43 protein-coding genes and 1 tRNA gene (1 of these 44 running past the window's edge) are annotated in these 57,671 nt (G+C 68.4%); 30 read left to right on the top strand and 14 right to left on the bottom strand.

Features of this window, described 5'->3' with window-relative positions; all coding sequences use genetic code 11:
* The 10 genes from OP86_RS16500 to OP86_RS34815 form a co-directional block, all read left to right on the top strand.
* Positions 1-778, top strand: the 3' portion of a protein-coding gene (locus OP86_RS16500; RefSeq protein WP_030055275.1) for an acyl-CoA thioesterase. 92 nt of this gene lie to the left of the window's left edge; 778 of the gene's 870 nt are visible here — the last part of the coding sequence; its start codon lies beyond the left edge, outside the window; it ends in the stop codon at positions 776-778.
* A 248-nt stretch (positions 779-1,026) separates the two neighbouring features.
* Complete coding sequence (locus OP86_RS16495) at positions 1,027-1,815, top strand: DUF1684 domain-containing protein (RefSeq protein WP_030055274.1); 789 nt, start codon at positions 1,027-1,029, stop codon at positions 1,813-1,815.
* A 100-nt stretch (positions 1,816-1,915) separates the two neighbouring features.
* The gene (locus tag OP86_RS16490) at positions 1,916-3,328 is read left to right on the top strand and encodes an MFS transporter (protein ID WP_418952623.1); all 1,413 of its coding nucleotides are present in this window, start codon (positions 1,916-1,918) and stop codon (positions 3,326-3,328) included.
* A 135-nt stretch (positions 3,329-3,463) separates the two neighbouring features.
* Positions 3,464-3,537 (top strand) — tRNA-Pro (locus tag OP86_RS16485).
* Between the two features lie 1,432 nt (positions 3,538-4,969).
* Entirely contained in the window at positions 4,970-5,266 is a 297-nt protein-coding gene (locus tag OP86_RS16480; RefSeq protein ID WP_157849751.1) for a hypothetical protein, read from the top strand.
* A gap of 134 nt (positions 5,267-5,400) precedes the next feature.
* Complete coding sequence (locus tag OP86_RS16475; protein WP_051830155.1) at positions 5,401-8,751, top strand: WD40 repeat domain-containing protein; 3,351 nt, start codon at positions 5,401-5,403, stop codon at positions 8,749-8,751.
* Between the two features lie 241 nt (positions 8,752-8,992).
* A complete protein-coding gene (locus OP86_RS16470; protein ID WP_030055270.1) occupies positions 8,993-9,487 on the top strand; it encodes a hypothetical protein in 495 nt (164 codons plus the stop codon).
* A gap of 909 nt (positions 9,488-10,396) precedes the next feature.
* Positions 10,397-11,029 carry a hypothetical protein gene (locus OP86_RS34820; protein WP_078588981.1) on the top strand — a complete coding sequence of 211 codons (633 nt, stop codon included), beginning with the start codon at positions 10,397-10,399 and terminating at the stop codon, positions 11,027-11,029.
* 704 nt (positions 11,030-11,733) lie between these two features.
* The gene (locus tag OP86_RS16460) at positions 11,734-13,011 is read left to right on the top strand and encodes a DNA cytosine methyltransferase (RefSeq protein WP_030055269.1); all 1,278 of its coding nucleotides are present in this window, start codon (positions 11,734-11,736) and stop codon (positions 13,009-13,011) included.
* Between the two features lie 127 nt (positions 13,012-13,138).
* The gene (locus OP86_RS34815; protein WP_030055268.1) at positions 13,139-13,327 is read left to right on the top strand and encodes an AbrB/MazE/SpoVT family DNA-binding domain-containing protein; all 189 of its coding nucleotides are present in this window, start codon (positions 13,139-13,141) and stop codon (positions 13,325-13,327) included.
* A 65-nt stretch (positions 13,328-13,392) separates the two neighbouring features.
* On the opposite strand, the gene OP86_RS16455 is transcribed toward OP86_RS34815, so the two are convergent.
* The 6 genes from OP86_RS16455 to OP86_RS16430 all read right to left on the bottom strand — a co-directional run bounded on the left by OP86_RS16455 (position 13,393) and on the right by OP86_RS16430 (position 19,880).
* A complete protein-coding gene (locus tag OP86_RS16455) occupies positions 13,393-13,917 on the bottom strand; it encodes a very short patch repair endonuclease (protein WP_078588979.1) in 525 nt (174 codons plus the stop codon).
* Entirely contained in the window at positions 13,857-14,807 is a 951-nt protein-coding gene (locus OP86_RS16450) for a NaeI family type II restriction endonuclease (RefSeq protein ID WP_030055266.1), read from the bottom strand. The genes OP86_RS16455 and OP86_RS16450 overlap by 61 nt, the downstream gene beginning before the upstream one ends.
* Before the next feature lie 67 nt (positions 14,808-14,874).
* Entirely contained in the window at positions 14,875-15,732 is an 858-nt protein-coding gene (locus OP86_RS16445) for an HNH endonuclease (protein ID WP_234434996.1), read from the bottom strand.
* A gap of 82 nt (positions 15,733-15,814) precedes the next feature.
* Complete coding sequence (locus OP86_RS16440) at positions 15,815-17,689, bottom strand: DEAD/DEAH box helicase (protein WP_051830154.1); 1,875 nt, start codon at positions 17,687-17,689, stop codon at positions 15,815-15,817.
* Positions 17,686-19,101 (bottom strand): ParB N-terminal domain-containing protein, encoded by a 1,416-nt coding sequence (locus OP86_RS16435; RefSeq protein WP_030055263.1) that lies wholly within the window; start codon positions 19,099-19,101, stop codon positions 17,686-17,688. The genes OP86_RS16440 and OP86_RS16435 overlap by 4 nt, the downstream gene beginning before the upstream one ends.
* 95 nt (positions 19,102-19,196) lie before the next feature.
* Entirely contained in the window at positions 19,197-19,880 is a 684-nt protein-coding gene (locus OP86_RS16430) for a hypothetical protein (RefSeq protein ID WP_033332111.1), read from the bottom strand.
* A 264-nt stretch (positions 19,881-20,144) separates the two neighbouring features.
* Between OP86_RS16430 and OP86_RS16425 the strand changes: the two genes are divergently transcribed.
* A complete protein-coding gene (locus OP86_RS16425; RefSeq protein ID WP_030055261.1) occupies positions 20,145-20,876 on the top strand; it encodes a hypothetical protein in 732 nt (243 codons plus the stop codon).
* 230 nt (positions 20,877-21,106) lie between these two features.
* Here the strand turns inward: OP86_RS16425 and OP86_RS36615 are convergent, their stop codons facing one another.
* Complete coding sequence (locus tag OP86_RS36615) at positions 21,107-21,301, bottom strand: hypothetical protein (RefSeq protein ID WP_157849750.1); 195 nt, start codon at positions 21,299-21,301, stop codon at positions 21,107-21,109.
* A gap of 558 nt (positions 21,302-21,859) precedes the next feature.
* On the opposite strand from OP86_RS36615, the gene OP86_RS16420 reads away from it, so the two are divergent.
* The 5 genes from OP86_RS16420 to drmB are packed head-to-tail and all read left to right on the top strand — an operon-like array spanning position 21,860 to position 31,194.
* Complete coding sequence (locus OP86_RS16420) at positions 21,860-22,618, top strand: hypothetical protein (protein ID WP_234434995.1); 759 nt, start codon at positions 21,860-21,862, stop codon at positions 22,616-22,618.
* The gene (locus tag OP86_RS16415) at positions 22,615-24,132 is read left to right on the top strand and encodes a hypothetical protein (RefSeq protein WP_030055259.1); all 1,518 of its coding nucleotides are present in this window, start codon (positions 22,615-22,617) and stop codon (positions 24,130-24,132) included. Before OP86_RS16420 ends, OP86_RS16415 begins: the two co-directional genes overlap by 4 nt.
* A complete protein-coding gene (locus tag OP86_RS16410; RefSeq protein ID WP_030055258.1) occupies positions 24,129-25,823 on the top strand; it encodes a nuclease-related domain-containing DEAD/DEAH box helicase in 1,695 nt (564 codons plus the stop codon). The genes OP86_RS16415 and OP86_RS16410 overlap by 4 nt, the downstream gene beginning before the upstream one ends.
* Entirely contained in the window at positions 25,820-29,263 is a 3,444-nt protein-coding gene (locus OP86_RS16405) for a helicase-related protein (RefSeq protein ID WP_030258454.1), read from the top strand. The genes OP86_RS16410 and OP86_RS16405 overlap by 4 nt, the downstream gene beginning before the upstream one ends.
* The gene (drmB, locus tag OP86_RS16400) at positions 29,260-31,194 is read left to right on the top strand and encodes a DUF1998 domain-containing protein (protein ID WP_030055256.1); all 1,935 of its coding nucleotides are present in this window, start codon (positions 29,260-29,262) and stop codon (positions 31,192-31,194) included. Before OP86_RS16405 ends, drmB begins: the two co-directional genes overlap by 4 nt.
* A 418-nt stretch (positions 31,195-31,612) precedes the next feature.
* Here drmB and OP86_RS16395 read toward each other — a convergent pair whose 3' ends face one another.
* The 3 genes from OP86_RS16395 to OP86_RS16385 all read right to left on the bottom strand — a co-directional run bounded on the left by OP86_RS16395 (position 31,613) and on the right by OP86_RS16385 (position 36,192).
* On the bottom strand, positions 31,613-32,455 hold the full coding sequence (locus OP86_RS16395; protein WP_030055255.1) for a helix-turn-helix domain-containing protein: 843 nt from the start codon (positions 32,453-32,455) through the stop codon (positions 31,613-31,615).
* A gap of 1,320 nt (positions 32,456-33,775) precedes the next feature.
* Positions 33,776-34,843 (bottom strand): methyltransferase, encoded by a 1,068-nt coding sequence (locus tag OP86_RS16390; RefSeq protein WP_030055254.1) that lies wholly within the window; start codon positions 34,841-34,843, stop codon positions 33,776-33,778.
* A gap of 128 nt (positions 34,844-34,971) precedes the next feature.
* Entirely contained in the window at positions 34,972-36,192 is a 1,221-nt protein-coding gene (locus tag OP86_RS16385; protein WP_030258450.1) for a cytochrome P450 family protein, read from the bottom strand.
* 397 nt (positions 36,193-36,589) lie between these two features.
* Here OP86_RS16385 and OP86_RS38800 point away from each other — a divergent pair, with 397 nt between their 5' ends.
* The 8 genes from OP86_RS38800 to OP86_RS16350 all read left to right on the top strand — a co-directional run bounded on the left by OP86_RS38800 (position 36,590) and on the right by OP86_RS16350 (position 43,671).
* Positions 36,590-36,724, top strand: a complete 135-nt coding sequence (locus OP86_RS38800) for a hypothetical protein (RefSeq protein ID WP_267883118.1) — start codon at positions 36,590-36,592, stop codon at positions 36,722-36,724.
* Between the two features lie 267 nt (positions 36,725-36,991).
* Positions 36,992-37,783 carry a SagB/ThcOx family dehydrogenase gene (locus OP86_RS34810; RefSeq protein WP_267883119.1) on the top strand — a complete coding sequence of 264 codons (792 nt, stop codon included), beginning with the start codon at positions 36,992-36,994 and terminating at the stop codon, positions 37,781-37,783.
* Positions 37,784-37,822: 39 nt separating this feature from the next.
* Positions 37,823-38,857, top strand: coding sequence for a TOMM precursor leader peptide-binding protein (locus tag OP86_RS16375; RefSeq protein ID WP_106973434.1), 1,035 nt, complete (start codon positions 37,823-37,825; stop codon positions 38,855-38,857).
* Positions 38,850-40,217 (top strand): YcaO-like family protein, encoded by a 1,368-nt coding sequence (locus OP86_RS16370; protein WP_063832391.1) that lies wholly within the window; start codon positions 38,850-38,852, stop codon positions 40,215-40,217. Before OP86_RS16375 ends, OP86_RS16370 begins: the two co-directional genes overlap by 8 nt.
* Position 40,218: 1 nt before the next feature.
* On the top strand, positions 40,219-40,986 hold the full coding sequence (locus tag OP86_RS16365) for a CPBP family intramembrane glutamic endopeptidase (protein WP_030258445.1): 768 nt from the start codon (positions 40,219-40,221) through the stop codon (positions 40,984-40,986).
* Positions 40,983-41,669, top strand: a complete 687-nt coding sequence (locus OP86_RS16360) for a CPBP family glutamic-type intramembrane protease (protein WP_030055246.1) — start codon at positions 40,983-40,985, stop codon at positions 41,667-41,669. Before OP86_RS16365 ends, OP86_RS16360 begins: the two co-directional genes overlap by 4 nt.
* A gap of 36 nt (positions 41,670-41,705) precedes the next feature.
* Entirely contained in the window at positions 41,706-42,770 is a 1,065-nt protein-coding gene (locus OP86_RS16355) for an LLM class flavin-dependent oxidoreductase (protein ID WP_030055245.1), read from the top strand.
* 238 nt (positions 42,771-43,008) lie between these two features.
* Entirely contained in the window at positions 43,009-43,671 is a 663-nt protein-coding gene (locus OP86_RS16350; RefSeq protein WP_030055244.1) for a TetR/AcrR family transcriptional regulator, read from the top strand.
* A 36-nt stretch (positions 43,672-43,707) separates the two neighbouring features.
* On the opposite strand, the gene OP86_RS16345 is transcribed toward OP86_RS16350, so the two are convergent.
* The gene (locus OP86_RS16345; RefSeq protein WP_078588973.1) at positions 43,708-44,469 is read right to left on the bottom strand and encodes an MmyB family transcriptional regulator; all 762 of its coding nucleotides are present in this window, start codon (positions 44,467-44,469) and stop codon (positions 43,708-43,710) included.
* 416 nt (positions 44,470-44,885) lie between these two features.
* Here OP86_RS16345 and OP86_RS16340 point away from each other — a divergent pair, with 416 nt between their 5' ends.
* The 6 genes from OP86_RS16340 (at position 44,886) to OP86_RS16315 (ending at position 50,919) form a co-directional block, all read left to right on the top strand.
* Positions 44,886-45,329 carry a helix-turn-helix domain-containing protein gene (locus tag OP86_RS16340; protein WP_030055242.1) on the top strand — a complete coding sequence of 148 codons (444 nt, stop codon included), beginning with the start codon at positions 44,886-44,888 and terminating at the stop codon, positions 45,327-45,329.
* A 215-nt stretch (positions 45,330-45,544) separates the two neighbouring features.
* Entirely contained in the window at positions 45,545-45,934 is a 390-nt protein-coding gene (locus OP86_RS16335; RefSeq protein WP_234434993.1) for a hypothetical protein, read from the top strand.
* Positions 45,931-47,055 (top strand): MAB_1171c family putative transporter, encoded by a 1,125-nt coding sequence (locus tag OP86_RS16330; protein ID WP_234434991.1) that lies wholly within the window; start codon positions 45,931-45,933, stop codon positions 47,053-47,055. The genes OP86_RS16335 and OP86_RS16330 overlap by 4 nt, the downstream gene beginning before the upstream one ends.
* Positions 47,056-47,239: 184 nt before the next feature.
* Positions 47,240-48,442: an amidohydrolase family protein gene (locus OP86_RS16325; RefSeq protein ID WP_078588971.1), complete on the top strand. Its 1,203-nt coding sequence runs from the start codon at positions 47,240-47,242 to the stop codon at positions 48,440-48,442.
* A gap of 236 nt (positions 48,443-48,678) precedes the next feature.
* Entirely contained in the window at positions 48,679-50,424 is a 1,746-nt protein-coding gene (locus OP86_RS16320; RefSeq protein ID WP_051830151.1) for an MFS transporter, read from the top strand.
* 174 nt (positions 50,425-50,598) lie between these two features.
* Entirely contained in the window at positions 50,599-50,919 is a 321-nt protein-coding gene (locus OP86_RS16315) for a hypothetical protein (RefSeq protein WP_030055237.1), read from the top strand.
* Positions 50,920-51,653: 734 nt separating this feature from the next.
* On the opposite strand, the gene OP86_RS16310 is transcribed toward OP86_RS16315, so the two are convergent.
* The 3 genes from OP86_RS16310 to OP86_RS16300 form a co-directional block, all read right to left on the bottom strand.
* The gene (locus OP86_RS16310) at positions 51,654-52,958 is read right to left on the bottom strand and encodes a tyrosine-type recombinase/integrase (protein WP_234434990.1); all 1,305 of its coding nucleotides are present in this window, start codon (positions 52,956-52,958) and stop codon (positions 51,654-51,656) included.
* Positions 52,959-53,351: 393 nt separating this feature from the next.
* Positions 53,352-56,894, bottom strand: coding sequence for a DEAD/DEAH box helicase (locus OP86_RS16305; RefSeq protein ID WP_030258440.1), 3,543 nt, complete (start codon positions 56,892-56,894; stop codon positions 53,352-53,354).
* On the bottom strand, positions 56,879-57,583 hold the full coding sequence (locus OP86_RS16300; protein ID WP_051830150.1) for a hypothetical protein: 705 nt from the start codon (positions 57,581-57,583) through the stop codon (positions 56,879-56,881). Before OP86_RS16300 ends, OP86_RS16305 begins: the two co-directional genes overlap by 16 nt.
* Positions 57,584-57,671: the final 88 nt, after the last annotated feature.

Raw genomic sequence — 57,671 nt, 5'->3', positions numbered from 1 at the left:
ACAGCGGACGTTCGGCGGCCAGGTCGCCGGGCAGGCGCTGGTCGCGGCGGGCCGCACGGTGGACGACGCGCGCCCCGTCCACTCGCTGCACGCCTACTTCCTGCGCCCGGGAGTGCCGGGCGTGCCGATCGTCTACCAGGTCGACCGGCTCCGCGACGGCCGTTCGTTCACCACCCGCCGGGTGCTCGCCATCCAGGGCGGTCGGTCGATCTTCGCGCTGACCGCCGATTTCCACAGACCCGAGGAGGGCGGCATCGAGCACCAGTACCCGATGCCGACGGTCGCCGCCCCCGAGGACCTGCCCAGCGCGCTGGAGGAAGTCGGCTCCCGGCTCGGCGAACTGCCCCCGTTCATCACCCGCCGCCAGCCCTTCGACGTCCGCTACGTCGACCGGCTGCGCTGGACGAAGGAGGAGCTGACCGACGTCGAGGCGCGCAGCGGCGTCTGGCTGCGCACCAACGGCCCGCTGCCGGACGACCCGCTGATCCACGTCTGCGCCCTCACCTACGCCAGCGACATGACGCTGCTGGACGCCGTCCGCGCCCCCGTCGAGCCGCTGTGGGGCGAGCGGCACTTCGACATGGCCTCGCTCGACCACGCGATGTGGTTCCACCAGCCGTTCCGGACGGACGACTGGCTGCTCTACCAGCAGGAATCGCCGATCGCGCACGGTGCGCGCGGCCTGGCGCGCGGGCAGATCTTCGACCGGAGCGGGCAGCTGGTGGTGTCCGTGGTGCAGGAGGGGCTGTTCCGGCCGCTGAAGCGCCGGGAGGTGTAGGTGCGGATGACGTGCGGCCTTGTGCGCGGCCCTGTGCGGGGTGTCGTGTGTGGTCCTGTGCGCAGACCTGCGTGAGGCCGCGTGTGTGGCCGCGTGTTGTGCGCCGTGTCGGTGCGTTGCCGCCGTGTTGCAGTTTCGGCGGCTTCGGGCCGGTGGGAATGATCCGTCCGAACGGGCGGTGTTGTGGATGACCGAGACGGGCGGCCCGAACGGCGGGCCGTCCGCGGACCGACCGGGAGGGTGGACCGATGACGGCGACGGCCGCGGAGGACTGGAAGCACTGGAGCGACGGGCGGGCGGCGGCCGTGAGCGCGCCGCACGGCCAGCTCGCGCTCACCGGCACGCACTGGCTGGAGCCCGAGCCCGCCGAGATCCCCGGCCTGCCCGGGCGCTGGTGGGCCGACGCCGAGGGCATCCGGGTACGGGCGGCGGCGGGCGACGGCATCACCGTCGCCGGAGCGGACGGGCCGGTGGACGGTGAGGTGCTGCTCCGCCCGGACAGCGACCCGGCCGCCGACACCGCCACCCTGGGCGACCTGCTGCTCGTCCCGATCGAGCGCGAGGGCGAACTCGCCCTGCGGGTCTTCGACCCGGCCGCCCCCCGGCGCTTCGCCTTCGCGGGGATCTCCGCCCACCCCTACGCGCCGGAGTGGGCCGTGCCCGCCGTCTTCACCCCGTTCGAGGACGAGACGCAGTCGGTCGTCGTCCCGAACGCCGACGGCAAGGATCGCCCGCTGGCCGTCACCGGCCAGATCGCCTTCACGGTGGCCGGCGAGCACCGCACGCTGACCGTCAGCCGGTCGGGCAAGCGGCTCAGCGGCGTGATCGCGGACGCGAGCAGCGGCATCGACACCTACCGCTTCCGCTTCATCACCCTGCCGGAGCCGGACGCCGAGGGCCGTACCGTCCTCGACCTCAACCGGGCCTACCTGCCGCCGTGCGCCTTCTCGGACCACTTCATCTGCCCGTTCCCGCCGCCGGGCAACCGGCTGGACTTCGTCGTGGAGGCGGGGGAGAAGCAGGTGCTGAGCCGGTAGCGCGGTCGCGCCCGGGGCGCGGCGGGCGGTCGGGCGGCCGGGTCGGCGGATGACCGGCGGGTCGGCCCCGGTGCGGGGGCGGCCGGAGGCGGGGCGGAGCATGGGGACTATGTCGAACAATCAACATTCCGCCTCCGCCGCGTCGCCCACTTCCTCTAGCGCCGGCGTCGGGTCCAGCGCCGATCCCGGACCTGGACCCGGACCCGGACCCGGACCCGGAGCTGAGCCTGAACCCGGGCCCGTGGGCGGACCCGCCCCGGACCCGGTGGCCGCCCCCGGCCCGTGGTACCGGCGCGCCTTCGCCGACCTCAGCCCGCTACGCGACCACGCCGACTACCGCCGGGTCTGGCTCGGCCAGGCCATCTCCTCCATAGGCCAGCAGATGACGGCCGTCGCCGTCTCCGTCCAGGTCTACAGCCTGACCGGTTCCGCGTTCGCGACCGGCCTGGTCGGGATCTTCTCGCTCGTTCCACTGGTCGCCTTCGGCCTGTACGGCGGCGCGATCGCCGACACCGTCGACCGGCGCCGACTGGGCCTGATCGGCTCGGGCGGCCTGGCGGCCGTCTCCGCCGTCCTGGCGGCGCAGGCGCTGGCCGGCCTCGGTCTGGTCGCCATCCTCTACGCCGCCGTCGCCGTCCAGGCCGGCTTCTTCGCGCTCAGCTCGCCTGCCCGCTCCGCGATGATCCCCCGACTGGTGCCCAGCCACCAGCTCCCGGCCGCCAACGCCCTGAACACCGTCAGCATGAACCTCGGCCTCACCATCGGCCCCATGCTCGGCGGCGTCCTCATCGGCGCATACGGCTCCCAGGCCGCCTACCTCGTCGACACCGTCGCCTTCACCGGCACCCTCTACGCGATGTGGCGCCTGCCGGCCATGCGCCCGCTCGGCGAACGCAAGGGCCGCGCCTCCGTCCTCGACGGCCTCCGTTTCCTGCGCGAGCAGCCCAACCTGCGCACCAGCTTCCTCGCCGACCTGGCCGCGATGGTCTTCGGCATGCCCCGCGCCCTCTTCCCCGCGATCGCGGTCACCTTCTACGGCGGCGACGCCGGCACCGTCGGCCTGCTGGTCTCCGCCCCGGCCGTCGGCGCCCTGGTCGGCGCGCTCTTCTCCGGCTGGGTCAGCCGCGTACACCGCCAGGGCGTCGCCATCCTCACCGCCGTCGCGGCCTGGGGCCTGGCCATCGCCGCCTTCGGCGCCCTCCACAACCTCTGGCTCGGCCTCCTCCTGCTCGCGGTCGCGGGCTGCGCCGACACCATCAGCATGATCTTCCGCAACACGATGATGCAGGTCGCAGCCCCGGACGAGATGCGCGGCCGCCTCCAGGGCATCTTCATCGTCGTGGTGGCCGGCGGCCCCCGCCTCGGCGACTTCGAGTCCGGCACCGTCGCCGCCCTCACCAACCCCGCCACCTCCGTGATCACCGGCGGCCTAGCCTGCGTCGCCGCCGTCCTCCTCCTCGCCGCCCGTCGCCCCGCCTTCCTCACCTACGACGCCCGCCACCCGACCCCCTGACCCCCCCCCCCCAAACCTGGCAGCGAGCACCCCCCGACGTGCTGTATTGTTTTCCACGTCGCCGGGACAACCGGGGACAAGGTCGAGAAGCCCACAGCAGAGCCCCCCAGGCCCTCGCTGCAGGCACCGAGACCACGGGACGTGGCGCAGCTTGGTAGCGCACTTGACTGGGGGTCAAGGGGTCGCAGGTTCAAATCCTGTCGTCCCGACAGCGATGTCGGAAGGCCGTTGGCCGGGAGGAATCCCAGGTCAGCGGCCTTTTTGTTGATGGCCCAACAGGTGAGGCACGGCGCTGGGGTAGATGGTCCGTGATCTTGCCGGGGACCAGCCGGGGACCAGCGAGCCAGCGAAGCCAGGGCCGGCCGCGGCTCACCATGGTCCTGGGATCGTGTGCACATTGAGGCTTCCGGATCTTGCCGCATCAGCGTGCACCGTTGGGCGCCCGACGGGTGCGCCGCCGACGCAGGCCCCAGGCCGCCAGCGCGGTGACCAGCTCTCCTTGGGTTCAGGAGCTTTGCGTGGTTGATCGCGGTTGCCCCGGGTGAACGGCAAGTGCGGCGCCGGTGTGGTGGCCATTTGCAGTGGCAGTTGGCCAGCTTGGCGACTTGCTCGGTCGGCCTTGGAATCAGCGCTGTCGCCGGCCAGCCCCGGGCTGGCGGGCGACACCGGGTAGGTGCGTGCCAATTCCCGAGGCGTGCGGCGTCAGTTGCCCTCTCGGAGTCAGCGCGCCGAAGGCGTACGCTGACTGTCTATCAGGAGCGGCGACACAAGGTCGGCTGGGGGCGGATTGATGCTGACGTGGATCGAGGCCGTGGTTGCTGGGGCGGGCGGTGGACTGATCGCCGAAGCGGTCGTCACCTACGGACGTCTGCGCAGCTGGCAAGAGGCACGACATGCGGCACGGGCGACCGAGGACCCGCTCCCGCCGCTCGGTAGGTTCGTCGATCCACTGGCAGACTCGCTTGCCGCACTCGTGCGCGTGGCGCTGGGAGGCGCGGCCGGGTGGCTGCTCCATACCGAGGTCACCGGCATCTACGCGGCGGTGACTGTAGGAGCCTCCGCCCCTGCACTATTGGCCCAGATCGGTCGGGCGACCACGCCGACCCAAGCTGTCCGCAGGCCCGACGAAGCGGTGCCGGACGCGCCTACGGCCCCAGCAGACCACGGAGGAGCGCCTCCCGTTCCGAGGGAGGCGTCGTGATGACCGCGGACTCGGTTGCCCGTCGCTCCTGGCGCTCGTTCACCGGCGGCACGGTCGCCCACCGTCCCCTGGACGGGGCCCGCGCCCGCGAGGGGTACACGCTGCGGCAGCGGCTCTGGGCCTCGTTCACCGGAGCGGACCTGCCCGCCGGACCGCTCGTCGCAGGGTCTGTCTCCCCAGGGGAACCGGCTGGAAACCGGAATCCGGATTCTAAGGCTGCGCGCGATCGGTCACGCTCCCGGCCGATTGCTCCGGGTTGGTTTTCTCTCCCGCAGCTTCCGCAGGCCGGCGGCCTGGCCGCTGCGGGAGGAGACACCCTGCTGTTGGAGGCAGCCTCCCCGGATGGCACCGCCCGGTTTCTCGTGCGCAGCCATGGGAACTCCCCCCCTGGGTACAGCCTGGAACTCGTCGTGCACGGAGTTGAGGGCACCGTGCCACTGATGACGGTGGTCGAGTACTCGAGCCTGGACGGTCCTGAGCAGGTGTTGCTCGTACCCGTGGTTCGAGGGCGTTTCGGACCTGCCGCCTCGTACGTCCGGCTCCCGGGCTTCGCCGGGGAGGGATGGAGGGCCTCCGTGACGGCTCCGGTGGGTCCGGACAGTACGTGGGACGGCGCGACGGTCGCACTGTCGGTCGGCGCAGCGCTCAATGATGCGACCCGTGATACCTGGCGCCAGGTACGGGCGCTGATCACGGATGTCGGTCTTCGTCGCGTCATCGACCAGGAGCTGCGGTGACCGGGGCAGCGGGACCGGGGCAGCGCGCGAGTACCCGGGATCCAGCCCCCTCGGACGCTATGGCGACGCGCCGAACCAGCGGGCGCTGGCGGGGGGCCCGTGTCGGCTCCACGGCTCGGAGCACGGTCGAGGGTGTGCTGGAGCGGGCATCCGGCCCGCAGGCCGCAGTCCGGGAGCTGCTCGGCGAGTCGGCGTTGTGGTGGAACTGCTGCAGCGAGGGGGTTCGGGACGATCCGGTATGGCTCGCCGGTCGTGGCTGCGAAGAACTGCACGCCTGGCTCGGGGCGACCGCATCGGACCAAGAACACGCTGCTGTGACGCGAGCCGATCACCCCTTCCTCCTGGCCAGGGCGCTCGTCGCGGCCAAAGGCGGCGCCGAGGAGCACGACGTCGCACTCCTGCAACTGCTCAGGGCATGGGAGGGCGGCGGGCTGCTGTGCTCCGAGGCCGCTCCCGGACCCGCACGGCCGTCCGGCAAGGAACTCGCCGTACTCTCACCCCGTCTCGCCGGCGGAATCGACGGCCTCCTGCAACGGAGCCAGCAGCTGCGCAATGCTGCGGCTCAGGGCGGGCCGTCGTCCGCTGCCGAGGGACTTCTGGTGGTCGCCGCGCTCATGATGGCGGGCATCGCACCGCGCAAGCGCGCTGTGGTCCGGGTCCCGGTGGTCTTCAGTCGCTCATCCGGACGGAGTGGAGAGGCCCCGTCCGCCGAGGGCGCCACCGGCGTTCTGGAACTGCGCGAGTTCCCTCCGGGACCGGCGGGACTGTATCCCGACCCTCGAACGATGGACGGGGTGCGCAGCCCGAACGGCCAGTTCGCCGCAGCGCTGGGCGACGCTTGGCGTCTGGCGGGTCCACAACGCGAAGGCCGCTGCGTGGTGTGGCGGATCGTTCTGTCCGACGAACCCACGGCTCCGGACCGGATCGAGGGACCCTCGCTCGGTGTGGCCTTCGCACTCGGACTCCGGGCCCTGCTCCGGCACCGGCCGGGTGTGGGCTGGCTCCGCGACGTCTTCTACGGACTGCGCCCGCGCACCGCGCTGACCGGTGCCCTTGATGCGGACGGTCATTTGCTAAGGGTCGCCGGTTTGGACGCCAAGCTGCTCGCCGCGCGCCGCAAGGGCCTTCGCCTGGTGGCGCCCGAGGCGAACCGGCTCGAGGTCTTAGCCGCCGCTCCCCGTCCCGGTGATGTGAGGTTCGCTGCCACCCTGCGCGAAGCCGACCGGTACGCCCGGCAGTTCCGTACTGGTCGCATCGCCGTCTCGGCGCTCGTCCTCGCTGCCGTGACGGCTGGGGTGTTCGCCCTCCACCAGCGCGACCTGGCACAAGTAGGTCGGCAAAGCGCCCTGGTCAGCCAGGTCTCGGCCCGAGCGGATCAGCTCCGCGCCACTGACCCCTCGCTCGCGGCCAGGATAGACATCGAGGCGTACCGCCTCAGCCCCACCGGGGATCACTACGCGCGCTTGCTCGAAGACGCGAACAAGCCACTGTCCACCGTTCTGAGCGACTTTCCCGGCAGCGTCCTTGCGGTGACGTTCAGCCCTGACGGCCGTACTCTCGCCGCCGTGGGCTCCGACGGAGCCAAGGGCGTCCTGGGCTTGTGGGACATGGCGAACCCCGCGCACCCCACGCTGTTCGGCGAGGCTGTCCGGGTCCGCAACGGGGCCAGTCAAGTCAGGTTCAGCCCTGACGGACGGACTCTCGCGACCGCCGGCGTCAACACCGTCGACACGGTGCAGTTGTGGGACGTGACGAACCGGGCGCGTCCCCAGGGACTCGGCGGGCCCCTCGCCAGCACCCCGATGGGCCCGCTGCAGTTCAGCCCTGACGGACGCATCCTCGCCACCGGCAGCAGGAAGGTCGAGGACGAGCAGTTGTGGGACGTGACCGACCCCACGCACCCGGCGCCGCTGGGCCCGCCGCTCCGGCACACCTCGGCGGTGAACACGGTGGCGTTCAGCCCGGACAGCCGCACCCTTGCCACCTCTTCCGTGGAGGACGGGGTACGCCTGTGGAACGTCGCGGACCCCGCCCGTACTGTGCCGCTCGACAAGATCTGGACCAGTGCCAGCTCGCTGACGTTCGGGCCGGACGGCCGCACGCTTGCCGCCTCCGATCGTGGAAGCGTGCGCCTGCTGAACGTGGCCGATCCAGCCCACGTGGTCGCGGTGGGCAGAGCACTGACAGGCTCCGCCAGCGTTGGCTCCATAGCGTTCAGCCCGGACGGACACATCCTCGCCACCACCTTCGCGGACCACATCGTGGGGCTGTGGAACACCGCCGACCCCGCACGTTCCACGTCCCTCGCCCCGCCCCTGGCCGGCCACACCGCCGCCATCTACTCCGTGGCGTTCGGCCCCGACGGGCACACCGTTGCTACCGCATCCGAGGACCGCACCGTACGGCTGTGGCACCTGCCCACCGCTCTGCTGACCGGCCACACCGACATCGTCACGGAAACGCTGTTCGGCGCAGGAGGGCGCCTTCTCGCCACCGCCTCCACCGACCTCACCGTACGGTTGTGGAACACCGAGGACCCGGCCAGCCCCACTCCTCTCGGCCGGATCCAGGACTCCGAGAGCACCATCACATCCATGGCCCTCAGCACCGACGGACGCGCTCTCGCCACCAGCGTCTACGGCGACAAGCGCGTGACCCTCTGGAATCTGGCAGAACCCGCCCGTCCCACCGTGGCCGCCCGGATCACGAACTTCTCCGCTGGCGTCAGCACAGTGGCGTTCAGTCCCGACGGACGCATTCTCGCCACTGCGACCTCCACCGGCATCAGCGGCGGCGACAACAGTGTGAGGCTGTGGGACGTGTCGGACCTGACCGGTGTCCGCCTGCGCGGCCAGCTGCCGACCGGCGCCGTGACTGTGGGCGGTACGATCGCGTTCAGCCCCGATGGACGTACCCTCGCCGTCTCCGGCGGCTACGTCAACGACACGACGCAGTTGTGGGACGTGACCGATCCGGACCGTCCGGCCCGATCCGGACCGCCCCTCAACGGGGGCTCTATCTCGCTGGCATTCAGCCCGGACAGCCGGACCCTTGTCACCACCACCTCCACGGGCGTCACCGACGGTACGGTCCGGTTGTGGAACGTCTCCGACCATTCCCGCCCCGCCCTGCTCGGCCAACCGCTCAGCGGCTACACCAGCCCCGTCAGAGCAATGGCCTTCAGCCCCGACGGGCATATCCTCGCCACCGCCGGAACCAGCGTGCGCCTGTGGCGCGTCACAGACCCGGCCCACCCGACCGCGATCGGCCAACCCATGGCCATCGCCGCTGCGGAGCTCACCTCCCTGGCGTTCACCCCGGACGGCAGCACCCTGGCCACCGCTGGCTACGACCACACGGTGCGGCTGTCGGCACTGGGAGCGGACCAGTCCGTCCGACAGATCTGCACGAGCACCAACACCCCGACTCGCCCGCAGTGGCAGCAGCATCTCCCCATGCTCCCCTACCACGACGCCTGCGGCTGACGGCGAATCCCGCAGGACAACGATCAGCTACCCATCCCCTGGCACATCGCCCCGGGCGCCGAGAACCACCATCGCCCCCATCCAGGGAGCAATCAGGGAAATCTTTTGGGTGCAGATCTTGTAGGGGTGCCTCGTTGGGGTGATTTGCCGGGGTTCGGTGGGCGGCGGGGTGGTTGGGGTGCCTAGCGTCGGCGGTGATGAGCCCGCCGTGGTGCGCGGGTGCCGAGCGAGGGGTGGGGTCATGCCGTCGTTGTTGGCCGCGTTGGAGGCCAGGGAGGACCGGGCCCGGACTCGGGCCGCGGGGCTGCGCGAGCGGATTGCCGAGCTGTCCGAGGAGTTGTCGCAGGTGGAGGGCGAGCTGTCGCGGCTGCGGATCACGCGGGAGACCGTGGACGAGGTGCTGGCCGACGGCCCGGGTGCGGTGGCTTCGCAGCCGGTCGGGGACGTCGAGTCCGCGGTGGTGCCGTTGACGGAACTCGTGCCGGTGCTGCTCGCTGCGGAGGCGGCCGGGGACGCGACGGTGACCTCGCCGGCCTACCGGCGGGTCCTGGTCGCGTTCGCCGAGGCACCGGGACCGTTGCGGTGCAGGGAGGTGTGCACCGCGGTGGGGCTGGGGACGGAGGCCAACCACGTTGAGGGCATGCGGTCGAAGCTGAAGCGGCTGGTCGAGCGCGGCATTCTCGTCGAGGCCGAGTCGGGGCTGTTCGCGCTGGCGTCCCGGTCGGGTGCCCGGTGAGCGGCGAGGCGGCTCTGGCCGCCACCGAGACCGCGTTCACCGCCTCCCGCCACCTGTTCGACCAGGTCACCAACGAGCTCGGGTCCGCCGGGGCGGCCGCCTTGACGCACTCGCAGCTGGAAGACCTGCTGAGTTCGCGGATGCGGGAGGTGACCCGGCAGCTGTTCCAGGACCATGTCCGGCTGCGGGAGCTGACCGAGCAACGGCTGCCCGAGGTGGTGGACGCCAGCGGGGTGGAACGCACCAGGATCGAGCGGGGCCGCTCCCGGATCCTGGCCACGGTGTTCGGGAAGGTGACGGTGACCCGGATCGCCTACCGCGGCAACTCGGTGGCCGATCTGCACCCGGCCGACGCGGTGCTGAACCTGCCCGTGGGGATGCACAGCCACGGGCTGGCCAAGCTCGCGGCGATCGAGGCATCCCGCGGCTCGTTCGCCGAGGCCACCGAGCGGATCAACGCCATCACCGGCGCCGGGATCGGGCACCGGCAGGTCCAGGAACTCGCGGTCGGCGCCGCCGCCGACATCGACGACTTCTACGACGCCCTGGTGCCGGCCCCGTGCACCGACACGACCACACTGGTGGTCTCGGTCGACGGCAAGGGCGTGGTGATAAGGCCGGAAGCACTGCGCGAGGCCACCGCGAAGGCCGCGCAGGTCAAGGGCGGCAACAAGATGAAGTCCCGACTCGCCGCCGGGGAGAAACACGGCCGCAAGCGCATGGCCACCCTCGCCGCGGTCTACGACGCCGAGCCCGCCGAACGCGGCGTCGACGACATCATCACCGACCCCGACCCCGGCCCCCACGACGGCGACGGCGACGGCAAGAGCGGGGGACGAACGCCGCCCCGGGCCCAGGGCCAGGTCCAAGTGGCTGACCGGCTCGGTCGACGACACCGCCGCCCAGGTCGTGGCCGCCGCGTTCGACCAGGCCGAGCACCGCAACCCCACCCACCGCCGGCCCTGGGTCGTGCTCGTGGACGGCGCCCGCCACCAACTCGACCTCATCACCACGGAGGCCGAGCGCCGAGGCGTGACGGTGCACATCGTCATCGACCTCATCCACGTGCTCGAATACCTCTGGGACGCGGCCTGGTGCCTGCACCAGGCCGGCGACCCGGCCGCCGAAGCCTTCGTCGCCCGCCACGCCCGCACCATCCTCGGCGGCGGCGCCGAACAGGTCGCGGCCACCCTCGACAAGGCCGCCCACGCCGCCCGGCTGACGAAGAACCGCCGCAAGGGCATCGACGACACCATCGGCTACCTGCGCCACAAGGCCGAATACCTCCGCTACGACACCGCGCTGGAACGCGGCTGGCCCATCGCGACAGGAATCATCGAGGGCGCCTGCCGCCACCTGGTCAAAGACCGACTCGACATCACCGGCGCCCGCTGGGGACTCGCCGGCGCCGAAGCCGTGCTCAAGCTCCGCGCGCTACGCGCCAACGGCGACTTCGACACCTACTGGACCTGGCACGAGAAGCAGGAGTTCGCCCGCAACCACCAAGCCCGTTACCGCGACCACCTCACACTCGCGGCCTGATCAACAGCACCCTCATCAGATCTGCACCCATCGTGATTGCCCCACCGCCCATGCCCGCGCCCTTCCAGCGCGCGGACCTCCAGGGCCCGTACGACGCCGCTCTGGACGGCGCCGAGTCCCCAGAGGCGACTTCAGCGGCGACGAGGCCGACGACCTCGGCGCTAACGCATCCCGGAGCGCCTCGGCGACCTCGCCGCTCGGCCAGCTGGATCACCTGGCCAGCGGCCGCCCGGGCGCGGTTCCATCGGCCCCCGATGCCAAGGACAACCCGATGCCCGCCTCCTGCCAGCGAGGCGCACCGCTACCAGTCCACCGTCGACGTCAGTGACAACGCTCACACGCAGTACCGCAGAATTGCCAGGGGCCACGCCCCGCCCCGGTCGGACCTTCCGGGGCACAAGCACCCCGGCCAGCGCCACCGGGCCGGCGTGCGTGTCCTCACTCACATCGGCGCGTTGTCCAGGGTCGGGGCAGGATTCGGGCCACGCCGGCCGGAAAGTCAGTGCTCGCAACTACACTGGCCGCTTCATGCAGGCCGGCCATTCCCGGCATGCCCCGCTGGTCAGGCTTGGACCGGGCGGGGATGCAGCGGCAGGTCGCATCCCGAAGGGAGGTAGCTAATTTGTTCGATATTATGGCAGTGCCCAGATCGGCAGCTGGCGCCTCCCGCCCCGCAGGCTTGGCGCGTGTTGTACGGAGGAAGAATGTCTGCCCTTGAGGTTGTCGAGATCTGCGCAGGAGCAGGGGGGCAGGCCCTCGGCCTCGAGCAGGCGGGATTCGAACACCGGCTTGCAGTCGAGCTCGACCCGAACGCGTGCGACACCCTCAGGCTGAACCGGCCGACGTGGAAGGTCGCAGAGGGCGACGTCGCGGACGAGTCGGTCTGGAACCCCGAGGAGTACGAAGGCGTCTCGCTCCTGGCAGGAGGCGTTCCCTGCCCCCCGTTCACCATTGCGGGCAAGCAACTGGGCGCCACTGACGAGCGTGACCTGTTCGCCTGGGCAGTCCAGCTGGCAGGCCGCATCAAGCCCAAGGCGCTCATGCTGGAGAACGTGCGAGGACTCAGTGCCAACCGCTTCTCGGCCTACCGGCAGCACGTGCTGGACACGCTCCGCGACTTCGGATACGTGGGCGAGTGGCGGCTCCTCCAGGCATCCCAGTTCGGGGTACCGCAGCTCCGGCCGAGGTTCGTCCTGGTGGCGCTCCAGGACGAGTACGCCGAGTACTTTCATTGGCCCGAGCCCTTGCCCGGGCCTGCGCCTACCGTGGGTGAGACGCTGAAGGACCTCATGGCAGCCAAGGGCTGGGGCGGCGCCGAGGCGTGGGCCGCCAAGGCCAGCGATATCGCACCCACGATCGTTGGCGGCTCCAAGAAGCACGGAGGGGCAGACCTCGGCCCCTCCCGGGCCAAGGCGGCCTGGGAGGCCATGGGGGTCGACGCCTGGGGCCTTGCCAACGATGCGCCGGATGCGGACTTCAAACCGGCAGTGAGCAGGAAGGGCGAAGTCAGGGGCGGCCCGAAGCTGACCAGCCGCATGGCCGCGCGGATCCAGGGCTTCAGCGACGAGTGGCAGTTCTCCGGAGGGAAGACCACCGGATACCGCCAGATCGGCAATGCCTTCCCGCCGCCGGTCGCCAAGGCGGTCGGGCTCTCTATCGCCAAGGCGCTCCGGAAGGAGGGCGCCCCCCGCGAGCGTGTCGAGACTACCCACGACCCGGTGTACCGGCTCCTCCGCGGCAAGAGCGAACCGATGACCGCCGAGCAGATCGTCGCCGCACTGGGCAGGACCGGTGTCGTCATGGGCATGCACGACATCGAGCGACGCCTCTCCCACCTCGGCCGAGACTTCCACATCGAAGAGACTGAGGCCGGCCAGGACGGCGCCATGGCCTACCTGCTTCGCGACTTCAAAGCCTTCGTTGGCCAGGAAGACCACGACCGGCACGAGCTCTTCAAGGCCAATAAGGCCAAGATCAGCTGAGCATGATTGGCTTACCCCACCCGCGGGCGGTTCTGTGCGCAGAGGGCCCCGGTTTCCCTGCCCGCCGCCAAGCTGGAAAACCGCAGGGGACAGGGGCGCCGAGAGCCCGAGTGGCAGACTGAGCCGTGTGATCAGAGAACCCGCCGAAGTTACGGTCGACAGTGACGGCCGAGTGGTACTGCCCCTCGGTCTGCTTGCGGAAGCCGGCCTTGATCCGGGCGCGCGGCTGCTCGCCTACTGCGACGGCGACGGCCGGATTGTTCTGCGCCGCGAATCCGACGCGATCCAGCACCTACTGGACCACGGGGGATTCTGAACTGGCTGCCGAGTCGGCAAATGCCACATGAGCAGCCTGCGGCGCGAGCTGTAGTTATCAGGCGCTCACGTCTTCCGAGTGGTCTCCGTGCGGCGTCGGCGGACAGCGTCGACGACCAGAGCCGCGCACTCGGCTGGCGGCTGGTGCTCCCAGAACCGGAGCACCAGCCAGCCGGCCTCGGCCAGCTTCGTGTCGGTGTCCCGGTCCCGGTGAACGTTCCGGTCAATCTTCTCGTTCCAGTAGTCCGGGTTGGTCTTCGGTGGCACGAAGTGGTCGGGGCACCCGTGCCAGAAGCAGCCGTCGACGAAGACGGCCACCCGTGTGGGACGGAACAGAAGATCAGCCGTCCTCCGCATGCCGGGGAGCGGCTTTGCCGCCACCCGGTACCGAAGCCCCTCGGCATGGACAAGGGAGCGCAGCGCGAGCTCGGGGGACGTGTCCCGGCTCCGGATCGCCTGCATGTTGCGGCGTCTGGCAGCTGAAGAGGCCCATGATCCTGCCGGGGCAACCCATGCGGCAGCATCCGCGCCTACCGCTCCGGCAGCAGCGGCGCCTCGACGACCGGGTCGCTTTCCCGCGCTACCACCCACCTGATGCCCTCCAGTTCCACCCACCGTGCGTCCACATGCTCCAGAGTCCAGGGTGCCAGGCGGACGCTCACGGACTCACCAGCACCTGGCAGCGGCAGGCCGAGGCCCTGGGCTACCACCTGGTGATTCCCGTACTGCCCGAGAATCACGATTCCCTCCGGCCGGAGCGCCGAGCGGGAGCCACCGTTGTACCGGACGCGCTTCATGAAGTCGTCCTGTTGTGCGACCGTGGCGACCACGCCGCGGGAGACGACACGGCCCTGCGTGCGCCGGAACAGCTCATGTACCCGCTGGGTGCCGTACCGTGACGCGAAGATCGCGGCGATGTCCTTCTCAGGCAAGCGCAGCAGGATGTTCTCGGGGAGCGGCGCATCCTCGAAGAGCCAGTGAACGGCGGTCTTCCGGGCAGCGGCGGTGAGAGACCGCTTTCCGTCCCGGTTTCCTTCCTTCCTGGTAAGCAGTTCCTCGGTGACCCGGAACAGCCCCGCGGACCAGAGCCCAGCGTCATCACTGGCCCACACCCCGAGACACAGATGGCCCATCGCCTCTGGCGGGATCATCCAGCGGCCCAGGTCCTGGGAGTACTTGCAGTCCACGTCGATGCCGTGAATCGAGTAGTCCATCTTGTCGCCGTCAGCGAAGCCGAAGGCGCGCTGGAGGTTGATCTCCACGAGGGTGCCGGCATGCGTCTTCTCGGTCTTGTGGAGGTCATCCCAGCGGAACCGGCCCGTGTGCTGTCCGTCGAGCAGCATGTCGAAGGTGCGGCGCAGGGCCGCGCCGAAGATCTCGCCGTGCGGGTCCGCCGCCAGGATTCCGGCGCGGACGCGGGCCAGTTCCGGATCAGGGGCCACGGCGGAGGAAATGGGGAATAAGGTATTGGCTGACGTCATACCAACTCAATTCTTTGAACGGAAGATGTAGGAATTCCGGGATCTTGTCTCCGGTGCGTGGGCCGGGTCAGTCGGCCCCGGGCGCGGCGCGCTCAGCAGCCTTGCGCTCCTTGCGCGTTCGCTCGTAGCCGGCAACCGCCGCGGCTGCACCCTCCGCAGGCCACGGCTGGGAGCTGATCAGTTCGTAGGTCACCTCGGTAAGGCCGTCCGTCTTCCTGCGGTGCGCGACGATGTCCCAGCCGAGGACAAAACGGAGTTCTCGCAGCCGCTTCTTCGGGTCGCCCTTGTGGGTGTCCTGTGCGACCAGCTCGACGAGCTCAACCGGCGTCGGCTTCCCCATCTTCTGGAAGGCGATCAGAAGTTCGCCGATGCGCTCCCACGGATTCGGGCACGAGAGCGCGCGCCCGATAGCCGGGCCGAACCCGTCGAGCGAGGCGAAGAACGCCTGCTTCCCGTGGTTGTGCTCCTCGCACAGCGGCTCCAGGTTCGAGTACTCCGTCTTGCCGCCCCAGGACTCAGGCACGATGTGGTCGATCTGCAGCCGGACACCGTCCTGGGGGCCGCGCCCACACATCTGACAGAAGCGGCCCTTCTGGCTGAAGACCTCCGCCTGCAGCCGGGGCGAGACCTTCACGGCGGCGGAAGCCGCCTTCTTCCAGCCCAGCAGCTCGTAGATCCACCCCCCGTCACCAGTACGGCGCCGGCTCTGCACCACGAAGTGGCTCCGGACCTCGCGCAGGCGCCGCTGGCTTTGCACGTTGGACTTGCCGAACACCTGCTGTGACCGAGCCAGCCACTCCGCCATGGTCGGAGGGCTATCCCGCCGCGTGAGGAGGAACCGACAGGCTTCTGCGGTCTCCTGGCTGCTGAAGAGATCGTCGATGGACGGATCAGTGGGGCCGGGCAGCGGGCGCTTGCTGTCCACTTCTGCGTGTGTCATCTCTTCCTCCCGCTGAACACGGCGGATTCGAGGAGTCCGTTCTGATCCGTACGGCACCTTGGGCCCGTCACGGCTGAGGGTCCCGGGCCGCACTCAATGCTTGCTCGTCGAGCAAGGCCGGGGGCTCAAGGTGGCGCAGGAGTTCCCGGATGTCCGCCATGTCCAGGCCGGCGCTCCCGACGGGCTCTTCAACGAGGTCAGCGAGTTGGCGCACCTCCGGGTCGTCCAGGATGCTGCCCATGAATTCCAGCTTTGCCTCAAGACGCAGCTGGACCACCTCGTCGATGGTGCCTTCCGCGACAAGGACCGTGACCCTCGTCTCCGTTCCGGGGGCCAGGCCCAGGCGATGGATGCGGTCGAGGCTCTGCAGGAACCGGCCGGCCATGAAGTCGCGGTCGACGTAGACCGCGTCGTGGCAGGCCTGGTGCAGGCTGATGCCCTCGCCCAGGGTAGCCGGGTTGGAGAGCAGCACCATGCAGTCGGGATCCTCGCGGAACCGTCGAATCTCCTCGTCCCGGTCGGCCGTGCCGCCGTGGACGACGGCTGGGGAGTAGGGGGAGAGGAGCTCGGCCAGGGTGGTGATGTTGCGTACGAAGGTGGTCCACACGATCGTCTTGCGGCCCGCTGCCGCGTTGGCGGCGACGATCTGGACGGCCTCCTGGAACTTGGGAGAGAGCTCGTAGCGGGGCAGGTCGCGCAGGAGCGTGTGGAGGGACTCGCCGGGGGCGGCCTCCAGCGCCGGCACCCGGTAGGCGAGCGGCTCGTACGGGCTGCTGCCCTCGATCAGGAGCGCCGGGCTTGTTGCGGCCATGAGCAGGCGCAGTGCTGCCCGCCCGAGGGCTTCGATGTCGTTGCGGGACGCCTCGGCCCGTGGGGAGAAGTTGCCCTTGAGCGCCTCGTACACCTCCCGGTGGATCGGCGGAAGGCTGACGTACCGGACCTTCGGTTCGAACGGGGGCAGGCCAAGCTCGCGCTTGGTGGTGCGGGTGAACAGCGGCCTTAGCACCGTGCTGGCGTAGGCGAGGTCGCCGCCGCGTACAGCGTCGGAGACGACGCGTTTGCCGCGGCCGGGCCAGACGAACGACAGCAGGTTCTCCAGGTCCCGGGCCCCGTTGGGGGCCGGAGTACCGGTGAGGATGAGCCGCCGGGTGGCGGTGGGCCCCAGCGCGAGGCAGGCAGAGCCGTATGTCCCGTTGGCGCCGAGCTTCATACGATGGGCCTCGTCGAGCACCAGCATCGACGGCGCCGTGCCCAGCCAGGACGCGAGCCCGGGTACGGCCCGGGACAGGCGCTCGTAGTTGACCAGCAGTACCTCTGCGCCGTAGTCGGGGGTGCGGCCCATGACGGCGATGCGCGGCGGTGTGCGGAAGCAGATCTGGCTCTCCGTCTGCCATGCCTCGTAGGCGGACTTGGGTCCGACGACCAGGAGCCGCTTGGCCAGGCCCTGTTCACGCATGGCAGCGTAGACGGCGAGTGAGACGCGGGTCTTGCCGGCCCCGGGGACGCTGAAGTTCGCGCCGTGCCCGAGTGACAGCAGCTGGGCTGCATCGCGGAGCTGGAAGGGGGTGAGGTCTCCGGTCCAGCCGTCGCCCAGGAGACCCGGCACGTCGTCCGGCGCGACTGCGCTCAGGCCGGCGTCCGCGCCACTGCGGAGAGTCTGCTCGGCCCGCTCGGCGTCGTCGAGGACGCCGGTGACGAGCTGGACCAGCGCCTCCTCCCACTCGACGCCGTCGTGGCGCCAGGAGCCGAGTTCGATGATGCGGTCGAGGAAGTCGTCGAGGTCGAACTCGCCTACCAGTGGCCCGCGCTGGCCGCCGGGGGCGATGCGCGCGGCGAGGTCCGCGAAGTCCTGCTCGTGCCCGGGCGTGGTGCGCAGGACCACGCGGGTCCGCGACACGTCGAATGCGATCCGCAGCGACGGCTCCGTCTGGGTATCCGTCACTGCTGCTTCCCTACAGCAGCGTTGAGCCAGGTCAGGCCCTCGCCGGGGAGCGGCATGCTCTTGCCGGCCTCGACGGCAACGCGCCCCATGATGGTGCGCAGCTGCAGCAGGGCGTCGTCGAACGCCCCTTCGTCCAGGCTCCCGTTGCCGCGGGCGAGGACGAGGTCGGTGACGCACTGCTCCAGGTCCTTGCAGGCGTCGGCGACGCGGTCGGGGGCGGCGAGGCGCTTCTTCCGGAGCCGGAAGTCCTTGCCAGCAAACTCCAGCGCCTCGTTGAAGACGTCCCGGGTGCGCTCGAGGACCTCAGCGGCCGCCGTCTGCTCCTCGGTGGTTGCGGCCGCGCCGGCCGCCTTGACGGCCTTGGCCTGCAGGAGGGAGTCGGTGAGCGCCTTGGCCGCGGCGACGCTCGCGCCGGCGGCCTGGATAGTGCGGCCAAGGCCCGGGATGGCCACCGCCGGGGCCGCGTGGGTAGGGGCGGGCCTGAGGTCTGCGGGCAGCCGCTGGTCCAGGAAGCGCTCCTGGAAGTCGGGCTGGATGAACCGGACGTCCGTCTTGGCGAACTCCAGCACGATGGCCGCGAGCCGGCCCTCCTTCAGCAGGTCGCCACGCTCCCGGTTGCGCGCGGACTCGGTGTTGTAGGCGCGGTAGAGCTCGAAGAACCGCTCCTTGGCCTCTTCGAAGTCCATCAGCCGCAGAGAGGCGCTTCCGGTGGCGCTACGGCTGATGAGGTCCCGGAGCTGGGCCAGGATCCACAGGTCGCGGTCGCAGGCCGGCGTCGTAGTGTGGAAATTCCGGGCGATCTCCGGCAGCGGCTTGCCAAGCGCCACCTGCTCCTCCAAGGCGAGCAGGTGGTTGATGTAGGAGTAGTCCCGCCGGGTGTCCGGGCGCAGCTGGAGAGAGAGCTCGACGGCGTGGATATCGCTCCACTCGCAGCTCTCCGGCAGAATGCCGACCCGCATGCTGGTCCGCCCGAGCTCCTTGAGAGCAGCGCGGCGGGTATTGCCATTGACGAGGATGCCCTCGTGCGTGATCAGCCCGGGTTCGTTCTGCTGGTACTCGCGCAGGCTCTCCGTCAGGTCCTCGAAGGCCTTGTCGGTCCTGGAGGGGTCGGCCGGCAGAGCCTTCAGCAGGTGGTGGAGGTAGTCCTGGCTCACCGGGCTCCAGGGGTCCTCGGTCAGAGACCGGTCCCGGGCCGGGTCGTAGGCGCGCTGGGCACGGATGCGGTGCGTGCCAGGGTTGTAGCGCAGGACCTCGACCGGCATGTCGATAACCTCGATATGGGCGGGCTTCCCGCGCCACTCGACGGTCAGCGTTTCCGGGACCCCGTTCCCGTTACGCAGCTCCTTCAGCCGGTGGGCCACGAGCTCGCGGTTGCCAGCGGCTTCGTGGGGCTGGCCGAAGTCGATCAACACGTGTGTGCTCCTTCGTGTGTGTGAAAGCGATGCAGATACTGCCAGGGCCGGGAAAGGGGCGGCACGGGGGCTTCCGTGCCGCCCCGGGGAGTGGATTACAGGAGCATGTCGCGGACGTCGGCGCGCGCCGCCGCCGGCAGGGTGCGGTAGACGCCCCAGAGCTTCTCGACCTCGTTGAAGCCGCGGGCGTCCTGCTCCATCCAGGCAGACAGCATCTTGCGCTCGTAGGCCGACAGCTGCGCCAGCGCCGACGCGAAGGCGCTCAGGTCGGCGCCGGCGTCGCGCCCGCCGACGCGGCACCGGTTGCACTCGGTGACCAACTGCACTTCGGTGCCGCCGCCGGGCAGGGTGACCGGGCGCCGCGCGATGTCCAGGTGGGAGGTCGCGCCGTGCCCGTCGGCGTACGCCTCGCCGTTGCCGATGCCACAGGTCCGGCACAGGTAGTTGTCCTTCAGGAGCACGGAGCGGCGCTGTACTGCTCCCACGGACTCGCTTGCCTTGCGGCTTCCCATGCCGGGCTCCCATACCGGCACCCCCTGCTTCACGAACCGGTGCTCACTGGGGTCGAGGGCCGGGTCCTCCCGGTTGGTGTCGATCTGCCACTCGTGGTCGCGAAGCTCCCTCATACGGCGGTCGACCTGGCTGACCCCCTCGAACGCGGTCCGCAGCTGTTCCTTGGTGAACACGCTGCCGAGTCCGACCTCCTGCACCAGCCACAGCGCGACGCGCTTCTTGGTGCCGAGTTCCTCGTCGGTCCAGGACGGGATTGCCACCACCATGCTCTTCGGATCCTCTCGTGTACAGCGCAGTGACGGCCCTGGTGGACTGTCAGCGGGACCGTTCCGCCTGCTCCTCAAGCGAAGCGCACGCCCCAAGGGCAGGGGAAGGCTTCCCTGTCCCTCGGTGTCCCTCCTCGCCCGGTGTCCCGGCGTGTCCCTGCCGCGCCACAGGACCGCTCAACTGTCGGAGGCGTTTGCCAAGATGGGATGACACTTCGTCGACCCCCTACCCTTGGGGAGTACTCCTTGCCGCCACGCGGACAGATGAAGGCCCTTCCGGCCTCCATTCCCCCGGCACGCCGCGAACTCGCCCAGGCGGTGCGCACCCTGCTGGGCGCCACGGGCGGCTCGCTGCGCAGCGTTGCAGGTCAGATCCACAGCTCCCGCTCGGTCCTCAACCGGCTCGCGTCTGGGAAGTTCCTGTTCCCCGACGCGGACACGGTCCTTAAGCTCCATCGACTTGCGGAGTACAAGGACCGTACTGGGGTGCTGGCTTTGGCAGATCTGAAGCGCCTCATACAGTGCGCTTTGGACGAGTGCGCGACCGCTGCCGACAGTGACGGCAGTGCCGCAGCTGCCAGGCCGGCCGAGGCTACCGTTGCCATGCTGCGCGGCGGGGCAACGGCGGCGCTGGCGGGCGGGACCGGCGTGCCGTTCACTGCGCCGGTCCCGCCCGCTGAGGGGGACCGGCGCAGCGGCTCCGCCGCCGACCAGCAGTGGCCGGTCGACGAGCTGGCGCTGCACCTGGACAGCGGCCGGTACGAGCACGCCGTCGGTATGCTGGACTACGCCGGCGACGAAGCGCCTGCGATGGAGTCCGCCGCCGCGATCCAGGCGTGCCGCAGCCGGGGTCTCACCGAGGCAGCGGACACCCTCCTGAGGAAGGTCGGGAGTCGGCCCGAGAAGGTCGTTCTCGCAGTGGTTGGACACCTCATGGACGCCGACAACCTCGCGGACGCTCGGGCCTTGATCAGCTTCGGCGTACTGACCGCATAACCGCCCCGGTCGGGACCTGTTGGCCTTGAGCTCCCGCTGCCCCCGCGGGGTGCGGCGCGTCGAGATGGAACAGGCGCCTACGCTCAACCCCGGCGTGCGGGTGGGTGAGCCTCCACCGAACATGCCGGCACTACAAACGACTTGCTGATGGACAGCCGCGCCCGGCCGCCTTACTGATCATTTCAGAATGACGTGATGGCCATCTGACGCGGGCCGCAGGGATGCAGGACCTATGGGAAGCAGTGCGGGTGGCGCTCCCTGGCTCTGACCTGGCCCGGAACGCTCGCCTCGGTGTAGGTCGCCCCGGGCGTGGACTCGTACAGGGCCACGGCATCGGCCTTGAACTCATCCGAGTAGTCCTTCATCGCCATCGGCACTGTTCTCGCTTCCTCCGGATCAAGCAGATCCAGTATCAGCGTGTCCACCCATCAGGGCGAAGGCCCCATGACCCCCGTGGCAGCGGACTTCCCTGCAGGTCCTGGGATCCGATTGCCATGAGTGTCCACGATCAAGGTTCAACCTCGGTTGTGCTGACGGGGGTTGGACTTGCCAGGGCCATCTTCACCATGGAAGAAAAAGGTATAGAGTCACCGCTGTTCCTGGCCGTGGACCTCACGTGCACAGCGAACGTTGCTCAAGGCATGACTTCGGCTGTGGAGCGGCTCGGGCAGCCCTGAGCTGAGCCTTCGTGGCAGCTGGGCGCGCCGGACTTCCCGATTTCCGAGCTTTGTGTCGGCCCCCGGCTCTAACATCCAGTCTGTCCTCAAACTACAAGTCAGGTTCGCGGCCGGAGGGAGACAGGCGGGGTGACGGAGGGACGCTCGCCAGTCAGGCTTGGCCTGGCGGACGGTCCTGGCCAAACGGTCGAGTGCGCTCCGTGGATCGGATCGTTCATCGTGCTTGGTTCGAGGCTCCGGTACTTCGTGCCGAAGCTCGCTGGACGGCAGTTGGTGCTCGCAGTCTCGGTCCCGAGGCGTGATTACGTGGCCGCGCTCATCGCGGCTGGCTGGACGCTGTCGAGCCCGGCGCCCGAACTCCCGGATCCGGCCGAGGCCTTCCGGGTGGCAGCCGGGGGAGTGTACTTCCGGGCGGTGACCAGCAACCGGATCAACACCGGGGTTTTCGCCAGACTCGAACTCGGACATCCGGAGCCCAGGGTCCTCGTCGCCGGGAAATGGCTGCCGGTCACGCGCTATGAGGCGGTATTCGAGCTCGACGCTCCGGCGGAGCCGTCGCAGTCAGTGCTGCCGGCGCCGGGCTCACTGGCGGAGCTGGTCGGCGCATCGGCCTCGTGGGCCCAGCGGATGGCCTGCCCGCCGTCGGACCTCGTCCTTGTCGGCACTGCCAAGTGGCTGCTGGAGGACCTGGAGGCGTGCATCGGGAATGCCGCGGATCCGGCGGATACGCCCTGCCCCCTCAAGAACTACGTGCTGCCTGCTGTGGACGGGGCGGCGACGTGGTCGACACAGGTGGTATCTGCTTCGAAACTGGGGGACCAGCTGGAGACCGTGGAGCAGCACCAAACCGCGGTTCTTGACGGCTACGGCGCGATCAAGTACCTCAACGACGTTCTTGCACCGGTCGTCGTCTGCGTGATTGACCGGTCGGTCGCGGATGAGTCTGCCGCGGAGACGGTCATGCAGGCCCGGAGCGCCAACAGCCGTCCGGTCAGTCTGAAGGGCGAGTTGGTGTGGCAGCCGCCCGCCGGCGTCGAGGCGCTCGCATTCACGGTGGCGCTATGAGCAGGGTGTACGACGTCATCCACCGGTACAAGGCGTGCGTCGCGATCATGGAGCACGGTGTCGACATCTTCGTCGTCGGCGATCCGGCGGGCGCCCGGCTCAACAGCGCAGTCCGCCGCCTCGACCGTGTCGTTGCCGAGAATGGCGGCGACGTATGGGGGGGACTGCTGGGCGCGGCGAACGCTCTGCGCTGGCGCCGTATGACGCAGCCGCAGCCGGGTGAGTTCCATCCCGGCGCTGCCGAGGCTGCCAGCTCGGTCGTCGGCAAGGTGCACATGCTCCGCGGTGCCGTGGCAGACCAGGCGCTCCTTGACGAGATCACCGCAGCCGCCCGGGGGGTCTGCCAGACCGATTCGCCAGTCGGTACCGAGCTCCGGCGCTCGATCGAGGAGGCGGACCCGTCCATCTGCGCCGTTGTGGCCAGCAGCAGTTCGGCCCGGGCGGGGATGCGGGAGTGGCTCTCCCCGCTCCGCGTTCCCGTACTGCTGCCGGGCGAGCTGGGGGAGGTGGACGGGCGGGTCGAGCAGCTGTACGTTGTCGGGCCGCCCTTCTTCTTCCCGCCGTCGCTGGTGACCGCGCCGGCAGCGGACGAGCTGACCTTCTTGATGCCGGCGTGGTTCAGGCACCGGGCTGTTCCGGTGTCGCGGCTCGCCGGCCATGCCGACAGGGCGGTGGAGGTCAAGGCCAGGGAGCGGAGCATCGGTGATTTCAGCGAACCCGAGCCCGCCGCCCCCGGCGAAGAGCCCACCGCAGACGGCTACCTCCCGCAGCCGGTGTGGGGCGGGCGAACCTCCGGCGACCGTGAGCCCCGACCGGATGAAGCAGAGGCGTGGAAGGTGCTGCTCGCGGGCCATCGCGCCATCTGGCTCGACGACGGCGACCGGATCCGGGCGCTCGACCCGCGCCAGCCGGAGGGCGAGCGGGTGACCTACGCCGCTGTGGAGAACGTAGTACCGGGGACGTACCTGGTGCTTCGGGACGGAGAGACGGAACGCGGCGCCATGTACGAGGCGGCGCTGCATTGCATAGGCCCGCAGGCCGAGGCCGTCGAGGAAACCCAGCACGGCTGGAAGGCGGCTCTGGCGGAACGGCTCGCAAGGAAGGGCACGAGCGCGAGCATCGCGGAGCTGAGTGCACTGGGCGTCAGATCTGCGGCGCGCGTCCGGGCGTGGACTGATCCGGTGCTCATCAGCCCGAAGCACGAGGAGGACCTGGTCCTCCTGCTTGAGTGGCTGGGGCTCGGGGTGGAGCCCTCGCACCAGAACGCGATGGGGCTGCGCCGAGCGGTGTACCAGGCGAGCGCGGACCTGCGCGAAGAGCTGGAGGACGCGGTGAGCCGCGCCGATCTCGCGGCTCTTGAGCGCGTCGGCCACATGAGCCTCGAGATCGGGCGCGAGGGCTTCCGGAGCATGGTGGTCGCACGGGTGCAGGCCCGTTCCCCGTATACAGAGATCGTGGCCCGCCCGCACCTGCGGGTCCCCTTCCCGGATCGGAGCGGCGAATGGCTCGAATGATTCCCTCCTACTTCCTGCCGGGGACTCCGCCGGGGGAGCAGGAGTTGCACCGGGCGCTTGCCGATGCCGACGGCACGGACGACTGGACCGTGCTCCATTCGCTCGCGATCGCCGAGCACGTGAAGAAGCCCGAGGGAGAGGCTGATTTCGTAGTCATCGTGCCGGGGCGCGGGATCCTGGTCATCGAAGTGAAGTCGCACCTGTCACTCGATTACCGGCACGGGGTCTGGAAGCTCGGCAACGACGCCCCGACGGCGCGGGGCCCTTTCAAGCAGGCGGGTGAGGCGATGCACAGCCTGCGCCAGTACCTGCTGAAGAAGCACGTCGACCTCCGCTCGGTCCCGGTGCTGAGCGCTGCCTGGTTCACCGCCATACGGGCACGGACGATGCTCCCCGGGTCGCCGGAGTGGCACGACTGGCAGGTGCTCGATTCAGAGGACCTCAGGAACGGCGCTGCCGCCGCGATCCTGCGTACGTTCAAGGCAGGCTTAGCGCACCTCGACCAGACCACCCATGTCGCCTACGGCGGCGTCTCCTTCGACGAGGCGGCGGCCCAGCGCGTCGCGCTCCTGTTGCGGCCCCACTTCGAGGCAGGTGTGGTCGCCGGGGACCTCAGGCGTGCCCGCGAGGACCAGCTCGTCCACTTCGTCGAAGAGCAGTACGAGGCACTCGACTCGATGGCTGACAACCGCTCGGTGCTCTTCACCGGGCCGGCCGGGTCCGGAAAGACGTTCCTGGCCATGGAGGCGGTGCGGCGCGAGCTCGCCCAGGGGCACCGGGGCCGCTTGCTCTGCTTCAACCGCCTGCTCGCCCTGAGCTTGACCGCCGACATGCCCGAAGACCGGGCTCTGACGGTCGGAACCCTGCACCGCCAGCTGCTGGACATCGCGGGGGTGGAGCCCCCGGCTGACCCGCTGCCCGGCTTCTGGAACGAGGAGCTGCCGGAACTAGCGATGGAAGGCGTTGTCGAGGCGGGCGAGGACGCGGCGGCGGACTTCCTCGTGATCGACGAGGTACAGGACATCCTGACCGAGCCGTACCTCGACGTGCTCGACCTGATGGTCAAGGGCGGGCTCGGGTCAGGGCGGGTGCTGTACTTCGGCGACTTCGAGCGGCAGGCGATCTACGATGACGGCGCGGGCCGGGAACTGCTCCGCACGAGGATGCCGCACCTGCCCACCCGGCGGCTGACCATGAACTGCCGCAACCTGCCGCGCATCGGACACATCGTCAACAAGTTCAGCGGCCTCAACCCGGGGTACCAGAAGTTCCGCCGCGGAGACGACGGGATGAACCCTGACTGGCAGGCGTACCGCACCGGAAGCGATCAGACGCCGCTGCTGCTGGACGCGATCCGGAAACTCCGGGAAGACCACTACCAGCTGCACGAGATCACCGTGCTGAGCCCGCTAGCCGAAGGCTCGGCCGCCGCCTCGGCAACCGACCCGTGGCTCCGCCAGATCCTGCAGCCCGTGACCGGCAAGGCCCGGCGGAAGGGCGTGCTGCAGTACGGGACGATCCAGGCGTTCAAGGGCCTTGAGTCGCCGGCGGTGGTAGTCACGGATCTCAACCGGAAGCTCGTCCCCGGCTTCGAATCCGTCATGTACGTCGGGCTCACCAGGGCGACTGACCGGCTGTACGGGATCATTGAGAACGACACGCTGCGTGCGGTTATGGAGGGCAAGCTGTGAGCGGTGTGAAGGCACGCGGCATCGTCGAGGCTGCGGTCCGCCGGGAGCTGTTCGGTCCGGCACCCGGCGACATGCCGCTCGGCTCCCCGATCGACTGCTCGGGCCCGAGGTACAGCTTCGCGACCGATGAGGAGAGCCGAGGGCAGTTCCACGACCGCGACACGCTCGAGGAAGTGCTGACCCGGTCCGATCCGCTACGGCGGTACGGCGTAGGCGTCCTCCACAACGGCGGGAGCGCGGGCGGTACGGCCGTCACCGGCGATCCGGTTGTGATCGACGGTGCTCCCCAGAGCGATGAGGGCCTCGACCAGCCGCCAGTCGAGGTGAAGGGGCATGCCGCCCGGGACGGGGCCGACTCGGACGACTTCGACCTCTCCGACGCCAACCGGCGGAAGCCCTCCGCGATGGCGGTCTCGTTCAAGGCCAGGGTTCCGGCAGGCGGTTCGCTCGCGGTACGGGTGACCGGTGCGTACTACGACCGGGTCGTGGTGACGACTCCTGGCGCCCGGGACCTCGACTGGTGGGTGCGCCGTCCGTTCGAGCTCTGCGGGAAGTTGGACGGCGCCACGCTCCTGAACGACGTGCACAAGATCAGGGTCGTGCCGACGGAACCGGTTTCGAACGAGCCGAAGATCCCGCCCGCGAGGGTGCCGACACTGAGCGTCTTCAGCCGGATGGTGCCGGGTGAGCAGGACCCGGAACTGAGGCTCGTCACTCTTGCCGTGGTCAACGAGGTGCCCGGAAAGGGGCCTGGCAGCGCCTTCTTCCAGGTGGGTTTCAGGGCGACCGCGCAGGACGGCCTCCTGATCGAGCCCTACCCGGATGTGGCGCAGCCTGACAGCGATGACGAGGAGGAGTCGATCGCGCTGCTCTACCGCGAGCGCCTCACCTACGCGATCGGCCACGGCTGTGCGGCTTCCTGGAGCGGATCCGAGCCGGCGGCCTGGGTCGAGGCGGATGCCATGCCCGCGTATGAAGTGCCGAGCCTGACGCCTGACGTCTTCGAGGTGCACCCCGACGGCAGTCGTACCGCGGTCAGCGTCAGCATGGCCGAGCTTGCGGAACAGACCCCGGAAGGCCGTGCCCAGGTCGAGACGGTGCTCAGGCTGTACCGCGAGTGGATCGAAGACCGGGAAGCCGCGATCCACGATCTCGACAAGCGGTTCCAGTCGGCGGCCCTACGGCACATGCGGCTCTGCCATGAGGCGCTCGAACGGATGGAGGAGGGCTGGGAGCGCGTTCTGCACGACCCCCTGGCGGCTCGCGCATTCCAGTTGTCCAACCGCGCGATGCTGTACCAGCAGATCCGGTCCCGTCTCGACACCCGCGAAGTCAACAGGGACAAGCAGGGCATCTACCGCCCGGTCGGCAAGCATCCGGAAGCGGTTCCCGGGCCCCGAGACGGCCGGTGGCGCGCCTTCCAGATCGCGTTCGTCCTGGCGAGCCTGCCGGAACTCACCGACCCGGGACACCGGAACCGGTCCGTTGTCGACCTGATCTTCTTCCCCACCGGAGGCGGCAAGACCGAGGCCTACCTGGGCGCTTCGGCCGTTTCGCTCATTGCCCGCCGCCTGCGCAACCGGGACGACGCGGGCACCGACACGCTGATGCGCTACACCCTCCGCCTCCTGACGGCCCAGCAGTTCCTCCGGGCGTCGTCCCTGATCTGCGTGCTCGAGGACATGCGCTTGGAGAACGAGGAAGAGCTCGGCTCGAAGCCCTTCGGCATTGGCGTCTGGCTGGGCGGCGACTCGACTCCGAACTCCTGGAAGAGCGCGGAGTCGAGCCTGAAGAAGCTGTACAAGGACTACAACGCGCCGAACCAGTTCCTGCTTCTGAAGTGCCCCTGGTGCGGCACGAAGATGGGTCCGGTCCGCCGGGCCAAGGGCCAGGACACGCCTGGATACGTCTGGTCGGGCAACCGCTTCCTGTTCAGGTGCATCGACGAGCACTGCCGCTTCAGCGGGCGCAAGGGCCTGCCCGTGCACGTTGTGGACCAGGACATCTACGAGTCGCCGCCGTCGATCGTGATCGGTACTGTCGACAAGTTCGCGATGATGGCGTGGCAGCCCGACGCCCGGTCCCTGTTCGGATTCGGACCGGACGGCAAACGCGTGTACTCACCCCCGGGCCTGATCATCCAGGACGAGCTGCACCTGATCTCCGGTCCGCTCGGATCGATGGTCGGCCTCTACGAGCCGGTGATCGACGACCTGACCACTGGTAGCAGCAGTGAAGGGGCGCCGGTTCCTGCGAAGATCATTGCGTCGACCGCGACCGTGCGGCGCTACGAGGACCAGATCAAAGGACTGTTCGGCCGGACCGAGGTGGCACTGTTCCCCCCGCACGGCCTGACCGAGGGGCATTCGTTCTTCGCTGAGCCGGAGGTGCTGGAGGACGGGACACCCGCCCCGGGCCGGAGGTACCTGGGGGTCATGAGCTCCTCGCTCGGTTCGACGCAGACTGTGCAGGTACGCGTCGCGGCGGCAACGCTGCAAGCAGGACCGCAGATTCCGGACGAGGCTGACCGGGACGGCTACTGGACCAACCTCAACTTCCTCAACAGCCTGCGGGAGCTGGGCAATACGGTCTCGCTGCTGGAGTCCGACGTGCCTGACTACCTCGTCGGCCTGCAGCGGCGCGACGGCATCACACCGCGCTGGCCCCGGAACGCGATGGAGCTGACGTCACGTCGGCGCAGTGACGAGATCCCCAGGGCGATCGAGGAGCTCCAGGAGAAGCTGCCCTCGCCGGACTGCGTAGACATCTGCCTCGCGTCCAACATCATCGAAGTCGGTGTCGATGTGCCCCGCCTCGGGCTCATGACGATCGTGGGCCAGCCGAAGACGACCGCCCAGTACATCCAGGTCAGCGGCCGCGTTGGCCGGGACCTGCGGGCTCCCGGCCTCGTCATCATGATCTACGGAGCCGCAAAGCCCAGGGACCGGAGCCACTACGAACGGTTCCGGACGTACCATCAGCAGCTGTACGCCCAGGTCGAACCGACGTCAGTCACCCCGTTCGCCGAACCCGTCCTGAAACGCGCCCTGCACGCCGCGGCGATCTCCCGGATGCGGCAGCTGGAATCCGGGCTCGAACCGCACCCCTTTCCGGAGGACGAGTACGACGCTGCGATCGCGCTCCTGCGCCGGAGAGCGGAACTTGCCGACCCGGAGGAGCTCGCGATCTTCGACCACTGGGCTCAGGAGCGGGCCCGCCAGTGGCGGTTGGGCGAGCGGACGGCATGGGCTGCGAGCACGTTCTTCAACGGGGACCCGAAACAGGGCCTGATGCGCCCGGCCGGCGAGCTCGCCGACCCCGACAACAAGACGATCACCTGGGACACACCCATGAGCATGCGCAGCGTTGACGCGGAGTGCCGACTGGAGATCACCCAGGCGTACGTCGTGGATTCCCTGGAGCAGGAGGGCAGCGCATGAACAGCGGCAGCATCCGGAGGGCGCAGCTCGTTACGCCGTTCGGTGTCGGTGCGATGAGCGTGCTCGTCGACGGCACATCGGTGATCACCGCTGGGCTCGACCACTGGTACCCGAAGGGGGACCACAACCTTGCGCTGGAGGAATTCACCGTCCGCGACTGGCGTCTCGAAGCCCGCCTTGGCGTCGCCGGATTCCGGCTGCCGCCGGATTTCCGGCCCACGGGGAACGGCGCGGACCAGCGCAACGTCAGGCTGACAGTCCCCGCCCTGCGCTTCCCGCTCTGGTGCTTCTGCATGTACTGCAAGCGGCTCCAGACGACGACGCTGAGCTTCCAGGACGTCGTCCGCTGCAAAGACGGCGCTCACGCGGAGCGCAAGGGCGACGGTCCGCGCATGTCCCAGGTGCCGTTCGTGGCCATCTGCGAGGACGGGCACCTCGACGACTTCCCCTTTGATAAGTGGGTTCACCGATCCAAGAACCCGACGTGCAAAGGTGTGCTGCGGCTGGTCTCGACCGGCGCCGGCGGGCTTGAGGGACAGGTCGTCCGCTGCGGCTATGACAGCAAGGGCAACCACGACAAGCGGCTTGGGTGCGGGGCCTCCCGCAGCCTGCAGGGCATCACGACCGGAGGCCGCCGGGGTGACGACGGCCAGGAAAGCACCGTCCTCACCGAGGAGCTGGCGGGGCGTGCGGATCCCTACTACTGCTCGGGGGCCCGGCCGTGGCTCCATGAGGACGGCGGGCCGTGCGACAAGCCCGTCCGTGGCGCCCTCAGGGCAGCGGGCAACGTCTACTTTCCGCGGGTCGAGTCCTCGATCTACCTGCCGCAACAGGAGGGTGCGGTAACTGATGCGATGCGGGAGCTGATGAAGCGGCCTGATGTGGGCCCAGTCATGGCAGTCGTCTTCGCATTGACGGGAGCGGAGGCACCCCCCGCGATGCTCCGGAACCAGCTGCCGTTCGAGCTGTTCGAGTCCTACAGCGATGAGCAGCTCACGGCCATGTATCGGGACATGCACGGCATCGGTGCCGACAACAGTGCAGAGGGGAGCGACTCGGATGATCTGACAAGCGACGACATCTGGCGGTACCCCGAGTTCAAGAAGATCCGGGAGACTCCCGACGACGACGCTCTCCGAGCGGCCGACCCGGGCGTGCAGGCGGACTTGCGTTCTCACATCAGCAGGGTGAGGAGTGTGTCCGTCCTGCAGGAGACGAGGGCGCTGCGGGGCTTCACGCGGGGCCGTGACAGCGAGCTCAAACTCCCGGTGGGCAAGGCCATGCTGCGTCGCCGCGCTCTTCCGCCGGTAAATGACTGGCTTCCGGCCTACGTAGTCAAGGGCGAGGGCATCTATCTGGAGCTGGATCCCGACCGCCTCGCAGAATGGGAAGCCCGCGACGAAGTCCAGGCCCGTGCCGACAAGATCGCGAACCGCTACTCGCATGTGGTCGCGGATCGGGGCGGACGAGTCCGGTACCTCAGCCCGAGGTTCGTCATGCTCCACACGCTCGGACACCTGCTGGTCAACGAGCTCGTATTCACCTGCGGCTACAGTTCAGCGTCGCTGCGAGAGCGCCTCTACGTGTCGCAACAGGGCGGGCGCGACATGGCCGGCCTGCTGATCTACACCGCGGCAGGCGATTCCGAGGGCACGATGGGCGGACTCGTCCGCATGGCCCGCCAGGAGCGCCTGCGGGCGGTCTTCGCGTCCGCTCTGACCAGTGCGCACTGGTGTTCGACGGATCCGGTGTGCATGGATGCAGGGGAGAAGGGCCAGGGGCCCGACTCGTGCAACCTGGCTGCCTGCCACGGCTGTGCGCTACTGCCCGAGACGAGTTGTGAGGAGTTCAACCGGTTCCTTGACCGTGGATTGGTGATCGGTACGTTCGATGAACCGACCCTGGGATTCTTTTCGGACCTCACACTGTAGCTGGGGATCAACGGGGAGCAGGTTCAATCCTGCCGTCCCGACTTGCTTAACAGCAGGTCATAGGCCTTTCTCGCTTCTGGTGGGAGGGGCCTTTTTTGATGTTCCATCAGTAGATGGTCGGAGTATGGTCGCGCGGCTCTGCGATGTTGGGCCATTGGCCGGGTAACTCGTCTCTACCTCCGGGCTCGGGAGTGTCCGGGACACGGTGGGCCCTCAAGGACGCCTGCGGCGCTGCTACCGTGGTGAGCTGCGCTCATCCTTGACCGCCCACCGCGTTCCTGAGGTGCGGCTGACTGCCGGGCGGCCCGGAGAAGAGCGGCGTCCCCTGGTCCAGGCAGACACGGCGCCGGGATCCCCATGGGGACGGATTTGGCGTTTGAGGTGGGGAATTCCGTGACGTTCCACAGAAGGCGCGCTCTCACCAGCGCCTACCGCGGGTCCTTCCGTTGCTGGGCCGGTACGCGTCCTTGATGATCTGGGCCAGATCGTCCTCGCTGAACATGCGATGGCTGCCGATCTCCCGGTGTGGCACGCGGCCGACGGCCGACTCCGAGCGTAGCCAGGCCAAGCCCACACCGAGGCGCTTCGCAGCCTCGGTGATGGAGTACAGCAGGGGGCCGTCGCTCTTGGCCTTGCCGTTGCTCGGCGGAGTCTTGGGCTTGCTCTTCGGCTCGGGCAGTGCGGTGGGTAGGTCGAGGGCGGCAGCCTCCGCCGCGGCGAGGAGTACACCGAGTCCTCGTAGGCGGGCAGCGTCGCCGATTCCGTCGTTGGGTCCGGGCAGGCCCAGAGCGCGCCGGGCCTGTGTGGCCGGATCCTCGGAGGGCAGGAGCAGAGAGGCGAGCCGGTAGTCCTCCTCGGTCATCGGGGCCTTGGCCTCGAAAGCGCGGAAGAGCCGCAGGCGCTCGGTCTGCAGCGCGCGTTTGTCCAGGCTCCGGATGCTCTCGCGCAGTTCCTCCCAACTCGCATGGGCCTGCACGGCCGCCAGAGCATAGGAGGTCACGTCCCCGCCTGGGTTGGCCTTCACGCGCCGGTGCTGGTAACAGACGTCCATCCCGGGTTCGACCGGGACCTTGCAGGGGAAACCGTAGAACGAAGCGACCGGTTCGGGACAGCGTGGCCTGTCACGGGCCAGCGAACGGTCCGTTCCCGCCCGGATCTGGCGGATCTGCTCCGCAGCGTTCTTCAGCGCCGGCCTGGGGATGCCCCATGCCTTCGCGGCCTCCAGGGGACTGAGGTGATCCAGCGAACGCATGCGCTCCATAGGGGTTCCTGTGCCGTCCACGGGCCATCCTCCTCAGTCCTCAACGGTCGTATCGTCCCTCTCGGTTGGCGCCCGCACGCTGAGTTGACCGATCACGGTCGAGATATGTGCGAGCAGGTCCCACACGTGCCCCGTTGTCGTTCATTCCCCGGCGAAGCCTGGCTGAGGACAGGTGCGGATTGGGGACTGGATTCGGGGACTCGCCGGGGACCACGCGTTGCGCGCCGCTGTCTCCGAGGCACCTGCTCATGAACGAACAGCGTGGGCTGTCTACCACCTGACGTGCAGCGATATACATCCCCGGGCGACTGGGGGTCAAGGGGTCGCAGGTTCAAATCCTGTCGTCCCGACTGGAGTTCAACTCCATTGTCGCAGGTCAGGGGCCGTTTCCTCCTTCGTGAGGAAGCGGCCTTCGGCGTTCTCCGGGGCCTGCTTCTCACATTCGTCTCACGGTTTCACGGTCCTGCGCCGGGACCTGATGCTGCTCGGCGTTGTGCACTGGTGACCGTATGCACGCATCCTTCCTGTATGTCCGATCTGTCTATCGCCAAAATGGGATTGATGGTTGCCCATTGTGATCGCCGATTCTGGCTAAGACGTTTGCACTTGACACTTCATTCCGTCGATCAAGTGCGCGCCGACAGACCCGTTTCTGAAGTCAGGCGGCCAGCTGCCCACCTCGCCTGGCACCGGGCTCGATAGCTGGTCGCCGCCCACGACGACTGCCCGGTGGGTGGCGGCGGCTTCGGTGGCGCTAGTGCAGGCTGCGGGGGCGCTGGGGCGTCGGGACAGGGTGTCGGTGGTGGCTTCGGCGGCGGGCATGCCCCTGGTGGCCTCGGCGGTGCCGGCGGGAATGTCGGCACGGGCGGCAAGTCCACCGGGCTGGTCCGCCGCTCCGGCGGGACGGTAGGGGGTGCTCACTCGGGCGGTGCCAGCGGTCGAGCGTTCACCGAGGGCGGCACCGGTCTTGGTCGCAACCGTCTTGGCTTCAACGGCATGGACGGTATGCCCGGGGCCCACGGAGCCAGAAGAAAGACAAGAAGGGCGGCAAACGCCAGGTCCCCTCGTCGAGGACGAGGAGACCTGGCAGACCAACGACACCGTCAACCCGCCCGTGATCGAATGACAGCCCCGCATCGGGACCTCGGCCTGGTTGCTTCAGCTCGCCTGTAGCGACCAGGCCTTGTCTTGCAAGCAGGACGAAGTCACTTTCGACAGGAGCGGTACTCCCGGTTGCCACTCTTTCCTTATGAAAATCGGCCCCTTCGGTAGGTCGTACCGAAGGGGCTGATCTGCGTATCCGTCTGAAGTTTCAGAGGCTCACTTCGGACGGGCGGTGAGTAGCCACTGAGGCGGTAGCAGGCTCTTGGCGTCGTCGAGCACGAAGCCGTACGTGTCGAGGAGCTTCTCCCACTCGGGCAGCGTGTGGACGCGTCCTCCACAGTTCACCATGACCTCGATGTCGACGAAGCGTCCAAAGTCGTACTCGTTGCCCGGGGTGATCACGGACTCGATGAGGAAGAGCCGGGCGTCCTTCCGGTCGCCGATGGCTGCGTGGATGCTCAGCAGGGTCTCGGCGGCCACCGTTTCGTCGAAGCAGTGCAGGGTGTTCTTGACCAGGTAGGCGTCCGCCTGAGTCGGGATGTCCTGAGGCAGTGCTCCGGCGAAGAGTTCGACCCTCTGCGCCAGTTTGCCCTGCGTCAGGTCGGGATGGGCTCCTTCCAGCACCTTGGGGCGATCCATGAGGATGCCCTTCAGCGACGGGTGGGCGTCGAGGATCGCTCGGAGAAGGGTGCCGTTGCCGCCGCCGAGGTCTGCCACTGTGCCGAACTGGGCGAAGTCGACGGTCTTGAGCAGAGCTTGCCCCACCCCCGCAGTGAGCGGCGCCCAGGCCCCCTGGTAGATGGTGCCCAGCTCGGGTGATTGGTCGAGGTAGTCGAAGAACGCCGTACCGTTGGCGTTCTGGAAGCTGGGCTGGCCCGTCTTGAGCACGTCCAGTATGCCGGCGAACGATCGGGTGGTGGGCTCCGATCCGAGCAGCAGGGTGAGGTCGCGCAGGCTGAGGTCCACGCCGCTGCTCAGGTGGTGTGCCATGGGGGTGATGGTGAAGCGGCCATCTTCCATTTCCGAAAAGACGCCAACGCCGGCTGCGGCGCGCAGGCAACGGCGGAGCGGATCCGTGAGTACGCCGCAGTCCTGCGCGAGGTCCTCGACCATGCGGGGGCCGCCCTGGAGTAGGTCGGCCACTCCGAGGTGGGTCAGGGCGAGCAGTGGTTGGGTGATCCACTTGGCTGCGATGAGTTGCATCAGGCGCAGATGCGGTGGCATCCAGGCGGGGAAGAGCAGGTCGGCCGGGGTAGCCGGGTTGGTGTCCTGGTGTGCGGGCACGGTGACTCCCTGAGTGCGTCGAGCTTCCGCTACGCGTTGCATAGGTGGGCTCGCGTTGATGGCTGGTTGGGGCGGCTTGGGTGCTCGGCCGCGCGGGGCGTACGGGCGTGTCCGCCCTCGGGTTGCGGTCAGCGGGATAGCACGACCGGGAGTCGGCTCATGCCTCGCATCACCATGTTGTGCCGCCAGGGGAGTTCCTCGTACGGGCCGTTCAACTGCACGTCCGGGAAGCGGGAGAAGAGCGAGAGTACGGCGATCTTCGCTTCCATCCGCCCGAGGGCGTGGCCCAGGCAGTGGTGCGCGCCGTGGCCGAAGGACAGGTGTCCGGTGGAGGCGCGGCCGAGGTCGAGCCGGTCTGGGTGGTCGAACTGCCGCGGGTCGCGGTTCGCCGCGCCGAAGAGCACGAGCACGGGATCTCCGGCCGGTATGAGAGCGCCTGCGACCTCGATCGGCTCGGTGGGGAAGCGCCAGGTGGCGGACTTGACCGAGCCTTCGAACCGCAGGAGTTCCTCGAGTGCGCCGTCGATCAGGTCGGGGTTCTGCCGCAGCCGGGCCAGCTCGGTGGGGTGCTGCAGGAGGGTGGCGATCGCGTTGGCGATGAAGTAGCCGGTGCTCTCGTGGCCGGCGAAGAAGAGCTGGAAGAGCAGGGAGTTGAGCTCGTCGGTCGAGATCTCCATGCGCCTCTCCGCGGCGAGCAGCAGCGCCATGAGCCCATCGGGGGAGACGGCCTGCGGATCGGCTATGAGGTCGCCGAGGTACGCTGCTAGCGACTGGATGACCTGGAGGAAGACGTCGTCGTGCTCCGCGTCGCCGCGCAGAACCTGCAGCCCGAGATCGCCGAACAGGAGGGCCCCGTCGGCGGGAAGGCCGATGAGCTCGACCAGGACCAGGATCGTTAGCGGGAGAGCGAAGTCGGTGAGGAGGTCGGCGCGCTCACGGTCGGCGAGATCGTTGAGTAGCGTGTCGGTGATCTCCTGGACGCGGGTCTCCAGCGATCGCAGCCGACGGGCCGTCAGAGCGGCCGACATGACCTTGCGCATGCGGGTGTGGTCCGGCGGGTCGGTCGCCAGCAGATGACGGCCGTACAGCGACTGCTTCTCCTCCGTGGCCAGGGACAGCAGCACCCCGCGGACTTCCGAGGTGGTGGAGGCTGGTTCGATGCTCAGCCTGCGGTCGATCAGGAGTGCGCGAGACTCCTCGTAGCCACAGACTACCCAGGCCAAAAGGCCAGGAGCGACCTCCAGTTGGTGGATCGGCCCGGCCTCGATAAGGCGGCGGTACGCGACGTACGGCGCTGCGGCGAACTCCTTCCGGAACGGTTGCGGTAGCACGGGGACAGGCGAGGCCATCTGAGTCTCCTTCGTCTGAGAGCGCGGGGGAACCGGACGGTTCGAGTGCGGTGAGCTGCAGGCGCATGCCGATCAAGGGCTGGAAGTCCCGAGCTGGGCGATCCGGGCCGGCACGCAGGCCTGACCGCGCGATGCCACAGCTATTCGTCTATCACGACCAGTCGAGTGCAGGTCAGCGTATGCATTCGAATGATCTTCGATTCGCACATGTTGTTCATAGCCCGTTGACCACAACCTGCGTTCGTTAGAGAGTCATTCCGGGCGGTCCGCGAAGGACTGATCGCCCAGGAACGCGGCTCGCCGAATCAGGGATTCCGTTTACGGGCGCATCCCATGGTAGCCGTTTCCTCTGGACAGGCCGTCAGGCCGATGTTTCCGCCACAAGGAGGTGAAACAAATGGAGCTTCGTTCTCAGGCCATGGTCGAGCACCGCAACGCCACGGCGCAGGTCACCCTCACTGGTGGGCGTGACGAGGAGATCGTGATTCCGGGCACCTGCTGCTGCTCGGCCGCGATCGTCCGCGAGAGCTGATCCGGCCCAGCCGGGTGAGGTAAGCCGAGCAGGCCAGGGCCCGGCCTGCTCGGCCATCCCCGAATCCTTTAATCAGCCCGGCCTGACGTCAGTCGCACCCGGCCGGCAACCGAAAGGTGATCCCGATTGTCTGATACTTCTCCGGGCGCCGCCTCCGGGGTACGCGATTCCCTGATAACGACAGAAACCCGCGAGGTCAGCTCCGGTATCCGCTCTGTCGGACTGCGAACGCACCCGTTGCGGTTCGACAACCTGTCGAGTGCGAATGTGTTCCCGCGTACCGCCGAGGAATTCCTCATAGCCAGCAGGAATGTCCGGCACGACAGGGAAACGCAGCTCTCCGTCGCCCACTACTTCTCCGATCCCGTCGCCATCGCACTGGCCCAGTCCTCTAAGAACCCTGGGGATGGCTCGAAACGCATCGCCCTGCCCGAAGCACAGCCACCGGCGGCGGACCTGGCAGACGCGATCGCAACCAGGCGCAGCGCCCGGCAGTTCGCGAGGGGACCGCTCTCATTGGAACAGGTCGCGACCCTGCTGCGCTACGGCAACTCCGAGACCGCGGAGGTCCTCGCACCGCTCGACGGCGGCGGCGAGGCGGTGCTGCGTCTGCGGACCGCTCCGAGCGCCGGCGGCCTGTACCCGGTGGAACTGTGGGTCGCGGCCCTGGATGTCACCGGTCTTGCGCGCGGTGTATACCGTTACCTTCCCCACGAGGACGCACTGGAGTTGTGGGCCGGCGCGGACACCCTGCAGCCGCTGCTCGACTCGTGCGCCGATCAGGGCCCCGGCGGGCTGACTGCCTCCGCCTCGGCGGTTCTTCTCTTCGTGGGGAGCCCCTGGCGCTCGATGCGGAAGTACGGCCCGCGCGGCATGCGCTTCCTGCTGCACGAGACCGGGGCGATCTCCCAGAACGTCCACCTCACGGCCACCGCGCTCGAAGCCGGCAGCCTGGACTACTCCGGCTACTTCGACGACGAGACCCACCGGGCACTGGGCATCGACGGCGTGTTCCGAGCCGTCGTCCACCTCGTGCTCCTCGGCGCCGTCGCCCAGTAGCCCCTGACCGAAGACCAATTCACCCACCATGGAGTCCCGATGCCAGAAGCGGAGGCGCGTCTCAAGCGCGCGATGACAGTGATCGGCCACAGCCCCGATGTCGTGGAGCTGCGGGTCGGAGTATGGAACCCGAAGTCGTTCACGATCACGGACGAGTCCGGCAAGGGAAAGCTGTTCGGCCTCATCGCCGGCCTCGACGGCACCACCAGCCACCGCGATCTCGCCCGCGCCCACGGGGTCTCACGGTCGACCGTCGAGGCCGTCGTCGATCACCTGCGCACGCTCGACGCCCTCGAGTGGGGCTCCACGAACGCGCTTGACGCGTACCTCGATCACGTCAGCGCCCTCCGGGTCGACGACGGGGCCCGCCAGCAGACCGACCGCGCGGTGCTGATCGGCGACCCCGCGCTCACCGACGGGATCGCCGGGCTGCTCGAGGACGCCCAGGTCGCCAAGATCGAACGGATCGGACCCGAGGACGCCCTGGCCCGCGACCTCGCCGCCACGGACCCGGCGATGCTGCACGACGGCCTGCGCTTGGCCGAACTGGCCGAGCGGTTCGCGCAGTTGCGTGGCGCCTACGTCGTGTGGGCGCAGCAGACGGTCAACCCCGTCCAGTCCCAGGTGTTCAACCGGATCGCTCTGGAACTCGGCGTGCCGTGGACGCATGCGGCCATCGACGGACCGTTCCTCTTCGTCGGCCCGACGATCGTGCCGGAGAGCTCCCCCTGCTACGAGTGCTTCGAGACCCGGGTCACCATGAACCTGCGGGAGAGCGCGAGCTACCTGAAATACAAGACCGCGCTGGCCGAGGGGCAGGTGGTCCCGGGCACGCCGCCGATGCTCGCCGCTTTGCGGACGACGCTGGCCGGGCACACCGCGCTGGAGGCGGTCAACTTCCTCAAGACCGGCAGCACCTTCACGATCGGCAAGACCCTGGGGATCTACCTGCCCACCATGGAGATCGCCCACCACGAGTTCCTCCGGCTGCCAGGCTGCCGGGCGTGCGGCTCCCTGCGCGGGCGCGACGACTCCAGCCTGTACTTCGACGCCAGGGCGTGGATCAATGAGTGAGGCAACCACCCTGGCACCGCGCGTCTTCCGCGACGAGGACGAGCGGGCGTGGTCCCTACAGGCCCGGATGCACAACCGGCTGTGTGGCCTGATCACCTCCATGGGCGGCTTCAACCGTCACCTGCGCGCCCCGCGACTGTTCGTGGAGGGCGCCGAGTTGACCGGCGTGCACCTGTGGCAGGACCGGCCCGCCCCCAAGCCCGGCTCGTACCACATCGGCGGGTACGGATTCGTCCCCTTCGAAAGCCGCATCCGGGTGCTCGGCGAGACCCTCGAACGCTACGCCGGCCACGCGGTGATCGCCGAGGGCCGTCTGCCCGTCACTATCGCCAGCCACACCGAGATGGTCCGGCGAGGCGAGCCGGTGCTGGAGGCCGAGGCGTTCACGTTCTTCGAGCGCACGCAGCTGTCCAGGAAGGACTTCCTCTACCAGGCCTTCGACCCGGCGGCCCCGATGGGCTGGATCCGCGTGCCGTCGCTGACCGAGGACAGCGAGGCCCTGGTGCCGGCCCAGCAGTTCCTGCTCGGCTACCTCCCCGCCGCCGAGGAGCCCTGGCTGGTGTCCGCGGTCACCACCGGCACGGCCGCGCACACCTCTCCCACGGCGGCGCTCAGCGGGGCGCTGCACGAACTCGTTCAGATCGACACGGCCATCGGGCACTGGCACGGGACGATGACGAGCGTGCTCATCGAACCGGACCACCGGCTCGGAGCTCTTCAGGCCTTCATCAACCGGCACTACCAGGGCACGGTCGCCCCCGAGTTCCACTACCTGCCGAACCCTGATCTTCCCGGCTTCACGGTGGCCTGCCTGCTGCGCTCGCCGGCAGGTGTGGTCCCGGCGGTGAGCGTCGGCCTGGGCAGCGGCAGCAGCCTCCAGAGGGCCGTCTACCGCTCGCTCCTGGAGACCGTGGGCGTCCAGGCGCTGGCGAACTGGTCGTTCTTCCAAGCGCAGTTGGATGCTGCCGACGGCAAGTTGGCGGCGAGCGACGAGCGACTGGACACCATGTTCGACCTGGAGTCCAACGTCGGCTACTACGCGAGCCCCGAAGGGGCGCAGAAGGTGGAGGAGCGGTTCGCCCGCAGCGTTCGCCTGCCCGCGAGCGACCTTCCGGCGGACGACGCACGGTCCTCTCGCGAGATCGTGCGGGAGGTCGTGGACGGCTTCCGCCGCACTGGCAAGCGGCTGTACTGGAGCGACCTGACCTCACCGGACATCCGCGACCTGGGCTTCACCGTGATGCGGGTCTGGTCCCCGGACACCCTGAGCCTGCCGCTGCCCAGCGCCCCGCCCGCCGCCCATCGCCGGTTCGCGGACTACGGCGGCTTCGCCAACCTCCTTCCGCACCCGTACCCCTGACATGCGCGCCTACCTCCTCGCCGTCCTGGTGCTGTGGGGGCTTGCACCGATGGCCCTGGCCTCCCACCTCCACGGTCGGTGGATCGAGACCAGGGCCCGCAACCTGCCGACGCTCCCCGTCTACCTCGTCCTGATGACCGGGCTTACCGTGCTTGCCCTCGCGGTGCTCGGGCCGGGCATGCTCTGGGAAGGCCGATGGCCCGGCCTGGCCGCTGCCGCGCCGGGCGGAATCGTACTCGCCGAGACCACCTGGCGAGCTGATCGGTACCTCGTCAGGAAGATCGGCAGGCGGCCGGGGCGGCCGGCTCCGAACACCGTCCGGGTCGTGCGGCACACGCGCCCGGTGGGGATCGCGGCGCGTGGGGTGCGTCCGGCGGCGGTCGCGCAGCGGGCTATGCCATCGAACCGGTGGGGCAAGGCGGAACGGAAGCGTGAGATCCACGTCGGCCTGCCCTGGCTGGTGGCTGGTGCCGTACTGGAAGAGACCTGGTACCGCGGGGCGCTTGGACACCTCGCACTGTTCGAGATCCCGCTCCCGGTCGGCGTGCTGCTGCTCGCGGGCGCGACGGCCGCGTTCGCTCTCTCGCACCTGCCGTTCGGCTGGCGGCAGGCCGCCGCCAAGCTTCCTCTGTCTGTCCTGGCCCTCGCGGCAACGCTGACCACCGGAACCGTGCTCACCGCCGTCATCGGCCACACGCTGTTCAACATCCGCGTCTGGCGCCTGTACCAGCGCACCGCGGCCGCCCGCGCGAAGGCGGCCACCGGATGAGCGCGCTCCTGGAACCGCTGCTGCGCGGTGCCGTCGCACTCGCCGTCCTCAGCGTGGGAGCCGGCTACGGCGTCCGGGCGCTGAACGTACGGCTGGTTGCAGTGGTCGGCGGTGAGGTCATTTCGCAGGTGGCGACCTGGTGCCTGGCATTCGGGCTCCTGCTGCCGCTGTGGTGGCCGGCCGGGGCAGGGCTCGACTCCGCCGCGAGCACCCTCGCACTCGTGCCCTTGAGCGCGGCCGTGGGCGCAGGGGAACTGGCAGTCGCGGGGCTGCTGTCGACCATGGTGGCGAGCGCCGTGCGCCGCGAACCGGTGGGAAGCCACAACTGGATGGCGGTGCTGCAGAGCACAGCTGTCCGGCCCTACCGCCGACTGGCACAGAGACTGCCCTGGTCGGCAGCGGCCGGAGTGTTCCTGCTGGTCGGGCTCGCCCAGGAACTACTCCTGCGGGGAGCCGTCTTCGGTTTGGCCAGGGGCGGCGGCGCCGGTCTGGCAGTCGCGCTGTCGGCGTGCTTCTCGCTGCTTGCCGCCGTACTGCCCGTGCGGGACAGGGACGGGCGGTACCTCGCCGGCGTCGTGGGCGTGGTAATCGGCGTGGTCCATGGCGTCCTCTTCGCACACACGCACAGTCTCATCCCCCTCGCCGTGGCACAGGGCACTTTCCTCGCCCTGGCTGTCCTGTAACTACCCAACCTCGTCTACCTGTTGAGGAGGAACGTCATGAAGTACGGGATATCTCTCCTGCCCGACTGCCGGCCGCATCTTCGCTCCGCGGCCCAGTACTACGCCGACGTGCTGCGAGCGTCGCGGCTGGCTGACCAGCTCGGCTTCGAGTACGTGAAGATGACCGAGCACTACCTCAAGGACTACGGCGGCTACTGCCCGAGCCCGCTCGCGTTCCTGACCGCGGTCGCGGCTCAGACCAGCAGGATCCGGCTGATGACCGGCGGCATCCAGGCTTCGTTCCACCACCCCGTCCAGCTCGCGGCGGACACCTCCCAGCTGGATGCGATCAGCGGCGGCCGCCTGGACGTGGGCTTCGCGCGGGCCTGGCTGCCGTACGAGTTCGAGGCATTCGGCATCGAGCTGGACGAAAGCCGCGCGAGGTTCACCGCGACGATCGAGGCCGTGGTGAAGCTGTGGACCGAGGACAAGACCTCCGAGGACACGCCGTTCTTCCGCTACACGGATGCCACTTCGCTTCCTCCGGTGACCCAGGCACCGCACCCGCCCGTGTGGGTGGCAGCTGTCCGTTCCAGGGAGAGCTTCGCCTGGATCGGCGAGAAGGGCTTCTCACTGCTGATCGCCTCCCCGCCCCGCGAGGAGGAACTCCCGCGCATGCGGGAGATGGTGGAGGTCTACCGCGAGACCTTCGAGGAGGAGCACGGCGCGTCGGGGCGCAAACCGCGGGTCGCCCTCAGCGTCCCGCTCTACGTGGCGGAGACAGACGACGAGGCATACACGGCCGGGGCACCGTTCCTGCGGGAGTACCTGCAGGTCTGGGGAGAGGCGGCCGACTCCTGGGCCGGCGTCACCTCCTCCGCCTACCCGGGCTACTCCGCCGCCGGGAAGACCTTTCTGAACACCTCGGAGGCCGACCTGCGCTCCACGGCGACCGGCGTGCTCGGATCCCCGGACACCGTCGTCGAGAAGATCCAGGCCCTGCGGGATGCGCTGTCACTGGACACGATGCTCTGGCAGATCGACTTCGGCGGGCAGAACGCGGAGTCCATGGAGCGCAACCTTCGGCTCTTCGCGCAGGAGGTCTGGCCCAAGGTCCGCTGACCAGCGGCAACCTGAGATGCGCCGATGACCGCCGTGGCCGGGAGTGAGCCCAACAGCCTCCCGGCTGCGGCTCCGTTGTGCTTGCCCTGCCTATTGGCTGGCTAACAAGATCAGTTAGGTGGCCTGGTGATAGGCTCCAAAGGCGCGAATGGAGGACGGGGTGGCGACAGGGTCAGATGCCCGGAAGCGGGTATCGCCGCGACGGCGGAAGGAACCGTCGCGCATCGACCGGGCTCCGGTGACCCTGGAGCGGGTCGCCGAGGCAGCCTTCCGGCTCATCGAGCGGGACGGACTTGAAGCCCTCACCATGCGGAAGGTCGCCGACGAGCTCGGTATCCAGGCCGCCTCCCTCTATTGGCACGTCCAGGACAAGCACGACCTCGTCGACCTGCTCGCCGACGCCCTCTTCGCGGACTTCGACCTGGAGGCACTGCCCGGCGCGGAGTCCGGCGACTGGAAGGCCAACCTGAAAGAGTTCGGCCACGCCTTCCGCCGATACCTGCTGAGCAGGCGGGACGCCGCGCAGATCCTCGTCAACCGCTTCGTGCTCGGGCCTCACATGCTCAGCAACCTGGAGCGGCTGCTCGGCTGGCTGCGAGGCTCCGGCCTCGGCGACCGGGAAAGCTCGTACGCGCTGATCACGTGCCTGGTCTACATCCATGGCTTCGTCCTGTGGGAGACCACCCCCATGTCCGGCGCGGTCGCCCGCGGTGAGGCCCCTGGGGAGTATCTCGACGAAGTGCGCGAGGAACTGGAGGAGTTGTCGCCGGAGGAGTTCCCCCACACCGTCGCGCTCGCGGAACAGCTCACGGGGCCGAGCAACGACGCCCGCTTCGAGTTCGGCCTGTCGTGCCTGCTCGATGGTCTCGCCGCGCAGGCGGCAGGCGGGGCCGGTGCATGAGGACCAGCTGAGTCCTCTGCGCCGACCCCGCCGGGCTCAACGACGACGATCAGCCGGTACGAAGGACAGGATCTTGTAGCCGGCCAGGTACCGGGGGACGGTCTCAACCACCGTGACGCGCGGACCCCACACCGGATGCCGGAACGGGCGAGCGGGCACTGGGCGAATCAGGGGACGAGTCGACAGCTGCGTCCACAGCCTGTGCACGCGCGGGTCGAGAGCGACGTTCCGCACCAGTGCCTTCGGCCATTCGGCCTCCGGGTACACCTCGCAGGCCGTCCTCAGATCGTTCAGCAGTGGCGTGGCCCACGCCTCGTCCCAGTCGCCGAGCAGGGTGTCACGAAGCTGGGGCGCCAGGAGCACCTGCCGCAGGAGATTCGCCCGGCTGTGCCGGTCCGGCGCGGCCGCGTGGAAGATGTCCTGGTAGGCGTCGTTGGCAGACACGACCCGCCAGGTCTGGTCGATGATCACCGCAGGGCAGGTTTGCATCGACAGCAGGTCCGCCCAGGTGGACTGCTCGTCGAGGGTCGCGCCGTCCAGCGGCGGCGGATCGTGGCGGACGGTGAGCATGTACAGCCGCCAACGCTCGTTAGGGCTCAGCTCCAGCAGACGTGCGAGCTCGTCGAGCACCGCGGTGCTGGGGTTGCGGATACGGCCTTGCTCGAGGTTCCAGTAGCCACGCGGGGACAGATGCAGTTGCTTGGCGACGTCCTCCTGGGAGACGCCGACGCGCTCGCGACATCGGTGAAGAAAAACTTGCAGCTCGCCGCGCGCCTTGATCGCCGACTGCACCGCCATGATCGTTACCCTCTCTGCTCGGTGAGTGGATTCGACCGGGGAAGTCGAAGAGCTGGGTAAGTTGCTTATGGCCAGTCACGGTTGCCGTCAGGACCGGGCGAGGCTGGGTTGGTATCGCCGGTGGGAGTGCGCCTGAAGGGCGGTGCCAGGGTGTTGCGGGATTTGGGTCCTTGCCTGTTCCGGCCGTACATCAGCTTGCTTGCCCCCCGGCGCATGCCGAACGCTTCCCGCCTCTAGCTTCGACGGCCAGCTTCTCCACCCTTATCGAAGATCATTTCTGGCATATCTGAACCACAGTGGAGTTGCTTGCGGGGAGTCTAGTCTTGGAGTGGACATGATTCAACTGTCGTGCAGAGCTTCGGCTTGAGGTAGATTGACGCGAGTCGAGACTAGGCCGTTGCCGCGAGGGGGCCGCTGTGACCGAGCAGGTGGGCCGTAGTCTGGCGGACAAGCTGAACCACTTGTTCGCGACCATCAAGCCCCGTGGGGGCCGGGAGTACAGCAACGAGTACGTCGCCGGCGCCATCGGCAAGGCCGGCGTCGCGATCTCGCAGAGCTACATCTGGCAGCTGCGCAAGAGCAAGAAGACGAATCCGACGCTCCGACACCTTCAGGCGCTCGCGGACTTCTTCGGGGTGCCTGCGGCGTACTTCTTCGACGACGAGGTGACGGACCGGGTCGAAGGCCAGCTGAGCCTCTTGCGAGCGGAGCAGGAGCGTCTGGACAAGGCTGCCGGCAGCGGCGACGTGAAGGTCATGGCTATGCGGGCGGGCGAGCTGTCGCCGGAGCGACGCAAGCAGGTAATGGATCTACTCGACGTCGTCTACCAGCTGGAGCAGGCGGAGCGACGGGGCTCGTGACTGGTGGGCATCGTCACGGCCGCTGACATCCGGAGGGGGACCGGTCACAGCGGCAGAAATTGATATCGAATCTGATCGGGGTGGGCAGATTGAAAGAACGGGAGCTGCGGCGTCGCTGTAAGCGCGAGCTGCGAGCACTGGGCATCCAACCTCCGTTACAGGTGGACGTCCTGTGCCGGCTCCTCGGGGAACGCCGCGGGCGTCCCATCCGGCTTGTGCCCTACTCGCTGCCAGTGCCCGGGCCGTTCGGTGTGTGGCTGGGCACCGCCTCGGCTGACTACATCCTGTACCAACAGGAGACCAGCAAGATCCACCAGGATCACATCATCCTGCACGAGGTTGGACACATCCTGGCGGATCACCAGAGCGACGACACCGATGACGAGTTCTGGCGGCAGATGGCCCCCGACCTGTCGCTGGACGCTGTCAGGCGCGCACTTCGGCGAACCTCCTACGACCAGGAACACGAACGCGAGGCCGAACTCGTCGCCACGATCATCCTCGAATGGGCCGCGGTGCTCGATCGCGTGACGCCCCGCAGGTCAAGCAACCCCTCGGTGCGGCGCATGCAGACAGCCCTGGGCGACCGGCAGGGATGGCTGTGACCGCCGTGATCGTATTCCTCGGCGTGGTTCTCCTCATCGCTCTGAGCTGGAAGCTGTACCAGGTGGTCAAGGCGCCTGAGGATGGCCCCCTTCGCGCGGTCACCCTGTGCCTTGCGTGTGTCGGCACATCGTTTCCGCTCGGTCTCCGGGCTGGCGCACGAGCCTTCGACAGCCTCACGGGGCCCGGCGGCGCCAAGCTGTTACAGAACGTCCTGCTCCTCGCGGCCGCCTACTGGCTGATGTGCTTCTATCTCTTCTCGGCGTCGGATCGCCAGGGCGGGCGAGTCCGCGCCCGGTGGGAGGCCCTCCCGCTCGCCGCCACCATCGCAACTATCTCGCTGGCCGTTCTCACGACTCCTGCGAGCGTCCGAGCTCACGTCTACGAGACGGCGGACATGCGCGTGAACCAAGTAGCCATCTTTTACCTTGTTGCAGGGCTCTACTTGGTCTACTCCATGGCCTCGGCGCTGTGTTGGACCTGGCGCTACGCTCGCATGTCCACCCGTCCCCTGGCCATCGGGCTGTGGTTGGCAGCCGCCGGAATGGCCGGGATGGTGGCAGCTTGCTCGGTTCGCGCGGTCCTCGTGGTGACCCGCTGGCGAGGCAGCCCGGTCCCGCACGGCCTCTTCCAGCTCGTGAACCTCCTTCTCCTCCTTGCGGTGCCGCTGTTCGTGATCGGCGTGAGCTACCCCGGCGTCGTCACCCGGATAGCCGCACTGCGGATCAGGAGGCGTCACCGCCGCCTGTACCGGCGGCTCTACCCGCTCTGGACGGTGCTTCACAAGGCGTACCCCGAGGACACCCTGCATCGCGTACCTGTCAACCGGTGGCGCCGCCTCCCGTCCCTCGGTGGCGTTCACCGCCGGTACTACCGGCGCGTCATCGAGTGTCGCGACGGTCTGGTGCGTATCAGCCCGTACCTCGCAGACCTTGGCGCCCACGACGGCAGCGAAAGCTCGCCGGCGGCACTGGCCGAGCACCTTCGGACCGCACTGCAGACCCACGCGGCGGGCGGCTCGGCGAGTTCGATTGCGGTCCCGATAGCGATGCCACACAGCGACGACCTTGAGGCCGACGTTCGACAACTCGTGGCTCTGGCAGATGCATTGAGATCGGCTTAACCCGAAAGCCGCTGAGCTGCGGAGGTGATGCACCCTCGCAGACGAGTGCTTCCCTGGGTGCGAGTGCCCCGGTTTGGCCTTCCTTACCCGAGTTTCGGGCACCTCGCGCTCGGCTGAGCCGGGCCACTGGCACCAGGCGCCCGGTTCCTCGCAGGTGAATTCGGATTGGACAAGGAGACGGATCATGGAACTGCTGATCTCGGCTGGACGGGTGCTCACGGGCCCCGGCGGCGAATGCGTGGACGATGGGGCCGTCCTCGTCAGTGGAAGCGCCATCGCCGCAGTCGGGACCCGGGAAGAGGTCGAACACATCGCCCCCGATAGCGCACGGAGGGCGTTCTACCCCGAGGGCACGATCCTCCCGGGGCTGATCGACTGCCATGTACATCTCGCCTTCGATGCTTCATTCGATCCGGTGGGCGCGTTGCGCGAGGCGGACGATCCGAGCCTGCTTCTCGGCATGGCCGGTCGGGCCCAGCAGCTCCTCGCGGCCGGGGTGACTACGGCGCGGGACCTGGGCGACCGGGGTGGACTCTCCGTGCGCTTGCGGGACGCGATCGCGGCGGGAGTTCTCCACGGCCCGCGGATCCTCGCGGCGACGGCCCCCCTCACCCCGCCCGGAGGGCACTGCTGGTTCCTTGGAGGCGAGGTATCCGGCGAGGAGGCCATCCGGGAACAGGTGCGATGCAATGCCGAGACCGGCGCCGACGTGATCAAGATCATGGCCACCGGAGGCGGGCTCACCAAGGGTGGACCGGCGACCTGGCAGTCCCAGTTCACCACCGACGAGCTGCACCTGGTCGTCGAGGCGGCCCGCCGAACCGGGCTGCCCGTCGCAGCCCACGCCCACGGCACGGACGGCATCGCGAGTGCCGTCGCCGCCGGAGTGAACACGATCGAGCACTGCACCTGGATGGTCGACGGCGGCTTCGAGGTGCGCGCCGATGTCGTCGCCGACCTGGTCGCCAAGGAGATCCACGTCTGCCCGGCGGCCAGCCCCAATTGGCGGCTATTCGCGGAGCGGTTCGGAAAGGACCGCGCCGAGGAGCTGTTCGGCCAGGTGCGGTGGATGGCTGAGCAGGGAGTTCGCCTGGTGGCCGGCACGGACGCCGGGGTGCCAGGCGCCGGGTTCGACGGCTTCGTGAACGGTCTCGAGCTCTACGAGCACCTGGGCTTCTCCCGGGACCGGATCCTCGACATGGCCACCATCGAGGCGGCCCGCGCTCTCGGAATCGATGCGGATACCGGACAGCTCGCCGCCGGCTACCGCGCCGACCTGCTCGTTGTAGACGGTGACCCACTTCGCGACCTGAACGCCCTGCGCGCGCTCCGCCTCGTCCTGGCAGGAGGACGGCCATACGGCAACGGCATGAGTGAAGGTTGGTGATCGGGGCGCCTCTGCTCCTCCCGTAACGGCCTGACCCCGAAGCCACGTGCGCCCTGGGCCAGTCGGCAAGCACCGCCGACCGGCCCCGGGCGCACACGTATGTCCGGGTTCCTTCCGCATCCGGCCTGCGGACTGATAGGCGAACATCGAGGCATGCACCTACCTAACGTTGATAGGTGACTCTAATGTTGTTAGGGTAAGTGATGTCTAAACCGCTACAACCCGTGGGAGAGGCCATGGTTGACCTCGGCAAGGGGGAAGTGCCGGCACGCGCCGTGCACGCGAAACCCGCCGGGCGGCACAGTTGGATCGCACTCGCCATCGTGCTGGCGGCCGCGTTCATGCAGCTGATCGATGTAAGCATCGTGAATGTTGCCGTTGCCGCGATCCAGAACGGGCTGGGGGCGAGCTACTCCCAGATCCAGTGGGTTCTGGCCGGATACACACTGGCGTTCGCGGTCCTGCTGATGGCCGGAGGGAGACTGGGAGACCGGGCCGGGCGAAAGCGGATCTTCCTGGTCGGAATGATCGCCTTCACCGCGGCCTCGTTGCTGTGCGGAGCCGCCGGCAGCGCGGAACTGCTGGTGGTCGCCAGGCTCCTTCAAGGGCTCGCCGCCGCCTTGATGTACCCGCAGGTCTATTCCGTTATCCAAGCCACCGTCCCGCCGGAGCGACGAGGCGTCGTGCTCGGCATCCTCGGGGGCATCATCGGCCTCGCTGCGATCACTGGCCCGCTGGTCGGCGGCCTGCTCATCCGGGTCGACCTGTTCGGCTGGGGCTGGCGGCCCATCTTCCTGGTCAACGTACCGGTTGGCATCCTGGCAGTGCTGCTCGCTCTCCGCTACCTCCCGGAGTCCCGTGCGGAGAACCCGGGTGCCGTCGATCTGCCGGGAGTCTTCCTGGTCACCGCAAGCCTCGCGCTGATCGTCTATCCGCTCGTTCAGGGGCGTGAACTCGACTGGCCGAAATGGCTGTTCACCCTGATGGGCGCCGGTGCCGCTCTGTTACTGCTCTTCGCGGTCTACGAGCAGTACCGCGCACGGTCAGGCAGCAGTCCGCTCGTCCGGATGAGCCTGTTCCGCAACCGCAGCTTCACCGGCGGACTGGTCCTGGTCATCCTCTTCTACGGCGCCTTCCTGCCCTTCTTCCTGGTGTTCAGCCTCTACGTCCAAACGGGCCTCGGCTACACGGCTCTTCAGGCGGGCCTGGCTCTCGTTCCCTACGCGCTGGGCTCGGCGGTCGGGTCCGGCACCTCCATCGCGCTGGCCCCTCGGCTCGGTCGTCCAATCCTGCACCTGGGGCTGGCTCTCCTCATCCTCGGCACCGGCGCGACCATCTGGGTCGTGCACCGCTGGGGCACCGACCTCCACACTCTCCAACTGCTGCCGTCCCTCGTCCTCTCGGGCATCGGCTTCGGGCTGACCGTCACCCCGCTGGTCACCCTGGTCCTGGCCAAGGTGCCACTTGATCAGGCCGGCGCGGCCTCCGGCGCACTTACCACCGCGCAGCAGATCGGCAGTGCTGTCGGTATCGCGGTCCTGGGCACATTCTTCTTCGGACTGCTCGGCAGTCACGCGGACTCCGTCACCGCGGCTCAAGTCCCGCAACTCAAACGGGAGCTGGTCGTACTTAAGCTGGACGAGCCGGCGGCTGACCGGATGATCCAGCAATACCGCGCCTGCTTCCACGACCGGGCCAACGAGAAGGACCCCGCCGCCGTCCCGGCCAGCTGCCAGGCCGAGAGCAATCCGCCGGGCGGAAGCAGTCAGATCCAGCTCGCCGCGAAGGTGGCAGACGTCCTCCAGGCCGAGGCGAGCCGCGACCTGCGCACCGACTTTGCCGAGGCGGCAGAGCGAACCCTCTTCCTGCAAGTCGGCCTGTTCGTCGCCTGCTTCCTGCTGGTGTTCGTCCTTCCCCGGGTCCGAGGCCACGAGCTGAGCGAATTCGAGGAGCGAAGCCACGACACGGTGATCATCGGGTGATCTCCTGGCCCTGTCCGCGGGCGCCAGCACAGCCGCTGCCATCCCGCCTTCGCCCAACTGGCTGCCAGGGTCGGCGGCTTAGGGAGAAGTCACCAGGCGCTTGCGGACCGAGGCGCCGCGATCAGACCGCAACATACCGCGAGACCAGCCCTGACGAAGAAAGGGGGAGAGATCGTGGGCACGTTCAAGAGCGCAGCCTCACTGGCCTTGCTGGTCGCCTTGTCCGCGACCGCCGTCGGATGCGGTGAGCCCGACCACGCCGTTCTCGGCTCCAAGAAGCAGACCTGCCAACTCGATCTCAAGTCCGGGCAGTCAGCGACCATCGGTGGGCAGACCTCCGCGGTGGAGAACGTCGATGACAACTCGGTTACGCTCGACTCGCACGCCATCGCGATTACCCTGCGCAAGGGGATCGACGTCACCTTCGGGCGTTCTCGGCTCCACCTCGGCAAGACCGAGGGCGGAACGGTCGGGCTCGAGGTCAAAGATCAGTAGTTCTATGCCCGAGAACGAGGCATTGTGAGACCAGCGTGGTCATGGCCCCGCCCCGTGGCCGTGGCCCGCTTCCCCGACGAGGCCCTGGTACCCCCCGGCCAGGGCCTCGTCATTTCTGTATCGGTTTCACCGAGCCCGAGTGTCGGTGCGGCTCGTTAACCTCGCCTCACGGCCTGACCAGTGCCCTGCGTGACGCCGACCCGGAGTACGTCCTGGACGACGGCATCCGACCGCGTCGGGGATTTGCCGATAATTCCGGGTGAGGGAATTATTGGTTGGCCAGCACTGCATTGCCGCGGTGATGGCAGGAATAGTTGGGATGGTTTCCGAAGCCAGCTGCTGGCCGCGCCAGGGCGGGGGCGGAATGAGACACTCGGGGACGCCGATCAGCGCCGCCATGGGGTGTGAGGCAAATCACTTTCGAACTTTCCCTCGCCCGTTGCCTCTCACGCGCCTCTCACGGACTGGGCATCATGAGATGTCATCAGGCGTCGTGGGTGGTGGACGGGGTGGGCCCTGACCTGCGGGATTCGGACTGCTGAACACCAGTTGGGCATTCTTCTGGGGGTCAAGGGGTCGCAGGTTCAAATCCTGTCGTCCCGACTTGCAAAATGCAGGTCGTAGGCCGTTTCCGCCTGATGGCGGGAACGGCCTTGAAGCGTTTTCGGGGCTTTGTGAGTGCATTGTGATATCGGTGATCTGAGATGGATCTTCTCGACCTCCGGGCGTGAGCGTCAACTTGCCTTCTGATTTGGATTTTTGGCCGTGGTGAGATGTCTGGGGATTCGGGGTGCGTGAGTGTCCGGTGTTCTCGGGTGGGGCAGCTGGATAGGGGCGGAAACCGGTTGGTCGGCGGTGGTGAGGGCGTGGTCGATGGTGTCGACGGCGTCACGGGCGGCCTGGGTGGTCAGATGGCCGTAGATGTTCGCGGTGATGGACAGGGTGGCGTGCCGCAGGGTCTTGGAGACGACGGTGAGGGGCACCCCGGCGGTGATCGAGATGGTCGCCGCGAGGTGGCGTAGGTCGTGGATGGTGGTGCGGGGGACGCCGAACTCACGGCAGAGGTAGTGAAAGTGGTTGAGGACGTATTCGGGGTGGAGAGGGCGTCCGTCGGGGCGGTGGAAGACGAAGCCGCCGCGGATCGATCGGGCGGGTGAGGGGCTCTTTGCCTCGGCCCGGTGACGCAGGGCGACGGCGACGCGCGGGGAGATCGCGACCCAGCCCTTGCTGCTGCGGGTCTTCGGCGCGGTGATGATCAGGTGGTTGTTGTCGACGGCGGAGAGCGTGTAGCGGACGTAGAGGACACGCTCGGGCAGGTGCACGTCGTTCCAGTGCAGTCCGAGAGCTTCGCCCTTGCGAATGCCGGTGCCGATGAGGACCTCGATGAGGTCGGCGAAGGCTGGATCGGCGGCGCGGCAACAGTGCAGGAAGTGGATGGCGTCCTGGACGGTCCAGATCTGACGTTCGGCTGCGGCGGGCCGCGGGATGACGGTCGGGCGTGCCGGGTTGTAGGGGAGCCGGTGGTGTCGGACGGCGTCGCCGAGGGTGCTGGAGAGCGTGGCGAGGCAGCGGTGGACGGTCACTTTGCCGCGTCCGGCGTCGAGTTGGGTGTGGACGAAGGCGGCGATGTGCGAGTAGCCGAGATCGTCGAGCCTGACCTGGCCGAAGGCGGGGATCAGGTCGTTGGTGACGTAATCGCGGTAGCGGACGTAGGTGGTGGGCTTGAGGGTGAGCTTCTTGTCCTTGAGCCAGGAGGTGAGGTAGTCGGTGATGGTCTGGTTGGGGTCGGCGTTTAAGCCGCCGGCCTGCCCTTCGATCATCCGGCGCAGGGCGGTTCGGGCGGCTTCGGCGGTGGGGTAGCCGCCGCGGCGGACGATGTTGCGGTGCCGGCCGGGGGAGGGGAGGTCGAGAGAGAAGGTCCAGGTGCGGTGATCGGGCTCGGTGGCGAGCTTGGGGCAACTGGCCCCGAGCTGCCTGCCGTTGTGGTCGCGGCAGCCGCACCGGCGGAAGACGTGCCCGGTGTGGGCTGCGGAGCGCATGGTGATCGCCCCCAAAGGAGGTTCGTGTGAAATTGCCACGCTCATGCTCCCGCGCTGCGGATCGAAGGTCGAGCAACGCCGCACTCACCCCGCTCTCACCGGGGCACCAAAACCTGCTCTGACCTGGGACGATCCCTTGTCGTGGCGACAAGTGCTTGGGAGGCGCAGGTGAGGTGATCCCGCGGGTGGGTGTTGCGCTTGCCGTGACCTTGACCCGACCTGGAGGGCGTTGACCCGGAGCGAAGTCGGATCGTTGCGCTTCGGGAACCCGCGACCAGCGATCACGCCCCGAGAGCGTTCACCGGCAAAGCCGCTGCTCAGTAGCTGTGCATTTTAAAGACATCCTTCAGGCAGCCGGAGCAGGTCGACGCCGCCCGGCTCGGACAGCCCCTGTCAGCCGGACGACGGTGCCTTTCCGATGGTCAGCTGCCCGTTCATCAGATAGAGGCTTAACGGCAGTCCGCTGTCAAGCACGGCGAGAACGTCGACCTGGTGCTGGACCTGGATGTATCCCGCCCAGAGCTGCCCGACGAAAACGCTGAGCGTCGGCGAGTTGGGGCTCGGCCGCACCAGGGTGGCTTCGCCCGCTACTGGTTCCTGCCACGGGTCGAGGGCGACCTCCACAAGGGGTGTGCGGTCGGCCATGAGTTCGCCGATCAGGTCCCGTGGCTGGCGGACGTACTCCAGCAGTTCGTCGATCTCCCGCGCCGTGGGACCAAAGAGCGAGATCCAGCCTTCCATCTGCCAGGCGGTCACCCACTCCTTCATGTCTGCGGATGGGATCCGTTGCTCAGCCGCCACGGATCCCATGGCATGGGCGAGACGGCGCGAGGTTATGCCGGAGGTGAGCAGTTTCAGGGCTTGCGTCGTGTCGACGCCGTGCCGCAGGTACCAGCTGGTCTCGGGGTGGAGGCGAGTGCTGGAGCCGGCGTCGTCGAGCCGCGTGTTGACCAGGTGGATCAGCGCCCCGAGGGTCCAGGACAGGGCGTGCTCGAAGGTGCCGCTGATGTTGTCGACGGTCTGCTCCAGTGCCCACACTCGGTCCACGGCCGGCAGCCAGCGCTGTGCGAGGTGGGGGATGGGCATGCCGGAGATCCAGTCGGTGATCGCTTGGCTGACTGGCACCTGCAGGGGTTTACCCCGGTGCTCCTGGTCGGTGAACTTCCAGTTTCCCTCGACCTCGGGCAGACGGAGCAGCATGTCGAGCACGTTGTGCTGGGTGAGGAAGTCGAGTGTGCGGCGAAGCGACCACTCCTCCACGGCCAGCGGCCACCCTTCGAAGTCGCCTTCCCACTGTGCCTCGTCGCGGTGTGCCGTCAGGGCGCGGACCTCGCCAGTGAGCCAGCGGGCGACCTCGTCGAGATTGCGGGCGCTGAACAGGCTGGTGCCGGTAGTGGCCCAGCGCCTGCGGGTCGTCGGGCTGGTCACCGCGTGCACCGCAGCGACCTTCTCGGCCAGTGACAGCCACCTCGCGCGTTCCTGCGGGTCCTCCACCAGCTGGAGCGCGGGCAGGTTCTCGACGGCTTTGAGCGGGGTGCTGTTCAAGGCGGGCATCGAGCCGAGCGCGTCCACGGTGAACCACACATAGGCGACGAAGTCCGCGACCAGCGTACCCGCGAGCATGAGCACCTCGTCGGCATCGTCCCGAACCCTGTTCTCGGCCTCGGAAAGTTGCTCCAGGACCTCGGCGTCCAGCAGAGCCGAGGTGACGCGCAGCTGGTCGTCGCCCGGGGCGAGCCGATCGAAGTCGGCATTGGCGGGTGTGACCGGCCGGGTAAGCAGGATCCATCCCTCGCTCTCACGCCCGGCGCGCCCGGCCCGGCCAACCGCGTTGAGCAACTCCGCATCGCTCATCTGCCGTTGCCGTTCGTAGCTGAGAAAGTCCCCGCTGATCGAGTGATGGACAATGACCGTGCGCACAGGCAGGTTGACGCCGTCGGTCAACGTGCTAGTGCTGGCGATCGCCAGGAGCTGCCCGGCCCGCAACGCGTCCTCGACCGCCTCCAGGACATCGTCCGGCAGCGCACCGTGATGGTAGGCGACACCCTTGCGGGCGCACCACACCAGCGGGTGTTCCGACCCCAGAGTTTCGGATAGGTACGTGACCAGGGACTCGGCCTCGGCCCGCTCCTCCAGGTGCTCGGCTATCGCGCGCGCGGTGTTGCGGGCTTCCTTCTTCGTGGCGACGACCACGAGGACGCTGCCCTTGGTCGTCAGGTAGGCAGCGCCCGCCGCGAACAGCCGATAGCTCGCGGTACCGCCTGCGAGCAGGGTCTCACGGCTCCAGTCCCCGGGATACGTCTCGGCATACGACCGCCGCCCGAGCTCCCGGGTGAGCAACACCGTCGGCTTGGACGCCGTAGTGGGGCGCAGTGCCATCCGCAAGGCCATCGGCACCACAGCCTTGACGCGCCCTCGCGCCTTCTTGGTGGGCTTGCGCGCAGTCCGCTCCACCCGATCTCGCATGTAGTGCGGGGACAGCAGCCCGTGCAGACGCCGCGGCCCACGCCAGGTGTCGCTGAAGTACACCTCCTCGGGCGGACGGGACGGGTCCAACCAGGATGCCAACGAAGCCCGGTTCCCCACCGCCGCGGACAGCAGCACCAGCCGAGGTGCACCTGGGTGAACCTGGCAGAACGCCAGCAGCCCCTCCAACACGAAGCCCCGCTGAGCCCGCGCCATGTGATGGGCCTCGTCCACCACGATCAGCCCGACGCCGTCGAGCGCCTCCACCGGATCGTGGCGCAGCATGTGCATCAGCCGCTCCGGGGTGAGGATCTCCACGTCGTCGTTGAGATTGCCCAGCCCCCGTTCGCCGATGGGGAAGTCCGGCAGCTCGGCGGCCAGCCGCCGACCCAGCAGCCGCAACCGCCCACGCAGCGCCTGCCGCATCTCCCGCCCGAGACTGCGCATCGGTGACACGTACAGCACCCCCCCAGAGGCCTGCGCCAGATGTGCGCAAATCACCAGTTGCGCCATGAGCGTCTTGCCCGCGCTCGTGGGCACGCTGATCAGGCTGCGAGTGGTCGCGGGGTCGACCGGGTTCCCTCGTTCGAGTTCGAGCAGCTTGCGCTGCGGCGGCCACAGCGTGAGCACCGGCGGGCTGGAGAGCGCGAACGTCCGTGCCACGGCTGGCGGGGTCCCCGGTGGCAGCAGGTTGTAGAGGCTGCTGGCGGACAGGTCTTCACTCAACTCCAGCAGATGCGAGGCCACCCAACGCGCCAGCAAATCGCCCGAACCCACCTGCTGACCCACGACGCGACCGAGGAGTTGCACGGCGATGTCCAAGTCCTCTGGGCCGCCGAAGGCGAGGTGCTGGTGGAGGTGGTGGACCGCGTTGACGACGGCCTCGGCCGGCCCGTACATGGTGCCAGCCAGGGTGTCCGGCCGATCGAAGCGGCGGCCGAGAAGCGTGCGGAGCTGAGCTAGCTGGCGGCGCCAGGCTCGCAGCGCCGTGGTGAATGCCGGACGGTCCATGCCGAGGAAGGCCACGCCCGCTTCGAGAGCGAGGGTTTCGACGTGGTCGGGGAGCTCCACATCGGTTCTTACGAGCCGTTCGACGGCGCGGTACACGGCGGTGGCGTTGGGGTCCTGCTCGCATCGCCGGTAGCCGGCCTGCGCGGCGAAGGCCATCTTCAGACGCTCGGTGTCATCGTGCGCGCCAGCGAGGGCGAGGTCCAGGACGTGCGCACTGACGGCGAACGCGTGACGGACTTGGGCTGGGTTGTAGTCCGCCGCGCCGGGGCTGACCGCGGCCAGGCCGTGGAGGAGCCACGCAGTGTTCAGGACGTCCTCCGGAACACCGGAGTCGGCCCGCAACGCGTCTATTTCCAGCTGCGTCAGGAGGTTGAGAAGCTCTGCCGGGGTGGGGAGGATCGCACCGCTGTGATCACCAAGGGCATGGGTGAGGACCTGCAGGTCTAGAGTGCGCTCCACACATAGCTCCTCACGTCCTTGGCGAACTCACCGAGTTCATCAATGCCGATGATCAACCCTGCCAACGCGCCGTCATGCGTGTGTGAAGTGAAGTGCGTGTGAGACAGGTGGAACGCCTGCTGCGGAACTGCGGTCTCGTCGAGCGCCACGCTCACCCCCGCGTTGCTGGAAGGAGCCGCCTGCACCCACTGTCGCACGAGGGTGCTGACGAACGCGTGAGAGTCCTTGGAAAGGTGCTTGTCGGCGAACGACATCATCGCCAGGTACTCGGCTCCGCTCGTGCCGAGCTGACGCCACGCGTTCCGGATCGTTGCCCCCACATCGCTCGATTTCGCAGGGTCGGCCGTGAACTTCTTCATCTCCCACAGCCTGAAAGAGAATTCGCCCTCCGTACCTGTCAGACGGTGGACGACTATCCCATCACCACCGCTGTCCGTAACCGTGCCACTCGGCGAGTTGATGATCTCGATCGTCCGGTCGGCCTCTGGAGGTAGTTCGCGCGTTGTCAGGTACCACAGCCACTCGCCGACGTACCCGATGAGAGCGTTGGTCGCCTCCTCGCCCGCTGCCTTGAACACCGGTATGGCGAAGGCGAGCACCTCCGCGCGGTCATCGCCGGCCAGCTTCGTCCCCGAGAGCACAGCATCGCGCCACAGGCCGTAGGCCGCCGGCTGATTCCCAGTGAGCAATTGCCAACCTGAACGTGCAGGTCACGGGGCTGGTGTGGGCCGGAGGCGGGGTGCTCGGGCTGGTCGGGGACGTGATTGCTAGCAGGAG

Origin of the sequence: Streptomyces novaecaesareae (genome assembly GCF_000716875.1) — a bacterium.
In the GTDB taxonomy this organism is placed as follows: Bacteria; Actinomycetota; Actinomycetes; order Streptomycetales; family Streptomycetaceae; genus Kitasatospora; species Kitasatospora novaecaesareae.
This window is presented reverse-complemented; position numbering and strand designations above follow the sequence as displayed.

What these genes read in the sequence shown, in the direction of transcription:
- OP86_RS16495 (WP_030055274.1), top strand. Translation starts at nt 1,027, where the DNA reads ATGACGGCGACGGCCGCGGAGGACTGGAAGCACTGGAGCGACGGGCGG.
- OP86_RS16490 (WP_418952623.1), top strand. Translation starts at nt 1,916, where the DNA reads ATGGGGACTATGTCGAACAATCAACATTCCGCCTCCGCCGCGTCGCCC.
- OP86_RS16480 (WP_157849751.1), top strand. Translation starts at nt 4,970, where the DNA reads ATGACGGTGGTCGAGTACTCGAGCCTGGACGGTCCTGAGCAGGTGTTG.
- OP86_RS16470 (WP_030055270.1), top strand. Translation starts at nt 8,993, where the DNA reads ATGCCGTCGTTGTTGGCCGCGTTGGAGGCCAGGGAGGACCGGGCCCGG.
- OP86_RS16460 (WP_030055269.1), top strand. Translation starts at nt 11,734, where the DNA reads ATGTCTGCCCTTGAGGTTGTCGAGATCTGCGCAGGAGCAGGGGGGCAG.
- OP86_RS16450 (WP_030055266.1), bottom strand. Translation starts at nt 14,807, where the DNA reads ATGACGTCAGCCAATACCTTATTCCCCATTTCCTCCGCCGTGGCCCCT.
- OP86_RS16430 (WP_033332111.1), bottom strand. Translation starts at nt 19,880, where the DNA reads ATGGTGGTGGCAATCCCGTCCTGGACCGACGAGGAACTCGGCACCAAG.
- OP86_RS16425 (WP_030055261.1), top strand. Translation starts at nt 20,145, where the DNA reads ATGAAGGCCCTTCCGGCCTCCATTCCCCCGGCACGCCGCGAACTCGCC.
- OP86_RS16415 (WP_030055259.1), top strand. Translation starts at nt 22,615, where the DNA reads ATGAGCAGGGTGTACGACGTCATCCACCGGTACAAGGCGTGCGTCGCG.
- OP86_RS16410 (WP_030055258.1), top strand. Translation starts at nt 24,129, where the DNA reads ATGATTCCCTCCTACTTCCTGCCGGGGACTCCGCCGGGGGAGCAGGAG.
- drmB (WP_030055256.1), top strand. Translation starts at nt 29,260, where the DNA reads ATGAACAGCGGCAGCATCCGGAGGGCGCAGCTCGTTACGCCGTTCGGT.
- OP86_RS16395 (WP_030055255.1), bottom strand. Translation starts at nt 32,455, where the DNA reads ATGGAGCGCATGCGTTCGCTGGATCACCTCAGTCCCCTGGAGGCCGCG.
- OP86_RS16385 (WP_030258450.1), bottom strand. Translation starts at nt 36,192, where the DNA reads ATGGCCTCGCCTGTCCCCGTGCTACCGCAACCGTTCCGGAAGGAGTTC.
- OP86_RS38800 (WP_267883118.1), top strand. Translation starts at nt 36,590, where the DNA reads ATGGAGCTTCGTTCTCAGGCCATGGTCGAGCACCGCAACGCCACGGCG.
- OP86_RS16375 (WP_106973434.1), top strand. Translation starts at nt 37,823, where the DNA reads ATGCCAGAAGCGGAGGCGCGTCTCAAGCGCGCGATGACAGTGATCGGC.
- OP86_RS16370 (WP_063832391.1), top strand. Translation starts at nt 38,850, where the DNA reads ATGAGTGAGGCAACCACCCTGGCACCGCGCGTCTTCCGCGACGAGGAC.
- OP86_RS16365 (WP_030258445.1), top strand. Translation starts at nt 40,219, where the DNA reads ATGCGCGCCTACCTCCTCGCCGTCCTGGTGCTGTGGGGGCTTGCACCG.
- OP86_RS16360 (WP_030055246.1), top strand. Translation starts at nt 40,983, where the DNA reads ATGAGCGCGCTCCTGGAACCGCTGCTGCGCGGTGCCGTCGCACTCGCC.
- OP86_RS16355 (WP_030055245.1), top strand. Translation starts at nt 41,706, where the DNA reads ATGAAGTACGGGATATCTCTCCTGCCCGACTGCCGGCCGCATCTTCGC.
- OP86_RS16345 (WP_078588973.1), bottom strand. Translation starts at nt 44,469, where the DNA reads ATGGCGGTGCAGTCGGCGATCAAGGCGCGCGGCGAGCTGCAAGTTTTT.
- OP86_RS16325 (WP_078588971.1), top strand. Translation starts at nt 47,240, where the DNA reads ATGGAACTGCTGATCTCGGCTGGACGGGTGCTCACGGGCCCCGGCGGC.
- OP86_RS16320 (WP_051830151.1), top strand. Translation starts at nt 48,679, where the DNA reads ATGGTTGACCTCGGCAAGGGGGAAGTGCCGGCACGCGCCGTGCACGCG.
- OP86_RS16310 (WP_234434990.1), bottom strand. Translation starts at nt 52,958, where the DNA reads ATGCGCTCCGCAGCCCACACCGGGCACGTCTTCCGCCGGTGCGGCTGC.